The following is a 55507-nucleotide window of genomic DNA, read 5'->3' on the forward strand; positions in this document are numbered from 1 at the left end:
CGAGGCAAGACGTTTGACCACATGAACTCGCGCCAAGTGGCCGAGATGGGTGTGGCCCGCACGTTCCAGAACCTGGCGCTGTTCAAGGGCATGAGCGTGATCGACAACATCATGACCGGCCGCAACCTCAAGATCAAAAGCAACCTGCTGATGCAGGCGCTGCGCATCGGCCCGGCCGAGCGCGAGGAGATCCGCCACCGCGAATACGTCGAACACATCATCGACTTCCTCGAAATCCAGGCCTACCGCAAGACCCCCGTGGGCCAGCTGCCCTACGGCCTGCAAAAGCGCGTGGACCTGGGCCGGGCCCTGGCCATGGAGCCGCAGGTGCTGCTGCTCGATGAACCCATGGCCGGCATGAACGTGGAAGAGAAGCAGGACATGTGCCGCTTCATCCTGGACGTGAACGACGAGTTCGGCACGACCATCGTGCTCATCGAGCACGACATGGGCGTGGTGATGGACATCAGCGACCGGGTGGTGGTGCTGGACTACGGCAAGAAGATCGGCGACGGCAGCCCCGACGAAGTGCGCAGCAACGAAGACGTGATCAGTGCCTACCTCGGCACCTCGCACTGATCAGGAGACGACAACATGGCATTCTTTCTCGAAACACTGATCGGCGGCCTCATGGCCGGCATGCTGTATTCACTGGTGGCACTGGGCTTTGTGCTGATCTACAAGGCCTCGGGCGTGTTCAACTTTGCGCAGGGCGCGATGGTGCTGTTCGCAGCGCTGGCCATGGCCCGTTTTGCCGAGTGGATCCCCAAGTGGACGGGCATCAGCAGCCCCATCGTGGCCAACCTGGCGGCCTTTGTGATCGCGGGCGCCATCATGTTTGTGGTGGCCTGGCTGATTGAAAAGCTGGTGCTGCGCCACCTCGTGAACCAGGAAGGCGCCACGCTGCTCATGGCCACGCTGGGCATCACCTACTTCATGGAAGGCCTGGGCCAGACGCTGTTTGGCAGCGATATCTACAAGATCGACGTGGGCATGCCCAAGGAGCCCATCTTCGCGCTGGAGTCCATGTTCCAGGGCGGCATCCTGATCAACAAGGAAGACGTGATCGCCGCCGCCATCGCCGCCGCACTGGTGGCCCTACTGTCGGTGTTCTTCCAGAAGACCTCCACCGGCCGCGCCCTGCGCGCCGTGGCCGACGACCACCAGGCGGCCCAATCCATTGGCATCCCGCTCAACCGCATCTGGGTGATCGTGTGGTGCGTGGCGGGCGTCGTGGCCCTGGTGGCCGGGATGATCTGGGGCAGCAAGCTGGGCGTGCAGTTCTCGCTGACCACCGTGGCGCTGCGCGCCCTGCCCGTGGTGATTCTGGGCGGCCTCACCTCGGTGCCCGGCGCCATCATCGGCGGGCTGATCATCGGCGTGGGCGAGAAGCTCTCCGAGGTGTACCTGGGCCCGTTCGTGGGCGGGGGCATCGAGATCTGGTTTGCGTATGTGCTGGCGCTGGTGTTCTTGCTGTTCCGCCCTCAGGGGTTGTTCGGCGAGAAGATTATCGATCGCGTGTAACCCATAAGAACAACAGGAGACTTCCATGCTCTACCGCGAAAACGGCCAGTTCAAGACGAGCTACCGCGCTGACCAGCAGATCTTCCCGATCGCACAGGACCGCCTGGCCATCGGGATCATCCTGGCCATTGCCTTCATCGCTGTCCCCATGCTGGCCAGCGACTACATCTTCCGCGCCATCCTGATCCCCTTCGTCATCATGGCGCTGGCAGCCCTGGGAGTGAACATCCTGGTGGGCTACTGTGGGCAGATCTCGCTGGGCTCCGGCGCGTTCATGGCCGTGGGCGCCTACGGGGCCTACAACTTCTTCGTGCGCTTTCCGGGCATGCCGCTGATTCCTGCCTTGATCCTGGGCGGGCTGTGCGCCACGTTCTTCGGCATCCTGTTCGGGCTGCCCAGCCTGCGCGTCAAGGGGCTGTACCTGGCTGTGGCTACGCTGGCCGCACAGTTCTTCAGCGACTGGATGTTCCTGCGCATCAAGTGGTTCACCAACAACTCCGATTCGGGCTCGGTGTCGGTCAACAACCTGCAGGTGCTGGGCATGCCCATCGAAAGCGCCACCAGCAAGTACCTGTTCTGCCTGGCGTTGCTGGTCATCGTGGCCCTGCTGGCCAAGAACCTGGTGCGCGGCGCGATTGGCCGCGAGTGGATGGCCATCCGCGATATGGACGTGGCCGCGGCCGTGATCGGCATCCGCCCCATGTACGCCAAGCTCAGCGCGTTTGCCGTCAGCTCCTTCATCGTGGGCATGGCCGGTGCGCTGTGGGCCTTTGTGCACCTGGGCGCTTGGGAACCAGCAGCCTTCTCGGTGGAGATTTCGTTCCGCCTGCTGTTCATGGTGATCATCGGCGGGCTGGGCTCGATCATGGGCGGCTTCTTTGGCGCGGCCTTCATCGTGGTGCTGCCCATCGTGCTCAACCAGTTCCTGCCCGCCTTCATGGGACTCTTTGGCATCGAGGTGTCCACGGCGGGCGTGTCGCATGCCGAACTGATGATCTTCGGTGCGCTGATCGTGTGGTTCCTGATCGTGGAACCCCATGGCCTGGCCAAGCTGTGGTCCACCGCCAAGCAGAAGCTGCGCCTGTGGCCCTTCCCCCATTGACCGGGCGGTATTGCAGGAAACCCCTTACTCGCAATTCCCGATTCGCCCCTGCCGCATTGCCGCGTTAACTGTCCATCCGTCCTGTTTTCCCCGTGCTTCAACACATTCATTCAAAGGAGACATCCATGAAGCTTTCGAAAATCGTGATCGCCGCTGCGGTGGTTGCTGCCGGTGCCTCGTCCGTCGCGACGAGCGCCTTCGCGCAAGCCAAGGAGCAGTTCTTCCCGCTGCTGTCGTACCGCACGGGTCCGTACGCACCCAACGGTGTGCCATGGGCCAACGGCAAGCAGGACTACATCAAGATGATCAACGCCCGCGACGGCGGCATCAATGGTGTGAAGCTGACTTTTGAAGAATGCGAAACGGGCTATGCCACCGACCGGGGCGTGGAATGCTATGAACGCCTGAAGAGCCGCCCCGGCGTCTCGTTGTTCGACCCCCAGGCCACCGGCATCACCTTTGCGCTGACCGAAAAGGCCCCCGTGGACAAGATCCCGCTGATGACGCTGGGCTATGGCCTGTCGGTGGCGCAGGACGGCCAGGCGTTCAAGTGGAACTTCCCCTTCATGGGCAGCTACTGGACCGGTGCCGACATCCTGATCCAGCACATCGGCAAGGCCAATGGCGGCCTGGACAAGCTCAAGGGCAAGAAGATCGCGCTGGTGTACCACGACAGCCCGTTCGGCAAGGAGCCTATCCCGCTGCTGCAGGAGCGCGCCAAGATGCACGGCTTTGAGCTGCAGATGCTGCCCGTGACCGCACCTGGCGTGGAACAAAAGGCCACCTGGCTGCAAGTGCGCCAGAGCCGTCCCGACTACGTGCTGCTGTGGGGCTGGGGCGTGATGAACTCCACCGCCCTGAAGGAAGCCCAGGCCACTGGCTACCCCCGCGACAAAATGTACGGCGTGTGGTGGGCAGGTGCCGAACCCGATGTGCGTGACGTGGGCGAAGGCGCCAAGGGCTACAACGCGCTGGCGCTGAACACCTCGGGCCAGCAGCCCAAGGTGATCCAGGACATCCTGAAGAACGTGCACGACAAGGGCCAGGGCACGGGTCCCAAGGACGAAGTGGGCTCGGTGCTGTACACGCGCGGCGTGATCATCCAGATGCTGGCCGTCGAGTCGGTGCGCCGCGCACAGGAGCGCTTTGGCAAGGGCAAGGTCATGACCGGCGAACAAGTGCGCTGGGGCATGGAAAACCTGGCCCTGGACCAGAAGAAGCTGGACGCGCTGGGCTTTGGCGGCGTGATGCGTCCGCTGTCCACCAGCTGCGCCGACCACATGGGCTCCACCTGGGCGCGCGTGCACACCTGGGACGGCGGCAAGTGGAACTTCTCGTCGGACTGGTACCAGGCCGATGAGCAGATCCTGAAGCCCATGATCAAGGCGGGTGCGGACAAGTACCTGGCCGACAAGAAGATGACACGCCGCGAAGCAGCGGACTGCCAGTCTTGAGCTCATCCCCCTGAGCGGCTGCGCCGCTTCCCCCTTCTCTCTTAGCGCTTCGCGCTGCGGGAAGGGGGACGCCACCGGTGCGGCGGGGCGGCCCTTGCACGGTGGCACTGGTATTTCAGGCTGCGACCGTTTCAACGGCCAGTGATTCGCGGTTGCGCTCTCGGGAGCAGCCGCCAATCCAAAGGGTTGACCCACAGCCTTTTGGATTGGTACAGGAAGGCAAGACCATGGACTCCAACAGCAACATCGTTCTCAACGTCAACGGCATCGAAGTCATCTACAACCACGTGATCCTCGTGCTCAAGGGCGTCTCGCTGCAGGTGCGCGAGGGCTCTATCGTGGCCATCCTGGGGGGGAACGGGGCGGGCAAGACGACAACCTTGCGCGCTATCTCCAACCTGCTGCAGGGCGAGCGGGGCGAGGTGACCAAGGGCAGCATCGAGCTGCGCGGCGAACGCATCGAAAACCTCTCGCCCGCCGACTTGGTGCAGCGCGGTGTGGTGCAGGTGATGGAGGGGCGGCACTGCTTTGCCCACCTGACCATCGAAGAGAACCTGATGACGGGCAGCTACACCCGCACCAGCAAGGCCGAGATCGCGGCCAACCTGGAGAAGGTCTACAACTACTTTCCACGCCTCAAGACCCGCCGCACCTCACAGGCGGCCTACACATCGGGCGGCGAGCAGCAGATGTGCGCCATCGGCCGCGCACTCATGGCCAACCCGAGCATGGTGCTGCTGGACGAACCCTCCATGGGCCTGGCGCCACAGATCGTGGAAGAAGTGTTCAACATCGTGAAGGACCTGAACACCAAGGAGAAGGTGACCTTCTTGCTGGCCGAGCAGAACACCAACATGGCCCTGAAGTATTCGGACTACGGCTACATCATGGAAAGCGGCCGCGTGGTGATGGACGGCGCTGCCAGCGACCTGGCCAACAACGAGGACGTCAAGGAGTTCTACCTGGGCGTGGGCGGCGGCGAGCGCAAGAGCTTCAAGGATGTCAAAAGCTACAAGCGGCGCAAGCGCTGGTTGGCCTGACATGCCCCCTGTGGCGCTGCGCGCCTTCCCCCTCAGGGGGACGCACCCGGTGGCCTGGCAAAGCCAGTTCCACGGGTGCGCTGGTGGGGTAGCGCGGGCGACCAAGGCCGTGTTCTTTTTCAGATCTCCAAAGAAATCACTCTCAATTTCATAGCTGCTTACGCTTGATGGAAAAGCGCTAAAGGCATATTTCACTCAAACAACCTCACAAGGAAACCCAGGCATGAGCACGTTCTATGACGCCCTGGAAACCCGCAGCCCCGCAGAGCGCGAAGCGGCCCTGATGGCCGCGCTGCCGCAGCAGATCGCCCATGCCCAGAAGGCGTCGCCGGCCTTTGCCAGCATCCTGGCGGGCGTGGACGCATCGACCGTCACCAGCCGCGCGGCGCTGGCGCAGCTGCCGGTCACGCGCAAGTACGAGTTGCTGGAGCGCCAGCAGGCGGGCCGCGCCAGCAACGTGTTTGGCGGCTTCAGCGCGCTGGGCTTTGGGCCCGGCATGACGCGCGTGTTTGCCAGCCCCGGCACCATCTACGAGCCCGAGGGCACGCGGCGCGACTACTGGCGCATGGCGCGTGCGATCCACGCGGCTGGCTTTCGCAGCGGAGAGCTGATCCACAACAGCTTCAGCTACCACTTCGTACCCGCAGGCTCGATGATGGAAACCGGCGCGCACGCGCTGGGCTGCACCGTGTTCCCCGGCGGCACGGGGCAGACCGAGCAGCAGGTGCAGGCTATGGCGGAGCTGCAACCTGCGGGCTACATCGGCACGCCCAGTTTCCTCAAGATCATCGTCGAGAAAGCGGCCGAGATGGGCGTGGCGCTGCCCACCGTGACCAAGGCGCTGCTCTCGGCCGAGGCCTTTCCGCCGTCGCTGCGCGACTGGTTCGCCGAGCGAGGCATCGCGGGCTACCAGTGCTATGCCACCGCTGACCTGGGCCTGATCGCCTACGAAACCTCGGCGCGCGAGGGCCTGGTACTGGACGAAGGCGTGATCGTCGAGATCGTGCGCCCCGGCACCGGTGACCCGGTGCCCGAGGGCGAGGTGGGCGAGCTGGTCATCACCACGCTCAACCCCGACTACCCGCTGGTCCGCTTTGGCACCGGCGACCTGTCCGCCGTGCTGCCCGGCCAGTGCCCCACCGGCCGCACCAACACCCGCATCAAGGGCTGGATGGGCCGGGCCGACCAGACCACCAAGGTGCGCGGCATGTTCGTGCACCCCGGCCAGGTGGCCGCCATTGCGCGGCGCTTTCCGCAGGTGCTGCGCGCACGCCTGGTGGTCAGCGGCGAGATGGCCAACGACCAGATGGTGCTGCAGGTCGAGACCACCGAGACTGCCGCAGGCTTGGCCCACCAGCTCAGCGATGCCATCCGCGAAGTGACCAAGCTGCGCGGCGAGGTGCAGATGCTGCCCCCGGGCGCCCTGCCCAACGATGGCAAGGTCATCGAAGACGCACGCAGCTACAAGTAAGCAGCCTCTTGGAACGTGTTTGCGATCTCGGATCGTGAACACGTTCTCAGGGCCCACCACGGTGCGGCACGGGTCCGCGCGGTGATGGGCCCTGCGTGCAACACACCCCAAAGAGGTGCGCACACAACATTCGATGCAGTGGTGCACCGAGGTTTGCGGCAGCGCAAGAAATGCAGGTTTGGTCACCGCGCCCGTCGCAGTGTTTACCCTAGTAAAGCTACTTTATTGATAGCAATACAACCAATAATCATGGGCGCTACAAGGCTCTTTTTCTTAAAGACCATGCTGACCGTGTGCTACGTACTATCCGCAATGCTCCTGAAAATGCCCCTCGCTATCATGGCCCGTCATTTACAGGAGCACCCATGAAAACAACGCTGAAACTCGCCCTCGTCGCTGCCGCTGCAGTGGCCGCCTTTGGCGCCCACGCGCAGGACTTCCCCGCCAAGGACAAGACGATCACACTCGTGGTGCCCTTTGCGGCTGGCGGTCCTACTGATCGCGTGGCCCGCGACCTGGCCGAAGCGCTGCGCAAGCCGCTGGGCACCGTGGTGGTGGACAACACCGCCGGTGCAGGCAGCTCCATCGGTGCCGCCCGCGTGGCCCGCGCCAACCCGGACGGCTACACGCTGCTGCTCAACCACATCGGCATGTCCACCATGCCCGCGCTGTACCGCAAGCTGTCGTTCAGCGTACCGAACGACTTTGAATACCTGGGCATGGTCAACGAAGTGCCCATGACGCTGATCGCTCGCCCCAGCATGCCTGCCAACAACTTCAAGGAGTTGACCGCCTGGATCCAGCAGAACAAGGGCAAAATCAACCTGGGCAACGCCGGGCTGGGCGCGGCGTCGCACCTGTGCGGCCTGATGTTCAAGTCTGCGCTGCACACCGATATGACGGATGTGCCTTACAAGGGCACGGCCCCTGCCATCACCGACCTGATCGGTGGCCAGATCGACCTGCTGTGCGACCAGACCACCAACACCACCAGCCAGATCGAAGGCAAGAAGGTCAAGGCCTACGCGGTGACCACCGCCAAGCGCCTTACGACCCCTGCGCTCAAGGACCTGCCCACCCTGGCCGAATCGGGTCTGAAGGACTTCAATGTGAGCATCTGGCATGGCCTGTATGCCCCCAAGGGCACGCCAGCCGACGTACAAAAGAAGATCAACGACGCCCTCAAGGTCGCGCTGAAGGACCCTGAGTTCATCAAGAAGCAGGAAGCCCTGGGCGCCGTGGTCATCACCGACAAGCGCATCGAAGGCCCCGAACACAAGAAGTTTGTGGCCGCCGAGATCGACAAGTGGGGCGCCGTCATCAAGGCCGCAGGCACCTACGCGGACTGATCCTCCCGCAACCGGCAGGGGCCTGAACGCAGCCCTGCCAGCCCCCTCTCCAAAGCCGCCGCGTCGCACGACGCGTTGCGGCTTTTTTCATGGGCGTGTAGTGGTCTGTTGATCGGACTGTGCGCGCGAGATTGCACGCCGCAGATGTCCTGCGCCACCAGGATTGGGGTTATCCATCTGCCCCCACTGCGACAACGCGCGTAGAACCCCAGCAGACCTTTCTCTTCTCCCCGACATCAAGGACCGATCCCCATGGCACGCACTCCCCTCCACGCCCCCACTCGCTCACCCCGCTCATCGGATGCCGCAGCCGCTGCGCACCCACTCCGCGCGCGTCGTCGCCAGGTGATGGTCCTGGCCGCCAGCGCCGTTGCGCTGGCCTGCGCGGCGGCGCTGCTGCCCACCATGGCGCGCGCCCAGGGGGCATGGCCCACCAAGCCCGTGCGCATCGTGGTGCCCTTTGCGCCCGGCGGCACGACCGACATCCTGGCCCGCGCCATGGCGCCCGAGCTGTCCAAGGCCTTCGGCCAGCAGTTCATTGTGGACAACCGCGCAGGCGCGGGTGGCAACGTGGGTGCCGAGATCGTGGCCAAGTCACCCGGCGACGGCTACACCCTGCTGATGGGCACCGTGGGCACCCACGGCATCAACCGCGCGCTGTACGCCAAGCTGCCCTACGATCCCATCAAGGACTTTGTGCCCATCACCATGGTGGCGGCCGTGCCCAATGTGATGGTGATGAACGCCGACAAGGCCAAGGCCCAGGGCATTCACAACGTGCAGGATTTCATCCGCGTGGCCAAGGCCAACCCCGGCAAGATGAACATGGCCTCCAGCGGCAACGGCACATCGATCCATCTGGCCGGCGAGCTGTTCAAGAGCATGACCGGCACCTTCATGCTGCACCTGCCCTACCGCGGCTCCGGCCCAGCACTGATGGACATGGTGGCGGGCAACGCGGACGTGATGTTCGACAACCTGCCCTCGTCCATGGCGCAGATCAAAGCCGGCAAACTCACCGCACTGGCCGTGACGAGCTCCGAGCGCTCGGGCGCACTGCCCGATGTGCCCACGGTCGAGCAAGCGGGAGGCCCCACGCTCAAAGGCTACGAGGCCAGTTCCTGGTTCGGCCTGCTGGCACCTGCAGGCACGCCTGCCGACATCGTCAACCGCATCCAGCAAGAAGTCGCCAAGTCACTGGCCACACCCGCCATGAAGGAGCGGCTGCTGGCCCAGGGTGCCATCCCTGGCGGCAATACCCCGGCCGAATTTGCCAAGCACATCGACAACGAGCACAAGAAGTGGGCGCAGGTGGTGAAAACGTCGGGGGCGAAGGTGGATTGATGGCTCCGGGATGCCCGGCCACCAGCGCATCCGTTGTCGACCGGGGGGCCGGGCTTGTGAGAAGGCTCCGCGGCCGCTGCGGGACGGTGCCAAGAACCTCCTCGTGCCCCGAGTGCATGCGCTCAGGTCATCCGCTCACACACCCCACACCACATCCACATCGGCCGCAGCACTGCGCCGGAGCATCTCGATGAACGGCGCTGCGCGCTGGTGCAGGCGTACGACATCATTGCGCTCCTCGGTCGCAGCCTCATCGTTTTCCTGGGCTTCGGGCTGGGTGTCGTCCGCAAGCACGGCTGCCTCCAGTGCGGCAATGGCGGCCGGGATCTGCGCTGCGGTCACGATGCCGCTGGTACCGGGTGTCTTGCCGATGATGGTCACGATCTGGCGCCCCTGGGGCTCGAGCATGATCAGGTCGGCAGTGGCGCGGGATTTGAACTTGTAGAGCATGGTGAAAGGCTTCACGGAAGGTGTTTCGGGGTCCGCATACATGTAGTCGCGGGCGAACGGATAGCTCGATTGTGCGCCGGGCAAGGGCCCCCGGGCCGTGTTGCCGTCCGGCTTGATCGCCAGCATCTGGTGCAGCGCCATCCAGCCACGTTCAAACCCCAGGGCGCTGCCCGCCAGGTACAGGCGGTACGCACGCAGGACCTTATCACCCCGCTCGGCACCGCCTTGTGCGGCCAGCACCTCACGGGCTGCAGGCAATTGGGCTTCCAGGCCGTCGGACCACGCCCACAGCGTGCGCGCGTAGTGGGGGCGCAGATTCTCGGTGTCCACCATCTCCAGGCCTGCAAGCGCCATGTCGTGCTGCACGGCGCTCACATGCAGCAGCTCTCCGCCCGGGAAGATGTACTGCTCGATGAAGTCGCCCATGCCTGCACCCAGCTGCGCGTTGTCCACCCCCCCGGCCGTGATGCCGTGGTTCAGTACCAGCCCCCCCGGCCGCAGCAAGCGCGCCACGGTGTCGAAATAACGACCCATCTGCGCACGGCCCACGTGCTCGAACATGCCCACCGAGGCGATCTTGTCGAAAGGTTGATCCACCCGCAGCTCGCGGTAGTCCACCAGCTGTACGCGCACGCGGCCTTGAAGGCCGCGCTCGTCAATCAGCCGCTGCACATGCGCGTGCTGGTTGCGCGACAGCGTGATGCCCGTGGCATCCACGCCATAGTGCTCGGCAGCCCACAACAGCAGACCGCCCCAGCCCGCGCCGATGTCCAGAAATCGCTCGCCGGGCGCCAGCAGCAGCTTGCGGCAGATGAGGTCGAGTTTGGCCTCCTGCGCCTGGGCCAGCGTCAGGCCGGGTGACCGGTAGTAGGCACACGAATAAACGCGGCGAGGGTCCAGCCACAGCGCGTAGAAGTCGTCCGACAGGTCGTAATGGAACTGCACCTGCCGGGCGTCATGCACCAACGTGTGCGCTGCCATAGACCGCGCTCTCGCGAGCACCCGCGGCCACCAGCCATGGTGCTCGTCCCGGGCCGGGTCGCGCGTGAGCAGGCCCGCGGCGGCGGCCATCAGGTCGCGCATGCCGCCTTCGAGCGCTATTCGCCCCTCAACGATGGCTGCGCCCACGTTGCCGATCTCGCCCGTAGCCAGCGCCACCAGGGCCATGCGGTCACGAAAGCGCAGGGTCACCGCCGGGTCGGACGCGCCCAGTTGCTGGCCCGCCGGTAGCTGGACCGCCATGGGCACTGGCAAGGTTGCCAGCCGCCCCTCCAGGGTGTGCAGCAAGTGCTTCATGCCAGGATTCTTGAAGTGATGCTGCAACGCGTCAATACGCCGCCCGGCTTTTTAGAAGCTGTCCTACAGAGGCAGCACGCTTTAGCAGCAGGGGGGAACCCCATTGACAGCAATTTGTTTAGGCCTAAACTATTTTGGCATGAACATCCTCTGCATTGGCGGCGGGCCCGCCGGTCTCTATTTCGCTCTGCTCATGAAGCAGCAGAACCCCGCGCACCGCGTGACCGTGGTCGAGCGCAACCGGCCGTTCGACACCTTCGGCTGGGGCGTGGTGCTGTCGGACCAGACGCTGGCCAACCTGCAGGCAGCCGACGCCCCCACGGCGGCGCTCATCGGCGATGCGTTCAACCACTGGGACGACATCGAGGTGTTCTTCAAGGGCCGCAGCGTGCGCTCCACGGGCCACGGCTTTTGCGGCATCGGGCGCAAGCGGTTGCTCAACATCCTGCAGGACCGTTGTCTGGAGCTGGGCGTGGAGCTGGTGTTCGAGATCGACGTGGCCGACGACCAGGCGCTCGCCGCCCAGTACAACGCCGACCTGGTGATAGCCAGCGATGGCCTCAACAGCCGCATCCGCACCCGATACGCCCGCGTTTACCAGCCGGACATCGACCTGCGCGAATGCCGTTTTGTCTGGCTGGGCACGCACAAAAAGCTCGACGCATTTACGTTTGCCTTCGAGCAAACGGAGCATGGCTGGTTCCAGGCGCACGCCTACCAGTTCGACGCCGACACATCCACCTTCATCATCGAGACGCCCGAGGCCGTGTGGAAGGCCCATGGCCTGGACGCCATGGAGCAGCCTGAGGCGATTGCATTTTGCGAAAAGCTCTTCGCGAAGTACCTGGACGGTAACGCGCTCATCAGCAATGCCACCCACCTGCGCGGCTCGGCCAACTGGATCCGTTTTCCGCGCGTGATCTGCAACACCTGGGTGCACCGCGAAGCCATCGGCGGCAAGCAGGTGCCCATCGTGCTGATGGGTGATGCGGCGCACACGGCGCACTTCTCCATCGGCAGCGGCACCAAACTGGCGCTCGAAGACGCCATCGACCTCGCCAACGAGTTCGCCACCGGCCTGCCCATCGATGAGGTGCTGCAGCACTACGAGGCACGCCGCAGTGTGGAGGTGCTCAAGATCCAGAACGCTGCGCGCAACAGCACCGAGTGGTTTGAAAACGTGGCGCGCTACACCGGCATGCCCATCGAGCAGTTCACGTATTCACTGCTCACGCGCAGCCAGCGCATCAGCCACGAAAACCTGCGGCTGCGCGATGCGGCTTGGCTCGAGGGCTATGAGGCCTGGCTCGCAGGCGGCAAGGCGGCGATTCCGCCCATGCTCACGCCTTTCACCCTGAAAGACCTCTCGCTCAAGAACCGCATCGTTGTCTCCCCCATGGCGACTTACAGCGCGGTCGAGGGCGTGCCGCAGGACTTCCACCTCGTGCACCTCGGCGCCCGCGCCCTGGGCGGCGCCGCGCTGGTGATGGTGGAGATGACCAGCCCCACGCCCGAGGGCCGCATCACGCCCGCCTGCCCCGGCCTGTGGAACGATGCGCAGCAAGCCGCCTTCGCGCGCATCGTCAACTTTGTGCACGGCAGCAGCACGGCCAAGATCGGCCTGCAGCTAGGCCATAGCGGCCCCAAGGGCTCCACGCGCGTGGGCTGGGAAGGCACGGACGAGCCGCTGGAGACCGGCAACTGGCCCCTGCTGGCCGCCAGCCCCATCGCGTACGGCCCACAGAACCAGACGCCTGCCGCCATGACCCGCGCCGACATGGACCGCGTGACCGCCGCGTTTGTGGACAGCGCTCGCCGGGCCGTGGCCTGCGGCTTTGACTGGCTGGAGTTGCACTGCGCGCACGGCTACCTGCTGGCCAGCTTTTTGAGTCCCGCCACCAACCAGCGCACGGACGAATACGGCGGCAGCCTGGACAACCGCTGCCGCTACCCGCTCGAAGTGTTGACCGCGCTGCGCGCCGTATGGCCGGCCGACAAGCCGCTGAGTGTGCGCATCTCGGCACACGACTGGCTCCCAGATGGCAACACCGCCGACGACGCGATCGCCATCGCGCGCTTGTTCAAGGCCGCAGGCGTGGACCTGATCGACGTCTCCTCCGGCCAGACCACGCGCGAATCGCGCCCGATCTATGGCCGCATGTACCAGACGCCGTTTGCCGACCGCATCCGCAACGAAGTGGGCATTGCCACCATGGCCGTGGGCGCGATCACCGAGGCCGACCACGCCAACAGCATCGTCGCGGCCGGGCGCGCGGACCTGTGCGCCATCGCCCGCCCCCACCTGGCCGACCCAGCCTGGACGCTACATGCCGCCGCGCAACTGAGCCCCGTGGCCGCAGCGCACACCGACTGGCCGGTGCAATATCACAGCGGCCGCGACCAGATGCTGCGCGAGATTGCCAAGCAAAAGCAGATGGCCGCGCTGGCCGCACCGGCGCAAGAATCCAGCAAACCCGCAGCCATCGAGTAAACCACCATGGACCTCGAAGCCCGCCTGCACGGCACCGCCCCCAGCGAACACCCCGAGGCCCTGCGCCTGTGGCTGCGCCTGCTCACCTGCACCCAGCTCATCGAAAAGCAGGTGCGCAGCCACTTGCGCGCGCAATTCGACACCACCTTGCCACGCTTTGACCTGATGGCGCAGCTGGAGCGCGCGCCCGATGGCATGAAGATGAAAGAACTCTCGCGCCGCATGATGGTGACGAGCGGCAACATCACCGGCATCACCGACCAGCTCGTCGCCGAAGGCCTGGTCGAGCGCATGGACGTGGAGGGCGACCGCCGTGCGTACCTGGTGCGACTCACGCCCCAAGGCCGCGAGCAGTTCAACACCATGGCCCGCCAGCACGAGCAATGGATCGTCGAGGCCTTCGCCACGCTGGGCGAGCGCGACATCGCCACCTTGTACCGCCTGCTGGGCAAGGTCAAAGAACACACACAAAACAACTCTTTGGAGACAGCCGAATGAAGCACTACATCGGGGCGAGCAACCCCATGCGCGAGCAGTTCAACCCGCAGGCCAGCTACGTGGCCGAGCACTTCGCATGGAGCTTTGCCGAGGGCGTGGGCACCGTCACGCTGAACCGGCCGGACCGCAAGAACCCGCTCACCTTCCAGAGCTATTCGGAGCTGCGCGACTTCTTCTACGCGCTGCGGTTCGCCACCGACGTGAAGGCCATCGTGGTCACAGGCGCGGGTGGCAACTTCTGCTCGGGCGGCGACGTGCACGAGATCATCGGCCCGCTGACCACCATGACCATGCCCGAGCTGCTGGAGTTCACGCGCATGACCGGTGATCTGGTGAAGGCCATGCGCGCCTGCCCGCAGCCGGTGCTGGGCGCCATCGACGGCATCTGCGCCGGTGCGGGCGCGATGATGGCGCTGGCCTGCGACATGCGCTACGGCACCGAGGCCACCAAGACTGCGTTTCTGTTCACCCGCGTGGGCTTGGCAGGCGCCGACATGGGCGCTTGCGCGCTGCTGCCCCGCATGATCGGCCAGGGCCGCGCCAGCGAACTGCTGTTCACCGGCCGCGCGATGACCGCACACGAAGGCCTGGCCTGGGGCTTCTTCAACGACCTGTACGAAAGCGCCGACCTGCTGGCCAACGTGCAGGCCACGGCGCGCGCGCTGGCCGACGGCCCCACCTTTGCCCACGGCATGACCAAGACCATGCTCAGTCAGGAGTGGAGCATGACCATCGAACAGGCCATCGAGGCCGAGGCCCAGGCCCAGGCCATCTGCATGCAGACCGAAGACTTCCGCCGCGCCTACGAAGCCTTCGCCGCCAAGCAAAAGCCCGTGTTCCAAGGAGATTGAACCCATGCACGTCGCCACGCCCCCCGCCCCTTGCCCACCCTCCACGGCGCACCTGGCCCTGCCCTTTTTTGACAACGCCCACCGCGCACTGGCCGAGGGCCTGGTGCCCTGGGCGGCCGCGCAGGAGGTCGATGAAACCGACGACCGCGCCGCCTGCCGCGACTGGGTGAAGCGCCTGGGCGCGGGCGGCTGGCTGCGCTACTGCGTGCCGGCAGCGCACGGCGGCGCGCTGCCCGCGCTCGACTCGCGCGCGCTGGTGCTGCTGCGCGAAACGCTGGCCTACCACTCGCCGCTGGCCGACTTTGCGTTTGCGATGCAGGGCCTGGGCAGCGGCGCGATCACGCTGGCGGGCAGCCCCGCGCAGCAGGCGCACTACCTGCAAGGTGTGGCGCGCGGCGAGCTGATTGCGGCGTTTGCGCTGAGCGAGCCCGAGGCGGGCTCGGATGTGGGCGCTATGCAAACCATAGCTGTCGGCACAGATTCGACTAGCACCACAGGCACTTATTGCTTGAACGGCACCAAAACCTGGATCAGCAACGGCGGCATTGCCGACTTTTACTGCGTGTTCGCCAAGACCAACCCCAGCGGTGGCACGCGCGGCATCAGCGCCTTCATCGTCGATGCGAACGCGCCGGGCCTGGACACCTCGCGCCACATCCATGTGATGGCGCCGCACCCGCTGGCGACGCTGCAGTTCACCAACTGCAACGTGCCTGCCGCGACGCTGCTGGGTGAAGAAAACGGCGGCTTCAAGCTGGCCATGCGCACGCTCGACATCTTCCGCGCATCGGTCGCCGCCGCCGCGCTGGGCATGGCGCGCCGCGCGCTGGCCGAGGCGGTGCACCACGCGCGCCAGCGCCGCATGTTCGGTCAGACGCTGGCGGACTTCCAGCTCACGCAGGCCAAGATCGGCGAGATGGCCGCGCTGGTAGACAGCGCCGCGCTGCTCACCTACCGCGCGGCCTGGCTGCGCGACACCGGCCAGGCCCGCGTCACCGCAGAAGCAGCCATGGCCAAGATGACCGCCACCGAAAATGCCCAACGCGTGATCGACATGGCGCTGCAACTGCACGGCGGGCGCGGCGTGGAGGTAGGCAGCAAGGTCGAGTCACTGTACCGCGACATCCGCTCGCTGCGCATCTACGAAGGCGCTACCGAGGTGCAACAACTCATCATCGGCAAGGCCGTTCTGCAGGAGTGATGCCATGAAAGCCTCTTTCAAACCTTCCGCCCAGCCCGACCACTTTGTGCACGACCGCCTGCCGACACCCGAGGCCTGGCCCACGCTGCGCTACGACCTGCCGGAGCTACAGATCGCCAACCAGGCCAACCTGGTGCAGGCGCTGTTCGACCAGGCGGAGCGCGCTGGCCACATCGACCGCCCCTTGCTGCGCGGCCCGCATCGCACGTACACCTACCGCGACGCGCGCACCGAGGCCGCGCGCATTGCCGAGGTGCTGACGCAAGACCATGGCCTGGTGCCCGGCAACCGCGTGCTGCTGCGCGGTGGCAACACGGTGGAGATGGCGCTGGCCTGGCTGGGCACGGTCTACGCCGGTCTGATTGCGGTGGCCACCATGCCCCTGCTGCGCGCAGTGGAGCTGGGCAGCATCATCGAGCGCGCACAGCCCACGCTGGCGCTGTGCGATGGCCGCCTGCTGGCGGAGCTGCAAACGGCACAAACCCAGCACCCGGTGCTGACCACCATCGTGCCCTTTCACACCGCGCCCGATGCGGCCGACCTGCTCCAGCGCGCACAGGCCAAGCCCGGCACCGCGCGACCCTGCCCGACGGCGGCGGACGACATCGCGCTGATGGCGTTCACTTCGGGCACCACAGGCGCCCCCAAGGCGGCCGTGCACACGCACCGCGATGTGCTGGCGGGCTGCGAGGCCTGGCCGCGCCATGTGCTGCGCGCCACGCCCGACGACATCGTGGCGGGCTCGCCGCCGCTGGCGTTCACGTTTGGCCTGGGGGGGTTGCTCGTGTTTCCGATGTGGGCCGGGGCCAGCGTGTACTTTCCGGACCAGCCCTACACCCCGGAAACCATGGTGCGGCTGATGCGCGAAGCGGGCGTGACCATCTGCTACACCGCGCCCACGTTCTACCGGCAGATGGCGCCTTTTGCCAAGCAGATCGGTCTGCCCCAGCTGCGCACCAGCGTGAGCGCGGGCGAAGGCCTGCCGGACGCCACACGCCAGCTGTGGAAGGAGGCGACCGGCCTGGACATGACGGACGGCATTGGCGCCACCGAGATGTTCCACATCTTCATCTCCTCGCCCGGCGGTGAGAGCCGGCGCGGCGCCATCGGCAAGGTGGTGCCCGGCTACACCGCGAAGGTGGTGGACGACAACGGCAACGAGCTGCCGCGCGGCACCGTGGGCAAGCTCGCGGTGATCGGCCCCACGGGCTGCAAGTACCTCGACGACCCCCGCCAAGCCAAGTACGTGAAGGACGGCTGGAACTACCCCGGCGATGCGTTCACGCAAGACGCCGACGGCTACTTCTTCTACCAAGCGCGCGACGACGACATGATCATCACCGCCGGGTACAACGTGGGCGGCCCCGAGGTGGAAGACGCCCTGCTGCGCCATCCGGCCGTGGCCGAGTGCGGCGTGATCGGCGTACCCGACGAGGAGCGCGGCATGGTGGTCAAGGCCATCTGCGTCTTGAAGCCCGGGCACACTGGCGACGCCGCCATGGTCAAGACCCTGCAGGACCACGTGAAGGCCACCATCGCCCCGTTCAAATACCCACGCGTGGTGGAGTTTGTGACCGCACTGCCCCGCACCGAAACCGGCAAGCTGCAGCGCTTCAAGCTGCGCCAGGGTGCGGGCACCTCGCCATCGCCCTCCTCCACAAAAACAACGACATGACGATGAAAAACACCCTTTTGCAGCCCGAAGGCTGGGTCACCCCCAAGGGCTACGCCAACGGCGTGGCCGCACGCGGCACGATGGTCTTTACTGGCGGCCAGATCGGCTGGAACGCGCAGCAGCAGTTCGAGAGTGACGACTTCATCGCCCAGACCAAGCAAACGCTGCTGAACGTGCGCGCGGTTCTGGAAGCCGGTGGCGCAGGCCCCGAGCATCTGGTGCGGCTGACCTGGTACGTGACCGACCGCAACGAATACAACAGCCGCTTGAAGGAGCTGGGCGCGGTCTACCGCGAGGTGCTGGGCAAGAACTTTCCGGCCATGGCCTGTGTGCAAGTGGCGGGGCTCATGGAAGAGCGCGCGAAGATCGAGATTGAAGCAACCGCTGTAATCCCGGACTGAGCCTTTCCAGCCACCGCTGCAGCGCTTGCCCGTACAAAATGAACGCCAGCGCCGCTCCAATCAACGGCAGCGCGGCAAACACCCAGCCCGTCAACAATTCGCCCCCCAGCGCCACGCCCACTAGCAAAGCAACCGCAGGGTTCACAAACGAATAGCTGCCTGCCAGCGCTGCGGAGGTGTTCTGCAGCAGCCACAGGTACGCATTGAGCGCTACCAGCGTGCCAAACACCAGCAGGTAGACCCACGCCGCCCACGACTTGGCGGTGACCTGGCCCAGGGCGCTCAAAGGCTCGAACCACAACGCCACCACCAGCCCCATGGCGCCCCCCGCAAACCACTGCGCGGCCGATGCCATGGCGGGCGCGGGCAGCGAAAGCTTGCGCGAGGCATACGAACCGACGCTCCAGGCCAGCGGCGCACCAAAGGCCAGCAGCGCGCCCAGCCAGGTGGCGGAGAAGTCACCTTCCAGCGCCAGCAGCAGTGCGCCCACCACGCCCAGAGCCAGGCCGATCCAGCTGGTGAACGGCACACGCTCGCCGCCCCAGCGCGACCACAACGCCAGCCACATGGGCATGGTGGTGACCACCGTAGCCATCAGGCCCGAGCCAATGCCGAGCTTTTGCGCAAAACCCATCAGATTCATGGCCAGAAACACCATGCAGCCGCCCACCACCGCCGAGTTGCGCCATTGCACCCACGTAGGCAATGCATGGCCTTGCCACAGCGCAATCAGCAGCATCACCCCCCCGGCACACAGAAAACGGATCGCATTCATCAGCAGTGGCGGCATGCTCTGCAGCGCAATACCAATGGCGAAATAGGTAGTACCCCAGACGATGTAGACCAACAGCAGTGCCATGGCCACCGCCCCTTTGCGCTGTGCGCGCACTTGCGCATTGAAAATTGCCGGCATATTCTTCACCTGACCGAATAATTTATGGAAACCGCGAGGTTTTCGGAATTTTTACCAAAAACGAGCGGTTATGCAAGCAAATATTCAGACAGATGACATGGACGCCAGAATTATTTCGGCACTGGGCGCTGATGGCCGACGTTCGTACGCCGACGTGGGGGCTGAAGTGGGGCTGTCCACCGCCGCTGTACACGAGCGCGTGAAGAAGCTGCTGGACAAGGGCGTGATCCGCCGGTTTTCGATCAGCGTGGACCCAGAGCGTGTGGGACTGAACTTCACCGCGTTCGTGGCCATCCGCAACGATGGCGGCATCCACTGCCGCGACGTGGCGCCCCGCCTGCGCGCCATGCCCCAGGTCGAAGAACTGCACAGCGTGGCAGGCGAATACGACTTTCTGGCCAAGATTCGCACCACGCACGCCCGCGCGCTGGAGGATGTGATCTACGAGATCAAGGCCATCGCGGGCGTGGCCCGCACCACCAGCACGGTGGTGCTGAACACCGAGTTCGAGGACCGCCCGCTGGACCTGGGCTGGGTGAATGGCGACAAGGGCGGTTGACGTGGGCCGGAAGTCCCGGCCCCACCGCGCCGCTGTTTACGCGGCTACCGGGGCGCGGTCCGGCGTCACGGCAACGACCGCCGGGGCCTGCACCAAGCGCTGCACCAGCGCCATGTAGTAGCCCAGCGGAGGCGTGACCAGCCCTGGCACCTTGGCATGGTCGTCATAGCGGCGCAGGCGGATGGCCTCTTGCGCAAACGGCTGGGCGGCAAACTGCATCGCCTCTTTGGGCGTAAAGGGCCCGCCCTGCAGCACCAGGCTGTGCTGCGATGCGGGCGACAGCGTGTCCCAATACCCCGGCTCCATGGTGCACAGGTAGCGTTTGGCATCCACATGCAGGCGGATGGGCTCCAGCACCGCGTCGGGCAGCAGGCCGCGCAGGAACGGGATGGCCATGTACTGGTGCAGGTCGTCCTGCTCGGCCGTATCCCCACCGGGCGCCAGCAGATGGCCCAAGTCGTGCAGCAAAGCCGCTGCAACCGTCGCGGGAGTTTCGCCCGACTTTTCGGCCCACTGCGCGCACTGGAGCGCGTGCTCCAGCTGGCTGACCGCCTCGCGGCCGTACTGGTTCACGCCCCGGGTGGCGAGCAGGTGGGTGATGTCTTCAAGGCTCAATGCCATGGAATTTTCCTAAAAACTTAGAGCGGCTCACAACACTCAGCGAAGAGGTTCTGGCTAGGTGCTGCGTCGCGGGCAGTACGAGTAGTACGACAAGACGCGACAACAACGCCAGAAGAGTTTTGTTCGCCGCTCTCAGACCAAGGCCTTGCGGATGCGGGCGGACACCAGGTCGATCACGCTCACCGTGACCACGATGATGAGCATCACCGCACAGGTTTCGGCGTATTGAAAGCCGCGAATGATTTCCCACAGCACCACGCCAATGCCACCAGCGCCCACCATGCCCACGACCGAGGCCGAACGCACGTTGGCTTCAAAGCGGTACAGCGTGTACGAGATCCACAGCGGCATCACCTGTGGGATCACGCCATAGATGATCTCGTGCAGCGCGCTCGCGCCGGTGGAGCGGATGCCCTCCACGGGCTGCGGGTCGATGGCCTCCACGGCTTCAGAGAACAGCTTGGCCAGCGTGCCGGTGGTGTGGATCCACAGTGCCAGCACGCCGGCAAAAGGGCCCAGACCTACGGCCACCACGAAGAGCATGGCGAACACCATCTCGTTGATGGCGCGACATGCATCGAGCACGCGGCGCACCGGCTGGTTCACCCACCAAGGCGCAATGTTGGACGAGGCCAGCAGCGCCAACGGCACGGCCGTGACCACCGCAAGCGCCGTGCCCCACAGGGCGATCTGCAGCGTCACCAGCATCTCCTGCACGTAGATCGGCCACTGCGAGAAATTGGGCGGAAAGAACTCGGCCGCGTACTGGGCCATGTTGCCCGAGTCGCGGACGAGATCGAGCGGGCGCATGTCGGCGCCCTTCCACGAAGCGGCCAGCACCACGAGCAGGATGCCCCAGGAGAGGTACCAGGCGAGACTGCGCTTGGGCGCGGCAGTGCTCGCCAGGTTTGCGAGCGATGGGGTCAGTGCAGAAGACATGGTGGTGGCTGGCTGGACGCGCTGCTTGGCTGCCGGCTTACTTCAGGGACGCCAGCTGCTGGTCGATCTCGGCCAGGCGGGTCTTCTTGTCGGCATCGGCCAAGTTGGCGTCAGCCTCGATCTTGTTGCGCTTGCCGAACAGGTCCAGCTGGCGGATGGGCGTGAGCTGGGCGTTGGTCGAGGGCTTGAAGCCCGACAGCTTGGAGATCTTCATCACGATCTCCTTCTCACGCGCATCGGTCTTGGCGTAGTTGTAGAAGAAGTCGCGGATCTTGGTCTTGGTGGCCTCGGGCAGGTCCTTGCGCATGACCAGGGGGTCCAGGGCGATCAGCGGCGAGGTCCAGACGATCTTGATGTCCTTGAACTTCTCGGGCTGGCGTTCCTTGATCTTCTCCAGGTTCTCGCTGTTGTTGGTGGCCACATCCACCTGCTTGTTGGCCACGGCCAGCGCATTGGTCTCGTGGTTGGCACTGCGCGTGATCTTGAAGTGCGTCTTCGCGTCGATCTTGTTCTGTGCAAAAGCGTAGTAGCCCGGCACCAGGAAGCCCGAGGTGGAGTTGGGGTCACCATTGCCAAAGCTCAGCGACTTGCCGTTCTTGAGCACGTCGTCCAGGCTGGCCAGGGGGCTGTCCTTGTGCACGATGAGGTGCGAGTAGTAACCCTGGGTGCCGTCGGCATTGACCATCTGCGCGAAGACTTCGCCGTTGGCGCGGTCCACGGCTTCCATGGCCGACTTGTTGCCCAGCCAGGCCACCTGCATCTTGTTGAAGCGCATGGCCTCGATCAGGCCCGCGTAGTCGGACGCAAAAAAGGCGTTGATCTTCAGGCCCGTCTGCTTGGCCATGTCGTCCAACAGCGGCTGCCAGTCGGCCTTGAGGTTTTGAGAGGCCTCGGTCGAGATCATGCCGAAGTTGATGTCCTGGGCCAACGCGCCCGTGGTCAATCCCAGCCCGAGTGTCAGGGCAGCACACAGTTTCTTGAACATGTTGAAAGCTCCAGAGAAAGGAAATGAAGAGAACCGAATGACCGTTCAGGCGGCCTGCACCATGGCGGGCGACCACTGCGGCGCAGGCATGGGTGCATGCGCCGTTGCAGGGTGGGCGCTGGATGCATCCGAGAGGATTTCGTCGGCCTGCACGCCATACAGGCCCCGCAGCAATGCAGGCGTGAGGGCGGCCGAAGGGCCGTCGTATACCACCTGCCCATGGTGCAATGCCACCACGCGCGGGCAATATTTGATGGCCACATCCACCTGGTGCAGCGACACGATGACGGTGCAACGGTCTTCGCGGTTGATGCGGGCCAGGATGTCCATGACCTTGCGGGAGGATTCGGGGTCGAGCGAGGCAATGGGCTCATCGGCCAGCACCACCTTGGCGCCCTGCACCAGCGTGCGGGCAATGGCCGCGCGCTGCTGCTGCCCGCCCGACAGGGTGGACGCGCGCTGCGCATGGCACTCGGCAATGCCCACGCGGTGCAGCGCTTCGAGCGCCAGCGCACGCTCGTGCGGTTTGAACATGCGCAGCCAGCCGCGCCACCAGGGCGTGCGGTGCAGCAGACCTACCAGCACGTTCAACAGCACGGGCAAACGGTCCACCAGGTTGAACTGCTGAAACACAAAGCCCACCTGCGAACGCACCTTGCGGATGTCGCTGTGGATGCGCCCCGCCTGCTGCACGCAGCGGCCATCCACCTCGATCAGCGAATCGCTGGCCGCATCGGCCACCACCAGGCCCGCCACATGGCGCAGCAGGGTGGACTTGCCCGAGCCCGAGGCACCAATCAGCGCCACCATCTCGCCGCGCTGCACGGTGAGGTTGATGTCGCGCAGGGCGTGTTTTCCGTTGGCGAAATGCTTGTTCAGTTGGTGGATGTGCAGTGCGGCAGTCATGGCAGCCTCCTGGGGGTTAAGTCGTCTAGACAACCGGAGTGTGGTTGCTGGGCGTGACAGTGCTTTGACAGTTGGGAGAAGTTTGGATGTCAGGAAAGACCTGCACGCGCTCTACAGCACCCGCTGCCCTTCGCGCCACACCCCACGCACCACGGCTTGGCGGCCGCCATCGGGCAGCTCGGCCATGTGCACCTGCACCAGGTCCGCGCGCAGGCCGGGCGCGAGTGCACCCCGGTCCACCATGCCCGCAGCCCGGGCCGGGTTGCGGGTGACGGTGGCCACGGCCTGCGGCAGGGGCAGGATGTCGTCCTGCACCAGCCGCATCACCGCGCTCAGCAGGCTGCCGGGCACGTAGTCCGACGAAAGGATGTCCAGCAAGCCCCGGCGTGCCAGATCGGCCGCCGCCACGTTGCCCGAGTGGGAGCCACCACGCACCACATTGGGCCCCCCCATCACGGTGAGCAAACCACGCTCATGTGCAGCCTGCGCTGCAGCCAGCGTGGTCGGGAACTCCGACATCGCGGCCCCTTCGGCATGGGCCTGCTCCACATGCGCCACCGTGGTGTCGTCGTGGCTGGCCAGCGAGATGCCGTGCGTGCGGCAGTAGTCCACGAAGTACGCACGGTGCGGCTCGGCATACTGCGCCTGCAGCGTGGCGGCGTGCGCCACCTGGCGCTCGAACTTCTCGGCGCTCCAGCCCTTCTTGCCGGTGTAGTAGGTACGCGCCTGCTCGATGTTCTCCCACTGGCGCTGGCCCGGGGTGTGGTCCATCAACGAGATCAGCGACAGGCGTGGATGGCCGTGAAACGGCTCGAACAAGTCGATGGTGTTGGGTGCCGGCAGCTCGCAGCGCACATGCAGGTGGTGGTCGGCGCGCAGCAGGTTGCGTTCCGTACAGGTGTCGATGGTGTCGAGCACGCGGTTCCAGGCGCTGCCGCGCAGGCTGTCCACATCGGCCTCGCCCACACCCAGCGCATCCAGCACCGTCGTGATGCCTGCGGCGGCAATCTCGGCGTCGTGCGCCAGCAGGGCAGGCATCTCGGCCCATTGCACCTTGGGGCGTGGCATGAGGTGGCGCTCGAAATTGTCGGTGTGGATTTCGACCAGCCCGGGCAGCAGGTAGTCGCCCCCCAGGTCGATGCCCTGCAGGGCCGCGGTGGCGCCGCTGTCCAGCGACGCAATGCGCCCGCCCTCCACCTGCAGGCTGCCCAACACCACTTCGCCCGGCAGCACCATGCGGGCGTTCTTGAACACGGTTGCGGTCATGCCGATGCTCCCCGAAAATCGCCGACGTTCACGCGGCGCGTGGCCACGGCGGTCCCCACCTGCGCGTCGTGAAAAATGCCCACCAGGGCCGCGCCGCGCGCCACGGCTTCGCGGATCAGGGTGATCACGGTCTCGGTGTTGGCCACGTCGAGCGACGCGGTGGGCTCGTCCAGCAGCAACAGCGGCTTGGGCTTGATCATGTTGCGGGCGATGTTGATGCGCTGCTGCTCCCCGCCCGAGAACGTGGCGGGCGGCAGGTGCCACAGCCGTTCGGGGATGCGCAGGCGGGTCAGCCACTGGCGGGCGGCCTCGCGTGCGGCCGCGATGCCCGCAGGGTCGTCGCCCGCGTCTTCGGCCAGCGGCTCTGCCACCACATCCAGCGCCGACACGCGTGGAATGACCCGCAGGAATTGGCTCACGTAGCCCACGGTGTCGCGCCGCAGCTGCACCAGCGCACGCGGCGCGGCCTGCGTCACGTCCACCATGGTGCCATCGGCCGAGCGCACGGTGATGCGGCCCGCATTGGCGCGGTAGTTGGCATAGATCATCTTGAGCAGCGTGCTCTTGCCCATGCCCGAAGGGCCGTCAAGCACCACACACTCGCCCGGCTGCACGACCAGGTCCACGTGGGCAAGCACGGGCAGTTCGATGCCGTTCTGGTGGTGCAGGGTGAAGCGCTTGGCCACCCCTTGCATCTGGAGGATGGGCGCAATGGAAGAGGGATTCATGGCTGCAGTACCGAAGAAACGAGGAGCTGGGTGTAAGGGTGTTGTGGGTCGTCGAGCACCTGATCGGTCAGGCCCGCCTCGACCACACGGCCGCGCTGCATGACCACCATGCGGTGCGCCAGCAGGCGTGCCACGGCCAGGTCGTGTGTGACCACAATGGCGGCCAACTGCATCTGCCGCGTGAGCTGGCGCAGCAGGTCCAACAGGCGCGCCTGCACCGATACATCGAGGCCCGAGGTGGGCTCGTCCATGAACACCAGGCGAGGCTGGGTGACCAGGTTGCGGGCGATTTGCAGGCGCTGGCGCATGCCGCCCGAAAACGTGCGCGGTGCATCGTCGATGCGTGCGGCATCAATCTCCACGCGCTGCAGCCATTCCATGGCCGTGGCGCGCAGGCGGCCGTAGTGGCGCTCGCCCAGCCCCATCAGGCGCTCGCCCACGTTGGCACCGGCGGACACATCTATGCGCAGGCCGTCCGCCGCGTTCTGGTGCACAAAGCCCCAGTCGGTGCGGGCCAGCAGGCGCTGCTGGGCTTCGGTCATGGCGTAGATGTCCTGCAGCTCGCCGCTGCGCTGGCGGAACTGCACGGTGCCTTCGTCCGGGGCGCTGCGCGCCGCGATGGCGTTGAGCAGCGTGGATTTGCCGGAGCCCGACTCGCCCACCACGGCCAGCACCTCGCCGGGCCACAGGTCAAAGGACGCGCCTTGCAGCGCCACGCGGTCGCCATAGCGCTTGCTGACGTTGCGCACGCTCAGCAGCGGCGCAGCGGGTTCGGTGTGGTTCATGGGAGGTTCTCGACGACAAAGCTCAGGCCATGCTGTGCAAAGCCCAGGGATTCATAAAACGCATGCGCGCCCTTGCGGCGGGCGTTGGACGAGAGCGCTAGCTTGTAGCAGCCCGCCTCGCGCGCCTGCTGCATGGCGTGGGCCATCATCTGGCGGCCAATGCCACGGCCCTGCTGGTCCTGCGCCACCACCACGTCTTCCACGATGGCCGAGGGCGTCCCCCGGTGCGCCAGGTTGTGCATGACGAGCAGTGCATAGGTGCCCACCACCGCGCCGTGCTGCGCGGGGTCGCAGGCCACCCACAGGCGGTAGCTGGGGTAGCGCGCAAACTGGGCCCACACGGTCTGGGCGTCTTCCAGCGTCAGCACATCGGCAGGGCTGTCTTCAATGGCGGCATACAGCGCCAGCACGCTCTCCAGGTCTGCCTGCCGGGCTTCGCGGATGTGCACGGTGCTCATGCAGAACCGCCTTCCACCTGCACGGTTTCGGCTTGCCGTGCCTGACGTTCCTGGCAGTAGTCCGAGTCAGAACACACATGCATGCGCCCACCCTGGTCGTCGGTGATGACCTCGTCCAAAAAGCTGTCGGTGGCGCCGCACAAAGCACAGGCGGCGTCCCAGCGTTGCACCTCGAACGGGTGGTCCTCAAAGCCCAGGCTCTCCACCGGCGTGTAGGGCGGCACGGCGTAGATGCGCTTTTCGCGGCCCGCGCCAAACAGCTGCAGCGCGGGGTTCATGTGCATCTTGGGGTTGTCGAACTTGGGGATGGGCGACGGTGCCATCACATAGCGGCCGTTGACCAGCACGGGATAGTCGTAGGTGGTGGCAATGTGGCCGTAGCGCGCGATGTCTTCGTAAAGCTTGACGTGCATGAGCCCGTACTCGGCCAGGCCATGCAGGGTGCGCGTTTCGGTCTCGCGCGGCTCCAGGCGCTGCATGGGCTCGGGCACCGGCACCTGGTAGACGATGACCTGGCCTTCGGCCAGTGGCGTTTCGGGGATGCGGTGGCGCGTCTGGATCAGCGTGGCCTCGCGCGTGCGGGTAGTGGTGGCCACAGCCGTGGTGCGTTCGAAGAAGCGGCGGATGTTGACGGCGTTGACCGTGTCGTCCGATCCCTGGTCGATGACCTTGAGGCAGTCCTCTGGGCCGATGATGGACGCGGTGACCTGGATGCCGCCCGTGCCCCAGCCATAGGGCAGTGGCATTTCGCGCGAGCCAAAGGGTACCTGGTAGCCAGGGATCGCCACCGCCTTGAGGATAGCGCGGCGGATCATGCGCTTGGTGCGCTCGTCCAGGTACGCAAAGTTGAAGTGGCCGTCTACCGGTGCGGCGTCGGCGGGCAGGCCCATCACGGCGGGTTCCATGGGCGCGTTCATGCGGCGTCCTCCTCGGCGGGGGTGGTGGGGTGGGCGGCAGCGGCGCGCATCTTGCGCACCAGCTCCAGTTCGGACTGAAAGTCCACGTAGTGCGGCAGCTTCAAGTGCTGCACGAAGCCCGAGGCCTCCAGGCTGTCGCTGTGGCCCAGCACAAATTCCTGCATCTGCGCGGGCGATTCCACCGGCTCGCCCAGTTCATCGGCACGCAGGGCGCGGTCCACCAGGCTCATGGCCATGGCCTTGCGCTCGCTGTGGCCGAATGCCAGGCCGTAGCCGCGCGTGAACTGCGGCGGCTGGCTCTTGCTGCCGGCAAACTGGTTCACCATCTCGCACTCGGTGATCTCGATGTCGCCGATGTCGATGGCAAAGCCCAGCTCTTCTGGCACGATCTCCACCGCCACCGAGCCCAGGCGCACCTCGCCCACAAAAGGGTGCGAGTGCGAGTAGCCACGTTGCGTGGAATACGCCATGGCGAGCAGGAACCCTTCGTCGCCGCGCGCCAGGTTTTGCAGGCGCGTGGCCCGGTTGGCGGGGAAGCGCAGCGGCTCGCGGGTCAGGTCCGTGGGGACCGGGTCGCCCGGGGGCACGGGGCGGGTTTCGATCAGCCCTTCCTGGTTGAGCAGGTCCACCACACGCGGCGTGGGGCCGGGTGGCACCGCAGCGGCCGCAGCTGCCGCAACCGCAGACGGCGCCAGCGGGCCTTCGGCCAGCAGCTTGAAGTCCAGTAGGCGCTGCGTGTAGTCGTAGGTAGGGCCCAGCACCTGGCCACCGGGCAGGTCCTTGAAGGTGGCGGAGATGCGCCGGTCCAGCGCCATGCGGCTGGTGTCCAGCGGGCAGGTGGTGCCCAGGCGCGGCAGCGTGGCGCGGTAGGCGCGCAGCAAGAAGATCGCTTCCACCAGGTCGCCCGCTGCCTGCTTGATGGCGAGCGCGGCGAGTTCGGGGTCATACACCGAGCCCTCGGTCATGACCCGGTCCACGGCCAGTTTGAGCTGCTGGCGGATCTGCGCCACCGAGAGTTCGGGCTGCGCGGCATCGCCCCGACGCTGGCGGGCCAGCAGCTGGTAGCTGTTGAGAATGGCGGCTTCTCCGCCTTTGACGGCTACGTACATGCTCAGGCCTCCTGAAGTGCAGTGGCACCGCGCGCTGCCCGCGTGGTACGTGGCAGGCCCACGATGTGGTCTGGAGTGGCCAGCAGCAGATCCACACCGCGTGGAAACACTGCGTGGTTGGCTGCCCAGTGAGTCTCGAAGTCCTCGGGCAAACCATCCACCTGCAAAGCCGCCACGTCCTGGATACCGGGGCCGCGCAAGTGCCATGCATCACTCACGTCCTCCGTAGTGGCGGCGGCACGCGATACATCGATCACGCAGGTCGCGGATTGGTCGGGGTAGATGTCAGTACCCAGAGCGAGACTGTCCAGGGGCGGTACTACGTCGCCCTGAGCCACCCACACAAAGCGGGCCTGCGCGGCATCAGCCACCAACGTGCACCCCGTGTGAAAGCGCAGCCAGGCACCTGCATCACTGGCCGCAAGCCTTGGCGAGAGCCACAGCATGCAGTCGCTGTCGAGCAGCGCAAGCAGCACGGCCGCCGATGCGGCATGCCCCACGGCGGGCGTCTGCGCGTCGTGTTCCACGGCCACCGTGCGACCGGGGTGCGACAGCGCCTGCAGCACGGCGCGGAACACCGCCTGGCTGCCGAAGGCTTCGTTCGAGAATCCGGCACCCAGGGATGCCAAAGGGGTCACTGGGGTCATCGGGGCCGCGCTCATTCGGTGTCCTCGTCGTTGTCGGCGCCGCTCTCTCGGGCCACGGTAAAGAAGTCCACCTTGGTGCTGGCAGCACGCGCCTGGCGCTCGGCCTGGGTGGTGCGCAGGTGGGCGCGGATGGGTTCCAGCAGCTGGGCGTCCAGCACCGGTTGTTGTGCAGGGTCTTGCAGCAGCGCATCGGCCAGCGCGGCCAGCTGCACCTGGCGGTGCGACCGGCCCAGCACGTAGGCCACGCCCACTGTGGCCTCGGTAGCGTCCGATGTATCGGCCACGCGCAGCGCGCAGCGGGTGACGGTGACCTCACCCAGGTTGAAGCGCTCGCCCGTGCCACCAGCGCGGCCCTGCACCATCATCAGGCCGGTCTCGGGCGCACGCAGCCAGCGCGCGGGGCGCGTGGCATGCTCGTGCAAGGCAGATTCGAGCAGCCCCAGCGGCGCCCGGGCCAGCAGCGCCATCCACTGCGCGCGGCCCAGGGGGCGGTCCGGTCCCGGGTTGTCAAAGGCTTGAAACATGGAAGTGGTACCCTGAAAGTTGTATAGACAAATTGAACAACTGGCGCCAGCTTAAAGAGCGCGCATGTAGGTTTCATGACAGCCAGCACCACCTCTCTCACGACCTCGTTACAGGCCCCGCAAGCACCACTGCGCTCCACACGCGACAGCTTCTGGACACGCATCGCCGCCGAGCTGGCCGAGGCCATCGGCAGCGGCGTCTATCCGCCGGGCCAGCGCTTGCCCTCGGAACACGCGTTGGCCGAGCAGTTTGGCGTGAACCGCCACACCATCCGCCGCTCGCTCGCCAGCCTGTGCAGCCAGGGCCTGGTGCGCATCACGCAGGGCAGCGGCACCTATGTGGAAGACTTTGCAGTGGACCTGGTGCTGGGCAAGCGCACGCGCCACCAGCAGGGCCTGGCGCAGGCAGGGCTGCGTGGCAGCCTGGTGGTGCTGCAGGCCCAGACCACACGCGCCACAGCGGCGCTGGCCAAGGCGCTGCAGGTGCCCGCGCGCAGCCCACTGCTGGCGCTGCGCGTGCGGGGCGACGCCGAGGGCCAGCCCCTGCACATCAGCGAGCGCTACTTTCCCCTGCCGCGCTTCGAAAATCTGGCGGCCGTGGTGCGCGAGACGGGCTCCATCACCGCAGGCTTCACCGCCCATGGCGTGGCCGACTACACCCGCCGCGAAAGCCGCATCACCGCCGAGCTGCCCAACGCCGAAGTGGCCGCCCAGCTGCGCCAGCCCACGTCACGCCCCGTGCTGCAGGTAGAGAGCCTGAACGTGGACCTGGAAGGCACGCCCATCGAATGGGCGCGCGCCTGGTTTGCCGGCGACCGCGTGAAACTGACCATTGACCACAATGAACACACCTGACATGCCACCCACCCACCACCGCTATGCGGTCTATTTCGCACCCAACCCGGGCAGCCTGGGCTGGCTGGCGGGCAGCCACTGGCTGGGGCGCTGCGCTGCGCTGCTGCAACCGCTGCAGCAGCTAGCCATCGACGGCGTGGCGGCCGACACACTGCACCGCCTGACGGCGGCGCCCCGCCGCTACGGCTGGCACGCCACGCTCAAGGCGCCGTTTGCGCTGGCCCCCGGCACCGACTGGATCACGTTGCACCAGGCCGTGCAGGAAGTGGCACGCGGGCTGCAACCCTTTGTGCTGCCGCCGCTGCAGGTGCAACGCATCGACGACTTTCTGGCGCTGGTGCCCCCGGCGTTGCACCCCGCCAATGCGCAGATCCAGGAGACCGCCGCCACCTGCGTGACGGCACTGCAGCCCTTGGCCGCACCCTTGTCCGACGCCGACCTGGCCCGGCGCCGCGCAGCGGGGCTTACCGCACGGCAAGATGCTTTGCTGCAGCAATGGGGCTACCCGTTTGTGCTGGACGAGTTCCGCTTTCACATGTCGCTCACCAGCAGCCTGGCACAGGTGGACGCACCCACACAGTCGCTGGTTTTCGAGGCCGCGCAGGAATTTTTCTCTGACCTGCCCATCCTCAAGTTCAACAGCCTGGCTTTGTTTGCGGAGCCCACGCCCGGCGCGGACTTTGTGTTGCTGGACCACCTGGAGATGGGCGCATGACCACCGGTCGGCTGGTCTACTGCATGGGCCCCTCGGGAGCGGGCAAGGACAGCCTGCTGGACTGGCTGCGCGCCCACCTGCCCCAGCCCTGCCCCGCGCACTGGGCGCAGCGCACCATCAGCCGTGCCGCCACGTCCGGTGGCGAAGCCCATGACAGCGTTTCGCCCACAGCGTTTTCAGCCCTGTGCAGCGAACACGCGTTTGCCCTGCACTGGCAGGCCAACGGCCTGGGTTACGGCGTAAGACATGCGCAACTGGCGCCGCTGGCGCGGGGCCACTGGGTGCTGCTCAATGGCTCGCGCGCCTACCTGACTGAGGCCCTGGCGCGGTTCCCGGACCTGGTGGCCGTGCACATCACGGCCAGCCCGCAGGTGCTGCGCGAGCGCCTGCTGTCGCGCGGCCGCGAGACCCGCGAAGAGGTGGAGGCACGGGTTCAGCGCGCGCTGGCCTACACGCCGCCCCCGGGAGCTGCCAGCCTGGAGGTGCACAACGACGGCGCTCTGGGCGACGCAGGCCAGCGGCTGCTGAACGCGCTGGAAAATTTGCCGGGCTGGCCCCGGCGCAGTGGCAAACTTTCGCCCATCGCTCCCATCCTTTCCAGCACGCCATGACCACCATCACGATTTATCACAACCCGAAGTGCGGCACGTCCCGCAACACCCTCGCCATGATCCGCAACAGCGGCGTTGAACCCGAGGTCATTGAATACCTGAAAACCCCACCCGACCGCGCCACGCTGGTGGCGCTGATTGCCGCCACGGGCGAGCCCGTGATCAACGCCGTGCGCACCAAGGAAGCGATCTTCACTGAGCTGCAGCTGGACGCACCAGGCGTCACCGACGCGCAGCTCATCGACGCGATGCTGCAGCATCCCATCCTCATCAACCGCCCCATCGTGGTCACGCCCCTGGGCACTCGGCTATGCCGCCCGTCCGAGAAGGTGCTGGACATCCTGCCCGCGCCGCAGCAAGGCGGGTTCACCAAGGAAGATGGCGAGGTCGTCATCAACGCGCAGGGCCAGCGTGCTTGAGGCCACCCCACACCCCCAGGCCGTAGCGCACCGCGCGGCATGAACGCCGCCTCGCAACGCTGGACCGTAGCGCGCCTGGGCACGGCCCAGACGCTGGCCTGGGCCTCGTCCTATTACCTGCCCGCCATGCTGGCCGCGCCCATGGCGCGCGACCTGGGCGTGGCCACGCCCACGGTGTTCGCGGCATTTTCGGTGGCGCTCATCGTGTCGGCGCTGCTCGGGCCCTTCGCAGGCCGCGCCATCGACCGCCATGGTGGCCGCCCGGTGCTGGTGGGCACCAACCTGTTGTTTGCCGCCAGCCTGGCGGGCATGGCGCTGGCGCGAGGCCCAGTGGGCCTGTTTGCTGCCTGGGTGCTGATGGGCGTGGCCATGGGGTCGGGCCTGTACGAGGCCGCGTTTGCCACGCTGGTACGCCTGTACGGCCAGGGCGCACGCGGCGCGATCACCGGCATCACGCTGATTGCCGGGTTTGCCAGCACCGTGGGCTGGCCGCTGTCGGCCTGGATGGAGACGCAGTGGGGCTGGCGCGGCGCGTGTGCGAGCTGGGCGGCACTGCACTTGCTGGTGGGCGTGCCGCTCAACGGCTGGCTGCCGCGCGCCGACACTGCAAAGAAACCGCCCCCACCTTCGGCGGATGAACCTGTGGCGGCCACCTCGGAACCGGCGGCACCCTCCCCGCCCACTGCCGCCCACCCGCTGCGCACCACCGTGCTGCTGTCCTTTGTGTTTGCCGTCACCTGGTTCACCAGCACCGCCATGGCGGCCCACCTGCCGCGCCTGCTGCAAGCCAGCGGCACATCGCTGCAGGCAGCTGTGGCCCTGGCCGCGCTGGTGGGCCCGGCCCAGGTGGCAGCGCGCCTGCTGGAGTTTGGCTTGCTGCGACGCCTGCACCCGCTGCTGTCTGCCCAGCTGGCCGCCGCCGCACACCCCGTTGGCGCGGGCCTGCTGATGGTGCTAGGCGGGCCTGCGGCAGCGGTGTTTGCCCTGCTGCACGGCGCGGGCAACGGCATCCTGACCATTGCCAAGGGCACGCTGCCGCTGGTGCTGTTTGGCCCTGCAGGCTACGGCGCGCGCCAGGGCCTGATGATGGTGCCCGCCCGTGTGGCGCAGGCGTTTGCGCCGGTGTTGTTTGGCATGGCGCTGGACCGCACTGGCGCCGCCGCCCTGTGGCTCACCACACTGCTGGGCCTGGCCGCGCTGTGGTTGCTGCGGCCTGTGGCGCGGGCCTGAACGATCAGCCGCGCGGCACCACAAACGCCTTGCGCGCCGCCAGCGCTGCGGGGCGCGAATGGCAGCCTTCCAGGTGGTCGTTCACTAGCCCCATGGCCTGCATGAAGGCGTACACCGTGGTGGGGCCCACAAAACTCCAGCCGCGCTTTTTCAGGTCCTTGGACATGGCGATGGATGCGGCCGAAGTGGACAGGGTGCGCGCCACTTCGCGCGTGATGCGCTCTGGCCGGTCGGTGGCGGCGGGCTCGTAGCGCCAGGCGTAGTGCGCCAGCGAGCCGAACTCGCGCCGCAACTCCAGCACACGGCGCGCGTTGTTGATGGTGGATTCGATCTTGCCCCGGTGGCGCACGATGGCCGCGTCCTGCACCAGGCGCTCAACCTCGGCCGGGCCGAAGGCCGCGACCTGCTCCGCATCGAAGTTCGCGAACGCTGCGCGAAAGCCCTCGCGCTTGTTCAGGATGGTGAGCCAGCTCAGGCCCGACTGAAAACCCTCCAGGCAGATCTTCTCGAACAGCCGGCGGTCGTCCGCCACCGGGAAGCCCCACTCGGTATCGTGGTAGTGGCGGTACAGCGGCGTGGCCTGGCACCAGGTGCAACGCGGGCAACCGGCTTCGTCGGCGAACAGGCCGTCGGCCAGTGCGGGTGGGCGAGCAGGATCTTGAGCAGTCGGAGGGGTCATGCGCGGCATTCTAGAAACCACCACAGCCAGGCTGCTGACAGGGCGGGTACAAAGGGTTCTATCTGCCCATAAACTGCACTGCATGCGCAAGCCACTTTCCCGCCTGCGGGCCACTTTCAGCCTGATGTTTTGCCTGGTGCTGGGCGGCTGCGCCAGCACCACCGGCCCCTCCAACGCGTGGGGCTACTACTGGCAGTCGCTGCGCGGGCACATGCAGATCATGCATGCCGCAGAACCCATTGACGACTGGGTGGCGCGCAAAGACATCTCGCCCGCCCTGCGCGAGCGGCTGCAGCTGGCGCAACGTGCGCGGGCCTTTGCGGTCACCGAACTCGGCCTGCCCGACAACGCCAGCTACCGCCGCTATGCCGACCTGAAGCGCTCCGCCGCCGTATGGAACGTGGTCGCCGCACCGCCCTATTCGCTGACGCTGCACACCTGGTGCTTCCCGGTGACGGGCTGTATTGGCTACCGGGGCTACTTCACCGAAGCCGCAGCGCAGGCCGAGGCTGCCGAGCTGGCAGCACAGGGCCTGGAGGTGGAGGTGTACGGCGTGCCCGCGTACTCCACGCTGGGCTACATGAACTGGGCGGGCGGCGACCCGCTGCTGTCCACCTTCATCGCCTGGCCCGAGGGCGACTTTGTGCGCCTGCTGTTCCACGAGCTGGCGCACCAGGTGGTCTATGCCCAAAACGACACCTTGTTCAACGAGTCCTTTGCCACGGCGGTGGAGCGCATCGGTGTGGCGCAGTGGCTGGCTACGCAATCCACCCCCGCCGCGCGCGAGGCCTATGCCACCAGCGAGGCGCGGCGCAGCGCCTTCCGCGCGCTCACCCGGGCCACACGCACCCGCCTGGCGGCCATTTATGAGCAAAAAGAGCTTCAAGCGCTAGAGGATCATGCGCTGAATGCTATGAAAATAGAAGCAATGAAGGCTTTCCGAGACGACTATGCCGCACTGCGCGCACGCTGGCTGGACGCGCCCGGCGGCACGCCCCCCCGGACCACGACCGCCCAGGTGGCCGGCTACGACCGCTGGGTGGCGCAGGCCAACAACGCCAGCTTTGCGGCCCAGGCCGCCTACGACGAACTGGTGCCCGCATTCGAAGCCTTGTTTGAACGCGAGGGCCGCAACTGGCCCCGGTTTTATGATGCCGTACGACAACTGACGCAGCAGCCCCAGCCCGAGCGGCACGAGGCCCTGCGTGCCCTTTTACCTGACCCCCAACACCTCGAGGAGACAGCCGGTGCCTGACATTCATATCCACCGCGAACACCACCTGGGTTTCAAGGAAGCCCGCAAGGTCGCCTTCTCCTGGGCCGAGAAGGTCGAAGAAAAATTCGACATGGAATGCACCTACGAAGAGGGCGAAAAGGAAGACCTGCTCACCTTCACCCGCACCGGCGTCAAAGGCACGCTGCTGGTGGATGCCCACCAGTTCGAGATGAAGGCCCAGCTGGGCTTTTTGCTGGGCGCCTTCAAGGACCGCATCGAGGCCGAGATTGGCGAACAGCTGGACGCGCTGCTCAATGCACCGCACCCCGGTGCCAAGAAGCCCGCCACCGACAAGAAGAAAGCGGCGGCAGACACGGATGCCGGTAAGCCAGCCCCCAAGACAGCAGCCAAGCCTGCCGCCAAGGCCAAGAAGGCCTAGCCGCAAGGGCCCCGCCATGACATCCACCGCGAACGAGGCCAGCGCCCACAGCCCAGCGTTTGACACCCTCTCCACGCTGCTGCACACCCGCTACAGCTGCCGCGCCTTTCTGCCCGAGCCGCTGCCGCGCAGCACCATCGAGGCCATCCTGGCCGCCGCGCAGCGCACGGCCTCGTGGTGCAACGCGCAGCCCTGGCAGCTCGCCATCGCCAGCGGTGCCACGCTGGAGCGCCTGCGCAATGCCCTGCAATCCCACATGCTCGCCGCTGCGCCCCAGCCAGACCTGCCCTGGCCCCGCGAATACCGGGGCATGTACCAGGAGCGGCGGCGCGAATGCGGCTGGGGCCTGTACGAAGCCCTGGGCATTGCCAAGGGCGACCGCGAAGCCTCGGCGCGCCAGGCGGCGCAGAACTTCACCATGTTTGGTGCGCCGCATGTGGCCATCGTCACCAGCGATGAGGCCCTGGGCGTGTACGGCGCGGTGGACTGCGGCGCGTATGTGAGCAACTTCATGCTGGCCGCGCACAGCCTGGGCGTGGGCTCCATCGCGCAGGCCGCGCTGGCCTCCTACCCCGGCGTGCTGCGCGACGTGCTGGGCATTGGCGAGGACCGCAGCATCGTCTGCGGCATTTCGTTTGGCATGGCAGACCCCGACCACGCGGCCAACCATTTCCGCACCACCCGTGCCGATCCGGCCAGCAGCGTGGTGTGGCGTGATTGAGAAGGTTTGACCGAGCGGCGTCAGGCCGCAGCGCGCAGCAAGGGTTGACGCTCGCGCAGCAACCCAAACAGGTTCTTGGGGTCGGACAGCTGGGGGATGAGTTCGATGGGCTGGCCCATGCCCAGCTCGGCTGCCGCGTCGCGCAAGAAGCGCAGCGCAGAAAAGTCCTCCAGCGCAAAGCCCACGGAGTCGAACACCGTCACCGCAGCGTCGCTGGCGCGCCCGCCGTGCTGGCCCGCCAGCACCTCCCACAGCTCGGTCACTGCAAAGTCAGGCGGCAGTTGCTGGATGTCGCCTTCAATGCGCGTCTGTGGCGCGTATTCCACAAACACCTGGGCCTGGCGCAGCACGTCGGCATGCAACTCGGTCTTGCCGGGGCAGTCGCCGCCCACCGCGTTGATGTGCATGCCGGGCGCCAGCAGGTCGGGCGTGAGGATTGTGGCGTTGGTCTTGTCGGCCGTCACCGTGGTCACGATGTCGGCGCCGCGCACGGCCTCGGCCGTGCTGGTGCAGGCCACGGTGCGCAGGCCCGCCGTGCCTTGCAGGTTGGCCTGCAGCTTGGCCATTGCAGCCGGATCGGTATCGAACAGGCGCAGGGTGTCGATGCCCAGCAGGTGGTGAAACGCCAGCGCCTGGAATTCGCTCTGCGCGCCGTTGCCGATCAGCGCCATGGTGTGGACACCGGGGCGGGCCAGGGCCCGCGCGGCCACGGCCGACATCGCGGCAGTGCGCAGCGCCGTGGTGAGGGTGAGTTCGCTCAGCAGCAGCGGCGCACCCGTGGCCACATCGGCCAGCACGCCAAACGCCATCACGGTGGACAGGCCCCAGCGCGTGTTCTTGGGGTGGCCGTTGACGTACTTGAATGCATAGGTCTGCCCATCTGAAATGGGCATGAGTTCGATCACGCCGTCGCGGGAGTGGCTGGCCACACGCGCTGACTTGTCGAAGGCGCTCCAGCGCAAGAAGTCATCCTGGATGTAGTCGGCGATACCGCGCAGGCAAGGCTCGACGCCCTTGCGCTGCACCAAAGCGATCACATCGGGGGCGCTGAGGTACAGGGTGGAAAAGTGCTGGGGGGCAGCCATGGTGTTTGTCTCCAGATACGACTGAATGTGTCTCCAGGCAGTGTCCCGAAGCGCCAGAACAATAGGAATCGCCCAAACTGCCGCATATTGCTGGGCTGTTTGCCGGTATGGCAGCCCCAACTGCCACTTTGCTCAAAAGCCCCAAGACATGCCCCCACGCCACCCGCGCGCTATCCTCTGCGGCTTGACTCGCCCCGCACCATGACGCCCCCAGAAATCCTCATCAGCGAAGTCGGCCCACGCGACGGCCTGCAGTCCGTCCAGGCCACCATGCCCACCACCCACAAACTGCGCTGGATCGACGCGCTGGTGGCGGCGGGCCTGCGGGAGATCGAGGTCGGCTCGTTCGTGCCCGCACGCCTGCTGCCCCAGATGGCCGATGTGGCCGAGGTGGTGCGCCACGCGCTCACCCACCCCGGCATCACCGTGATGGCGCTGGCGCCCAACCTCCGTGGGGCCGAGGCCGCGCTGGCGGCCGGGGTGCACAAGGTCACGCTGCCGGTGTCGGCCAGTGCCGCCCATTCGCTGGCCAATGTGCGCAAGACGCGCGAGGCCATGGTCGAAGAGGTGCGGGCCGTGGCGCATCTGCGCGACGCGCAGGCGCCCGGCGTGCTGGTGGAGGTGGGGCTGTCCACCGCCTTTGGCTGCACGCTGCAGGGCGCGGTGTCCGAGGACGATGTGATATGGCTCGCTGGCCTGTGTGCCGAGGCCGGGGCCGACGAGGTGGGACTGTCGGACACCACCGGCATGGCCAATCCGGCCCAGGTGCGCCGCCTGTTCACGCGCCTGCGCGCCGAGCTGGGCGCCAAGGCTGGAGCCGCCCACATGCACAACACCCGGGGCCTGGGCTTGGCCAATTGCCTGGCGGCCTACGACGTAGGGGTGCGCACCTTTGACGCATCACTGGGCGGCCTGGGCGGCTGCCCCTATGCGCCGGGCGCGTCCGGCAATGTGGTGACCGAAGACCTGGTGTTCATGTTTGAGGCCATGGGCGTCCCCACGGGGGTGGACCTGGAGCGGTTGATGGCCGCGCGCGCGCCGCTGCAGGCGGGGCTGCCGGGCGAGCCGGTCTACGGCATGACGCCGGAAGCAGGGCTGCCCAAGGGGTGGGTTCAGCGTTAGACCGCCGTTGCCTCCAAAGAAAAAGGCGACCTTGGTCGCCTTTTTCTTTGGAGAGACCCGCCGTATCAGCTCAGCGAGGTGATCAGGTCCACATACTGCTGCTTGGCTTCATCGGCGCCCGTGCCCTTGAGCTTTTCCCAGGCGTCCCACTTGGCGCGGCCCACCATGTCGGAGAAGCTGGGCTTCTTCTCGGTGTTGTCGCCGGCGGTGGCTTGCTTGTACAGCGCATAGATCTTGAGCAGCGTGGCGTTGTCGGGACGCTCGCTCAGGTTCTTGGAATTGGCCACAGCGGCTTCGAAGGTGGCGTTGAGGTCGGCCATGTCAGTGTGCTCCTGGGAATGTTTGGGGGGAGGGAAAAAACGGTGTCGGCAAGGGTTTGCTGCGTTGTATCTTACGGGCTGAGCATGGCCCGGGGCCGCTCAATCCATAGAGGCAAGCCCCCAAAAATCAAACAATAGGTGTACATCTGATGGTGACCCGCATTCCAGCCCCCAGCAAAGCCGCGCCCGGCAATGGCCAGAATCCCTTGCGCAAGGTGCACGACCAGGCCCCCGAGGTGGCACGCAAGGCCGCCCAGGCCTTGCCCCCCGCAGCCCGCAAAGCCGCCACCGTGGTCCAGAAGAACGTGCGCCGCGCGGCAACCGGCATGTTGGGCCTGTCGGGCGAACGCATGAGCAAGGTGGATACCGCCTGGCTGCGCATGGATTCGAGCAGCAACCTGATGATGATCAACGGCGTGTGGACCCTCTCGCCTGGCATCACCTGGGAGGCGCTGTGCGAACGCGTGCAGCAGCGTCTGCTGCAGTACCCACGCTTTCGCCGGCGGGTGGTGGAAGATGCGGCGGGCGCCACCTGGGTGGAGGACCGCAACTTCGACATCGCCGCCCATGTGCTGCGAGAGAAGCTGCCCCACCGCAAAGGCCACAGCATGCAGCGTGCGCTGCAGGACCGCGTGGGCGAACTGGCCATGCAGCCGCTCGATACACGCCGCCCGCTGTGGCAGATGCACCTGATCGAAGACTTTGTGGGTGACGACGGCGCCCAAGGCAGCGCGCTCATCGTGCGCATCCACCACTGCATTGCCGACGGCATCGCCCTCATTTCGGTGACCATGTCACTGGTGGATGGCGGCTCGGAGCCCCCCAAGCGCAAGGCGCGGGCCAACAAGGAAGCCGCCACCGCCGAGGACTGGATTGCCGACGCGCTCATCAAGCCCTTCACCGGCCTCACCGTGAAGGCGCTGGACCTGGCGGGCGACAGCGCGGCCAAATCGTTGCAGATGCTGGGTGCCCCCGACAAGGCCATGCAGCATGGGCTCTCGGGCACGGCCGACATGGCCCGGGTGGCCTACCAACTGGTAAGTGATGCGGCCGCGCTGGCTTTGATGCCCGACGACTCGCCCACGCGCCTCAAGGGCCAGCCCGGCAGCGCCAAACGCGTGGCCTGGTGCCCGCCGATCCCGCTGGAAGAGGTCAAGGCCATCGGCAAGGCGCTCAACTGCTCCATCAACGATGTGCTGCTGTCCTGCGTGGCGGGCGCCATCGGCGGCTACCTGCGCAGCCAGGGCGACGACCCTACGGGCCAGGAAATCCGCGCCATGATCCCGGTGAACCTGCGCCCCATGGAAGAGGCCTGGAAGCTGGGCAACCGCTTTGGCCTGGTGCCCCTGGTGCTGCCGATTGGCGTGGCCAACCCCATCGAGCGCGTGTACGAAGTACGCAAGCGCATGAACGCGCTCAAGGGCAGCACCCAACCCATCCTGGCGTTTGCCATGCTGGCGGTGGCGGGGCTGATGATCAAGCCCGCGCAGGACGCGCTGCTCAACCTGTTTGGCCGCAAGACTACGGCGGTGATGACCAATGTGCCCGGCCCCAAGGAGCAGCTCACACTGTGCGGATCGCGCGTCACGCAGTGCATGTTCTGGGTGCCGCAGTCGGGCGACATTGGCCTGGGGGTCTCCATCCTCAGCTACGGCGGTGGCGTGCAGTTTGGCGTGATCACCGACACCACCTTGTGCCCCGAGCCGCAGCAGATCATCGACGCGTTTGCACCCGAGTTTGACCAGTTGTCGCTGCTCACGCTGATGCTGCCGTGGGGCGAATGACAGGCTCGGCACCACTTCCGCTCCGCGCCTGGGCACACCGGGCGTGTGCAATCGCGTTGCTGCTGGGCACCTGCGGCGTGCACGCGAAGGTGCAGGAAGAAAACACCCAGCGGCCCTACGTGGTACGCGCCCAGCCCGGTGAGAGCCTGCGCGCGGCCTTGCACGCAGCCACCCCCATTGCGGTGGTTGGGCAGCGCTTTCATGGTTATACCCGCTGGAACGTGCGCTGGACCTTCCGCTGGTGGCGCGAAGCCTCGGGCCTCTGCGCGATCACCGAGGTCACCACCCGGTTGCACACCGAGGTGCAACTGCCCGAACTGCAAGCCGCGAGCCCCGAGCAACAAGCGGCTTTTGACCGGTACCTGCGGGCCCTGTCCGACCATGAGCAGGGCCATGTGCAGATCGGCCGCGATGCAGCGCAGGCCATCGACCAGGGCATCCGCCAGATGCCTGCAGCGCCCGATTGCGCCACGCTGGAGCGCGAGGCCAATGCCCTGGGCCACCGGCTGCTGCAGGACCATGTGGCACGCGAAAAGCAATACGACCAGCGCACCCGCCACGGTGCCACACAAGGCGCGCGGCTGGACTGATCACACAGGCTGAGGCCAGTAAAGTTCTTAGCGCTTGCGTTGTAGAGGCGCTGCCACCAGCCCATCCGTCAAGCGGGACACCGCGGCCACCACCTCCGCCACGGGCTCGCCCATCTGCACACGCACGATGGCGCCCTCCACCACCAGGGTGAGTGCCTGCGCATCCTGCGCACGGTGGGCAGACGCAGGCAGCAAGCCCGCCAGCAGCGCCGTCATGTCGCGCTTGTGGCGCTGTGCAATCTCCAACACCTCAGGCACGGTGTCTCCCAGTTCGCTCACGCTGTTGATGAAGGCGCAGCCCCGAAAGTGCTCGCTGCCCAACCACTCCGCCAGGGCAGGCGCCAAGGCCCGCGTGCGGTCGGTGCTTGCAGGCAGCGCGTGCGCATGGCGCTGCAGCGCATCGGCAAACCAGGCCATCCAGCCCGTGTGCCGGTACTCCAGGTACGCGCAGATCAGGTCGTTCTTGCTCGGGAAATGCCGGTAGAAGGTCACCTTCGTCACGCCGGACTCCGCGATCACGCGGTCGATGCCCGTGGCACGGATGCCATCCCGGTAGAACAGCGCATGGGCCGTGTGCAGCAGGCGGTCTCGGGCGGGTAGGTCTTGCCAGCCAGGGGGGAGTGGGTCAAAGGTCATTCGCTCATTGTAGACAAACCTGTCTACATGGCTTTATGATGGCACGTAGACAGACCTGTCTACATCAACCCTTCACCTTCGAGGTCCCCATGGAAACACGCCCGCCCTTGCCTCCCTTTACACAACACACCGCCGTCCAGAAGGTGCGCCTGGCCGAAGACGGCTGGAACTCGCGCGACCCTGCCCGCGTGGCCCTGGCCTACACCGAAGACACTCGCTGGCGCAACCGCGCCGAGTTCCCCGTGGGCCGCGAGGCCGCCCGGCAGCTGCTGGAGCGCAAGTGGGCGCGCGAACTGGACTACCGCCTCATCAAGGAGCTGTGGGCGTTCAGCGGCCACCGCATCGCCGTGCGGTTTGCCTACGAATGGCATGACGACGCAGGCCAGTGGTACCACAGCTACGGCAACGAGAACTGGGAGTTCAACGACAACGGTCTGATGGCCGTACGCCACGCCAGCATCAACGACCGCCCCATCCAGGCCGCTGACCGGCTGTTCTTCTGGCCCCTGGGGCGCCGGCCGGATGACCATCCGGGGTTGAGCGACCTGGGCCTTTGAGGATCGGCGGCCGCCCAGGGGACCGGCAAGCGCTCAGGGCTGCGACGCCACCTGTGCCAATGCCAGTTCCCATAACGACTCCGCCACCGGCGACATCTCGGCGCGCTGGCGGTACAGGCGGATCTGCACCGGCACGTTCCAGTCGGCGCCCCCGGCGGCCACCAGCGTGCCGGTGCGCAGCTCGTCGGCAATCAGGCTTTCGGGCAGCCAGGCCACGCCCCGCCCTTCCTGGGCCAGGGTCTTGAGCAACACCGCGTGGTGCGCTGTGAACACCACCGCCACCGGGCCGTCAGCGCCTTCGGCAAACACCCCGCGCATACGGGCCCGCATGATGCGGCCCAGACCGGATGCCTCGCTGTAGGCCAGAACCGGCACCGGGGCCGACTGGCCCAGCGCGTGCAGCGGCTGGCCTGCAGCCCCCCCCGGCTGGCGCGCACTGACGGGCAGCAACCGGTCGTCCGCCAGGCGGCACATGGGGTACTGCGCCTCGTCCAGGCGTCCCGGCACCCCCTCATGGCCATGGCACAGCACAAACTGCACACGGCGCTGCAGCATCAAGTCTTCGCAGGCCTGGGAGCTGTCCGACATGGTCTGGATGGGCCCTAGGCGCAGCCGTGCCTCCATGCCCACCAGCCAGCGCGGAAAGAACGTGAGCGAAAGTACATGCGTGGCCGCAAAGCGCAGGCTGGCAGCGGCCAGGTCATGCGCAGCGCGGGCCTTGATGCGGGCAGCCTCCAGATTCGCCAGGATGGTTTCGAGCAGCGGCAACAAGCGCTGGCCCGCCGCCGTGAGCGCCGCAGGGTGGGCACTGCGGTCGAACAACTCCACGCCCACCCAATCCTCCAGGGCGCGGATATGCCGGCTGAAGGCGGGCTGGGCAATGGCACGGGCCTCCGCCGCGCGCGAGAAATTGCCCGTCTCGGCCAGGGCGAGGAAATCCTCCAGCCATTCCAGGTCGAGGGGTCGGTTGCCGGGTCCCATGTGTCTCCGCGATGGATCGATAGATAGTTGTATGCGATTCGAGTATTGGACCGCTGGCACCGGGTGGGAAATGATCCACCCCGTTGTTCACCAGCTTTTCCCAACGGAGACAAGAAAGCATGCCTGCCATCTCGAATTATCGCGGGATCATCCCCGCCATCTCGTGCCCCTTCACCCCGGATCACCGCATCGACGAGCCCGCGCTGCGCAAGCTCGCGTCCTGGCTGGCGGGCCACGAGGGGGTGGTGGCCATCATGACCAACGGCCACACCGGCGAGGTTTTCTCGCTGACGCCAGCCGAGCGCGCCGAGGTCACCCGCATCGTGGCCGACGAGCTCAAGAGCCGTTGCCCGGTAATCTCGTCCATCGTCTGCGAAGGCCTGAAGGACGCGGCCGACCATGCCCGCGCAGCGGTCGAAGCCGGCGCCGTGGCGCTCGACGTGATGCCCCCGCACCACTGGCTGCGCTTTGGCTTCACACCTGGCCATGCACTGCAGTACTTCGAGGCCATCCACCAGGCTGCGCCCAACGCCGACTTGGTCTGCCATGTCTACCCCGCCTGGACGCGTGCCTCGTACTCGTCGCAGCTGCTGGCCGACCTGGCGAAGCTGCCCTACCTGCAGGCCTTCAAGGTAGGCCAGCGCGACATGAACAAGTACGCCCGCGACATCCAGGCGATCCGCGAGGCCGATGCCTCCAAGGCCATCCTGACCTGCCACGACGAGTACCTGCTGGCCTCGATGGTGCAGGGCGTGGACGGCGCGCTGGTGGGCTTTGCCACCTTCATCCCGCAGCTCATCATCGATTTGTGGAATGCGGTGAAGGCTGGCGATCTGAAAAAGGCTATGGAAGTGCAGGCCGTCATCACGCCGCTGAAAGACGCGGTGTACGGCGGCGGCGAGCCCACCGGCGAGGCACACGCCCGCATGAAGGGCGGCATGTACCTGGCGGGGGTGATCGACGACGCCACCGTGCGCCCGCCGACCGAGGCGCCGAATGCCAAGGAAGTCGAAGCCCTGCGCGCTGCGGTGAAGCAGGCCGGCTTGCTCAAGCGCTGAGCCCCTCGGCGAGGCGGGGGGATTTGGAGTCCCCCGCGCCTGACTGCACATCAGAAAACCGACAAGGAGACAAGACCCCATGCAACGCCAACATTTCCTCCGCGCCGCCGTGGGTGCGTTCACCCTCGCCATGGCGGCCGGCAGCTTTGCGCAGGCTTACCCCACCAAGCCCATCCGGATGGTCATCCCCTTTCCGCCGGGCGGCACGCTCGACACCGTGGGACGCCAGCTCGCGCAAAAGCTGGGCGAGCAGATGGGCCAGAACTTCATCGTCGAGAACAAGCCTGGCGGTAATGGTGTGATCGGCGGCGATGTGGTGGCCAAGGCCCAGGCCGACGGCTACACGCTGCTGTTCAACGCATCCACCTTCACCACCGCGCCCATGACAATGAAGTCCGTGCCCTATGGCGTGGTCAAGGACTTCACGCCCGTGGCGCTGGTGGCCAAGGCCCCGCTGTCGGTGGCCATCAACAAGAACCTGCCGGTCACCGACATCAAGTCGCTGATGGCCTACGCCAAGGCCAACCCCGGCAAGATGACCTTCGCCGTGGGCTCCATCGGCTCGGCCGGGCACCTATCTACCGAATTGCTCAAGCGCGCGGGTAATCTCGACTACCTGATCGTGCCGTACAAGGGCACGGCGCCGGCCTTCCAGGACCTGATCGGCGGGCAGATCGACGGCTTCATTGACCCCATCCTCGGCTCGCTGCAGTACCACAAAAGCGGCATGCTGCGGGTAGTGGCTGTCACTTCCGCCCAGCGCGCGGCCAGCCTGCCCGACGTGCCCACGGTGGGCGAGACGATTCCGGGCTATGAGTTCTACAGCTGGTACGGCCTGTGGGGCCCGGCCAAGCTGCCCGCAGACATCACGCAGCGGCTGAACTCCGAGGTGAACAAGGCCCTGGCCGAGATGACACCCAAGCTCAAGGAGCAAGGGCTGCTGACCACGCCGGGCAGCGTGGAGGACTTCGCCAAGTTCCAGCGCAGCGACATGGAGCGGTCGCAAAAAATCGTGACCGAAGGGAACATCCGTGTCGAGTAATGCCCGCCACGCGGTCGTCACGGGTGCCAGCAGCGGCATCGGCCGCAGCATTGCCGAATCGCTGCTCGCGAACGGCTGGAGCGTGAGCGGCCTGGACGTTGCCCAGCCATCCATCGTCCATCCATCGTTCATCCACGTGCCGGTCAATCTTGCCGACGGCGCCGACATCGCCCACGTGGCCGCAGCCCTGCCCAACGTGGATGCACTGGTCCACGCGGCGGGTGTGCTGCGCGTCGGTCCGCTGGGCCAGCTCGACCATGCGGGCGGCGAGCTGATGTGGCGGCTGCATGTCGACGCCGCCACCCGCTTGGCCGACGCCATCGTGCCCGGCATGGCCCGGCGTGGCCAGGGGCGCGTGGTGTTCATCGGCAGCCGCGTGGCCCAGGGCATGGCCGGGCGCGGGCAATACGCCGCAACCAAGGCCGCGCTGATCGCGCTGGCGCGCAGTTGGGCGGCCGAGGTGGCTGCCCAGGGCGTGACGGTGAATGTGGTGTCCCCCGCAGCCACCGCCACCGGCATGCTGAGCGACCCCGCGCGCCAGGGCAGCGCACCGCGCCTGCCGCCCATCGGCCGCCTGATCGAGCCGGCCGAGATCGCCGCGCTGGTGGGCTTTCTTCTGTCCGTCCCTGCCGCCGCCATCACGGGGCAGGACATCGCGATCTGCGGCGGCTCCTCGCTCGCCCGCTGATCCGTCCTCTTTATTCCGCCCTCTTTCCTCTTTGCCAACGAACGCGACCACCATGAAGATCGTCAACATCCTCGAATCGACTCGCCCCATCAAGTCGGACATCCGCAACGCCTACATCGACTTCTCGAAGATGACGCTGAGCCTCGTGGCCGTGGTCACCGACGTGATCCGCGACGGCAAGCCGGTGATCGGCTACGGATTCAACTCCAACGGCCGTTACGGCCAGGGCGCGCTGATGCGTGACCGCTTCATCCCGCGCGTGCTGGAGGCCGAGCCCGGCAGCCTGCTCGACGAAACCGGCGAGAACCTGGACCCGCACAAGGTCTGGGCCCGCATGATGATCAACGAGAAGCCGGGCGGCCACGGCGAGCGCTCGGTGGCCGTGGGCACCATTGACATGGCCGTGTGGGATGCCACGGCCAAGATCGCGGGCAAGCCGCTGTACCAATTGTTGGCCGAACGCTACGGCAACGGCACGCCCAACCCGCGCGTGTTCGTCTACGCCGCTGGCGGCTACTACTACCCCGGCAAGGGCTTGGACGGCCTCAAGAAGGAAATGGAGAGCTACCTGGCGCGCGGCTACTCGGTGGTCAAGATGAAGATCGGCGGCGCCACGCTGGCCGAAGACTGCGAGCGCATCGAGTCCGTGCTCAAGATCCTGGGCCCCGGCCAGCAACTGGCGGTGGACGCCAATGGCCGCTTCGATCTGAAGACCGCCATCGAGTACGGCAAGGCCCTTTCGCAGTACCCGCTGTTCTGGTACGAAGAAGCCGGCGACCCGCTGGACTATGAGCTGCAGGCAAAGCTGGGCGAGGTCTACCAAGGCCCCATGGCCACGGGCGAGAACCTGTTCTCGATGCAGGACGCGCGCAACCTGATTCGCCACGGCGGCATGCACAAGGACCGCGACTATTTGCAGTTTGACTGCGCACTGAGCTACGGCCTGGTGGAGTACCTGCGCACGCTCGACATGCTCAAGGAGTACGGCTGGTCCCCCAGCCGCTGCATCCCGCACGGCGGCCACCAGATGTCGCTGGCGATTGCCGCCGGCCTGGGCCTGGGCGGCAACGAGAGCTACCCCGACCTGTTCCAGCCTTACGGCGGCTTCCCCGATGGCGTGAAGGTGGACAACGGCTATGTCACGCTGCCGCCGCTGCCGGGCATCGGCTTTGAAGGCAAGTCGGACCTGATCGCCGAGATGCGCGCGCTGGCATCCTGACGGACGACTGGACGCAAAAAAAGGCACGCCCCTGGGCGTGCCTTTTTCCATCCAACGCAGCGCTCAGGTCGCAGAGCAGCTGAAGCTCTCGGCCTTGGCCGGATCGCCCATGCCGTTGTAGCGCGGGAACTTGGGGTACTCGCACACCGGGCGCTGCGCCACCGGCGTGGTGGTGCCAGGCACGAACTTGGCGGCCACCAGCTTGTCAGGTGCCGTGCCCTTCTCCACCCAGGTATCCATGGCGGCGAGCAGGTCGATAGAGCGCGGCTCAGTGCCCACGCCGTCCAGGTCATGTCCGTTGGAGGGCGAGGTGACCATGCGTGCAAAGGTCTGCACCTTGCTGGCGCCCAGGCGCTGCTTCACCGTGTCGAAGTATTCCGCCGTGCGGTACAGCGACACGCAGGTGTCGCCCAGACCGTACCAGATCAGCAGCTTGCCGCCGTTGTCGGCAAAGGCGGAGAGGTCCGGGTCCGTGCCGTCGATCATCTCGGCCAGCCGGCTGTACTGGGCCTGGTACTGCGTGGGATCGTGGGTCAGGATGTTGGCGTTGGGGTTGCCCTCCACCAGGCGCGCGGCTTCCGTCACGGCCATGTGGTTGAACGAATCGGGCGTGTCAAAGCTGGTGCCGAACATGTACGACTGCCAGTCCGAGGTGGACGCACCGCCCCGGCCATAGCGCGGGTAGCCCACTGCGCCGCGCGACAGGGTCACGGGCGTCTTGTGGTCGCTGTAGATGAGGCGGATGGACTCGATCTGGCCGGCCGTGAGGCAGCTGTCGTTGTCCGCGCCCTGGCACAGCAGGTCGGTGGGCACGTAGTGGCAAGCCTCGATGTTGCCGATGATGCCGTCCTTGAGGCCGTCCAGGCCATCGCATGCCGCGGTTTCGGCTTTGGCGTAGAGCGCAATCTTGGCGGGGCTCATCCAGTTGTCGCGGCTTTTGAAGATGTGGCGCAGCACCGTGGGGCCCAGGTTGACCTGGTGCGCCTGCTGGGCGATGGCGGGTTCCATGGCCACCACACCGTCATAGTCCTTGGGGTACTTCTGCGTGGAGATGAGCCCCGAGCGCCCACCGTTGGAGTGCCCCATGTGGTAGCGCCGCACGGGGCGTTTGCCGTAGAACTCGGTGGCGATCGCGGTGCCCACCTCCAGCACGAAATGGTTGGCGTCGAACGCGTGGTTGCGCAATGCCACGTCGCTTTGGCCCCAGGCAAAGCCGCGCACCTGGTGGCCGGAGTCGGAGCTGATCTTCACGAACGGGTTGGCCGACGGGCCTACCAGTTGCTGGTACCACGGGTCGTCGGTGGGGATGAAACCGTCAAAGCCGCCACCGCCAATGGTCAGCGTCTTGCCGTTCCACTGCGCCAGCGTGGGCAGCTCCACCGCCCAGTTGATGGTGGACTCGGGCGAGGAAAAGATCTGCCCGCGCACGATGCAGGCCTCGGGCAGCGTGGCGTCGGCCTTGCGCAGCTCGGTGCGGGTGATTTTGGCGCCGTGGGGCAAGGTGGCCGAGGTGTAGGCGGCGCAGGCCTCGGCCAGCGGCTTGCTGGCCAGCGGAGGGTTGGCGTCGCTACCGCCGCCGCAGGCCGTCAGCGTGAGGGCTGCCACAGCACCCAGGGTGCAGCCAGCGGCCCATCGCCCTGCGCGTTTCAGGGCGTGGAGGTGGCTTTGTCTCGCCACGGCAAATGGGTGGGGGTTTGGGAACATGCAAAGGTCTCCTGTTGTGAGTGGTTTTTCAGGAGCCCGGGCCGGGTGGCGATGCAGCGCGCACCGGTGTCTGGACTCCGGTGCGGACGATAGGAAAAGGCGGTGCGGTTGCAGCCTCTGCAAATGCAGAGGGAGCGGGAAACTACCGAGCCCCAGAGGCCTGCGTGCAGCACCCCGCAACCGCTAGTTACTGGTGGCGCAGTGCGGCCACCAGCTCCAGCTTGTTGCTCACGCCCAGCGCGGCGTAGGCTGTACGCAGGTAGGTGCGCACCGTCGCGGGGGTGAGGCCCAGCGTGGCCGCAATGTCTTTGTGCGAGCTGCCCTGGGCGTACAGCATGGCGGCGCTCAGCTCGCGCGGTGCCAGCGCCTGCTTGTGCTGGCGCGAGGCCAGGCTCACCGCCACCAGCGGCCCGCAGGGCTCCAGCCGCAGGCGGCAGGCCTTGCCCACCGACAGGGTGCAGGGCGCGCCCGCCAGCGCCTGTGCCACCGCCGGAGGCAGGTGGGTGCCGTTCCAGCCGGGGCTGGCCTCCCCCAGCGCCCGGCTGATGCGCAGCCCGGCAAACAGCAGCTCGCCCGACGGACGGGCCAGGGCAAAGCTGTCCCACGGGCGGCCGGGGGTGTCGCTCTGCAGGCGTTGCAGCCGGTGGTGCCACTGCTGCAACAGATGCAGGACGAATTCGCCGAACAGCACGGTCTCGCCGTCCGAAAACTCTGGCCGGGTTGGCGGGCGGTAGATGGAGACAAAAAACATCAGTCCGCTGTGCGGCAGCTCGGCCGTGAGGGCCATACAGTGGTACAGGCCGTGGCGCTGGCTGAAGGCCAGCACCTGCGGGTGCTCTGGAGCCTCGCCGATCACATCGCGCTCGCGGATCACCACCCCGAGCTGGCGCATGGACTGCAACCCAAACTCATCGACGGCCGCCAGCGCATTCCACTCCTCGGCAAAGCTGCGGCTCAGGCCAATGCTGCCGTGCAGCCAGTTGCGGGGCGCCACCTGCACATCGCCCGCCGAGACTTCGCCCCACCAGGCAGAATCAAAAGGCACCAGGCCTTGCAAGGTCTGCATGGCCTGGTGCAACAAATCCTGTGGGGCCACCTGCTGGGTTTGCTCTGAGAGCCTGAACAGGCTGCGGCTCAGCGCGCGCAGCGGGTCGGTCGGCGGAACGAAGGGTTGCTGTGCCAGCCTCGCCTGCCGGGCAGAAGGCGGGCTCATCGGCATGCGCGTCGCCCCGCATCGCGCACAGGGTCAGAGGCCATGGTGTCTCCTGGTTTTTGGGGCGATGGTAGCCGCCACACGGTGGCAACCCCACCCCCCGTAAACCCGGATCACCCGCACCGACTCGGCACGAAAGCTACTATATTGATAGCAACTCAGACATATGGCACTAGCGCCTGGGGTTGCTGGGGCACAAAATCAGGCTGCCAACCCGTTCACTGCCTGGAACATCGACTGCCGTGCCTGGCTGATGATCTGGCCCTTCCACGCGTCCGTGTCGGTGTAGAAGGCCGCCAGCATTTGCGCCTTGATCTGCGCGGCCTTGTCAGCGGGGGTCTCAGGGTGCAGGTTGAGCCATTGCTCGGCACGAATGGCGTTCATCACGTCGAGCACGGGCACCGTGCCGTACTCCATGGCAATGCCGGTGTACTCGGCATGGGGGCACTCGTCGTAGATCGAGGTCCACATCAGGCCGGTGAGAAAGGCCGAGGTGGACGAGCCGTCGTAGATCGACGTGACCGGCGTGGCGCCGCCGCCGTCCCACCAGGCGCGTGCGCGGGCCACGGCCACGGCGTCGTCATTGCCGGCATAAATGCGCTCGCCATGGCCGCTGGGGCCCAGGCCGGTGTGCAGGTCAATCCAGGCAATCTTGGAAGCTGCGGCACCGTGCTGGCGCAGCACCTGGCGCAGCGTGCGGTTGCTCCAGGTGGGCTCGGTGCCGCCAAAGAACACACCCTGCGGAAACTCGTGCTGGCCCTGCGAGATGGCGGCCTGCCATGCGGCCTCGCCCTTGGTGGCGATGTACTGCTGCACGGCGGCCAGGTTCTCGGGGCCAGGAGGCCATTGCTCAGGCAGAAGCAGGGGCTGCACCTCGCGGTAGGCAGTATTCACCGGCAGGGGCTTGCTGAAGTCCTGGAAGTTGCGGTTCAGGTCCACGTTCTCGTGCGTGAAGCGGCGCACGTGCGAGAAGCCATACGGGTTGAGCGCATGGATGTAGAGCGTGGCCACACCGGCATCGCGCGCCTTGGCGCGCCATTCGGCGTCGTGCAGCGCAAACACCTGCACGCCGCTGCCGCAGTAGCCCTCGACGCCGTGGCAGGCGCTGCTCACGATGAGCAGCTTCTTCGCATCGGCCGGACCGTCGCGCACCACGTCCATGGCCAGGTCTTCGCCGTCGCGGCCCTTGAGCGGGTGGGCGTGCGATTCGATGGGCAGGCCGGCGGCTGCGGCGGCCTCCAGAAACTTGGTGCGCGCCTGGGCATAGCTGGGCGAGAAGGCTTCAACGATTCCGGTCATGGGCAGGGCTTTCAGGAGTCAGTGGGAAGACAAAAAGAAAACCCGGGCACGCGCGCTGCGCGCGCCCGGGTGGTTGGGGTAGCGCCGCCTCAGGCCGCTTTGGCGGGCTGGGCCAGCCACTCCTCGGCCAGCTTGACCCAGTAGGTCGCGCCCAGCGGAATCAGGTCGTCGTTGAAGTCGTAGCTCGGGTTGTGCAGCATGCAGGGGCCGCCGCCGTGGCCCATCTCGCGGTGGGCGCCGTCGCCGTTGGCGATGAAGCAGTACGCACCGGGCTTGGCCTGCAGCATGTAGGCAAAGTCTTCGGCACCCATGGTGGGCTCCTGGACCACCACCCGCTCTTCACCCACGATGCCGGTCATGACCTTGCGGGCAAATTCGGCCTCGGCGGGGGAGTTGACGGTGGGCGGGTAGTTGCGCACGAACTCGAACTCGCAGGTGGCATCGTGCGCAGCGCAGTGGTTCTCGGCGATCTGGCGCATGCGCTTTTCGATGAGGTCCGTGACCTCGGTGGTGAAGGTGCGCACCGTGCCCTGCAGCTCGACGCTGTCGGGCACCACGTTGGTGGCCTCGCCCGCGTGGATCATGGTGACCGAGATCACGCCCGCGTCCACCGGCTTCTTGTTGCGGCTGATGATGGTCTGGAAGGTCTGCACCATGCCACAAGCGATCGGTACCGGGTCAATGCCGGTGTGCGGCAGCGCCGCATGGCCGCCCTTGCCACGGATGGTGATCTTGAATTCGCTGGTCGATGCCATCACCGGGCCGGGGCTCACCGCAAAGGTGCCCACAGGCATGCCGGGCCAGTTGTGCATGCCGTACACGGCCTCCATGGGGAACTGCTCGAACAGGCCGTCCTCGATCATCACGCGGGCACCACCGCCGCCCTCTTCGGCTGGCTGGAAGATCAGGTACACGGTGCCGTCAAAGTTGCGGTGCTTGGCAAAGTGCTGCGCGGCCGCCAGCAGCATGGCCACATGGCCGTCGTGGCCGCAGGCGTGCATCTTGCCCTGGTGCTTGCTGGCGTGAGCAAAGGTGTTGAACTCCTGCATGGGCAGGGCGTCCATGTCGGCGCGCAGGCCAATCGCGCGGCCGTTGGCGCCCCCATCGCGCCCCTTGACGATGCCCACCACGCCCGTCTTGCCCAGGCCCCTGTGGATGGGAATGCCCCACTCGGTGAGCTTTTGCGCCACCATGTCGGCGGTGCGCACTTCTTCGAAGCACAGCTCGGGGTGGGCGTGAATGTCCCGGCGCACCGCTGCAATACTGGCCGCCTGGGTGACGATGGAGTCAATAACGTTCATGATATGTGTCCTTACGATCTCACAGTCTAGCCCGGGAGCAACACACGTGCCAACCCGGGTTATTCGCTAGCCGCCCATGATTTCTGCCCACGCCCTCGAACTTGCGCAAACCCTGGTGCGCATGAACACCGTCAGCCACAACTCCAATCTGGAGCTGATCCACTTCATCCGCGACCACCTGGCCAAACTGGGCGTGAAAAGCCGCCTGACCTTCAACGAGGACAAGACCAAGGCCAACCTGTTCGCCACACTGGGCGAGGGCAAGCCCGCGGGCATCATCCTCTCGGGCCACACCGACACGGTGCCGTGGGACGGGCAGGACTGGACCATGGACCCGCTGAGCGCACTGGTCAAGGACGGCAATCTGTACGGGCGCGGCAGTGCCGACATGAAGGCCTTCATCGGCGTAGCCGTGTCGCAGGCCGAGCAGTTTTTGAACAGCGACGCGCCATTCGCCCTCCACTACGCGTTTAGCTACGAGGAAGAGATTGGCTGTTTTGGCGTGAAGGAACTCATCGCCGACCTGCGCGACGCGAACATCAAGCCCCTGGCCTGCATCGTGGGCGAGCCCACCAGCATGGTCCCCGCCATCGCGCACAAGGGCGTGTACCGCTACAAGTGCTGCGTGCGCGGCAAGGAGGCGCATTCATCCCTCACCCCGCATTCGGTCAACGCCATCGAGATGGCCGCCCGCGTGGTGGGCCGGGTGCGCGACATGGCGGAAGACTTTGAAAAGAACGAGCCCCGTTTCGAGGGCTTTGACGTGCCGTTCTCCACCAGCAGCGTGGGCCAGTTCCACGGTGGCATTGCCGACAACGTGGTGCCGCGCGACGCCGAGTTCCGCTACGAGTTCCGCGACCTGCCCACGGCCAACGCCGCGCAGATGCAGTCCGAGGTGGTCGCCTACGCCAAATCGCTGGAGCCTGCGATGAAGAAGGTGGCGCCCGCAGCAGGCTTCGAGTTCGAGACCATCTGCGAGATTCCGAGCTTTCTGGGCAGCAAGGACGACCCAGTGACGCGCCTGGCGCAGGAACTGTCGGGCGAAAAAGGCACCACGCTGGTGGCCTTTGGCACCGAGGCAGGCCTGTTCAAGAACGCGGGCATCTCCACCGTGGTGTGCGGCCCCGGCAGCATCCAGCAGGCCCACCAGCCCGACGAGTACGTGAGCTTGGAACAGCTCGCGCGCTGCGAGGCGTTCATGCAGGGGCTGGCTGCCACCAACGCATTCGGCTGAGCGGCGCCGGACTGCAGGCCCTTTTCGCACGACGCTCATCCGCCAATACGTGAGGCGCCCCGCAAGGCGCCGCGATTCAACGCTGGCGACCGCGCTGGGCGCGCCACCCGAGGCCGCCCAACAACAGCGACATCAAAGCCCACATCCAGGGGCTCCACATCGGAATGGCAGTTGCGGAGGTCGGAGCGGCAGGCACAAGGCCCACGGGCAACGCCGCGGCCAGCACCTGGCCCACCGTCACTGTCTGTCCGCTGGTGCCTGTGGTTTCGGCATAGCCTGTGGGCGGCGTCACAAACAGCTGCACCGTGGTTACACCCGGAAGCTGAACACTGAAGTTCCCATTGATGTCGGTGACCGCTGCCCAGGTGCCCGCCTTGACCTGCATTGCACTGCGCAATTGCAGCGCGGAGGACGTGCCTTGCGTCACTTGTTGCAACGTGATCTGCACGTTCGCAAAAGGCGGTTCGCCCGCGTCCTTGACGCCGTTGCGGTTCAGATCCTGGAACACATGCCCCGTGAGCGTGCAATTGCAGGCGGCAATCGTGGTTACGTCGCTGGCGGTGTTGTTGCCCGGTGTGGAGTCTCCGCCTCCCGACACAGTGGCCGTGTTCGTTAACGACGCGGCAGCATTGACGCTCACTGCGACCGTCACCGTGATAGCCGGCCAGGAGGCCCCGGCAGCAAGCGTGTCGCTGCGCGTGCAGCTCAAGGCGGGGAGCACACAGCTCCAACCACTCCCTCCGAGGGCCGTGGCGGTGAGACCAGAAGGCAGCGTATCCACGACGGTCACGGTACCTGATGTGGGGCCTGCGCCGGTGTTGCGAACTGTCAGCGTGTAAACCGCGCCCACCTGGCCCTGGCTGAAATTGCCCGCATGGGTTTTAGCCAGCGTCAGGTCCGGCGCCAGGACCGTGGAAGTGACGGTAGTGGCATCGGTGGCGGTGTTGTTGCTGGTGTTTGTCTCGCCACCGCCACTGACCGCAGCCTGATTGGTGATCAGCGGCGCGGCATTGGCGGCCACGTTCACCGTGAGGGTGATCGCAGGGTATGACGCGCCAGCCGCCAGAGGATCGCTGCGCGTGCAGGCCAAGGTCGCCAACGTGCAAGAAGACCATCCGGCGCCGCCGATATTCGTGGCCGTGAGGCCTGCCGGCAGAGTGTCCGTCACCGTGACGGTACCGCTCGAGGGTCCGGTGCCCCTGTTGGTCACAACCAGTTGGTACTGTGCCCCCACCTGCCCTTGGGCGAAGTTGCCGGAGTGCGACTTGGCGATGGAGAGGTCGGG

General features: G+C 66.4%; 56 protein-coding genes and 1 pseudogene (2 of these 57 cut by a window edge). 32 read left to right on the forward strand and 25 right to left on the reverse strand.

All coding sequences use genetic code 11. The features are described 5' to 3' along the window. From ASD94_RS21265 to ASD94_RS21300, 8 genes are all read left to right on the forward strand, one after another. A protein-coding gene (locus ASD94_RS21265) for an ABC transporter ATP-binding protein (RefSeq protein ID WP_056060064.1) crosses the window boundary here: on the forward strand, positions 1-579 show its 3' portion. Its footprint begins 207 nt before the window's first position; only the last 579 of its 786 coding nucleotides appear in the window; its start codon lies beyond the left edge, outside the window; its stop codon occupies positions 577-579. Positions 580-594: 15 nt separating this feature from the next. Next, on the forward strand, positions 595-1524 hold the full coding sequence (locus ASD94_RS21270) for a branched-chain amino acid ABC transporter permease (RefSeq protein ID WP_056647436.1): 930 nt from the start codon (positions 595-597) through the stop codon (positions 1522-1524). A 25-nt stretch (positions 1525-1549) separates the two neighbouring features. Further along, positions 1550-2626, forward strand: a complete 1077-nt coding sequence (locus ASD94_RS21275) for a branched-chain amino acid ABC transporter permease (protein WP_056647439.1) — start codon at positions 1550-1552, stop codon at positions 2624-2626. A gap of 125 nt (positions 2627-2751) precedes the next feature. Beyond that, positions 2752-4080 (forward strand): ABC transporter substrate-binding protein, encoded by a 1329-nt coding sequence (locus ASD94_RS21280; protein WP_056647441.1) that lies wholly within the window; start codon positions 2752-2754, stop codon positions 4078-4080. 227 nt (positions 4081-4307) lie between these two features. After that, complete coding sequence (locus ASD94_RS21285) at positions 4308-5120, forward strand: ABC transporter ATP-binding protein (protein ID WP_015012347.1); 813 nt, start codon at positions 4308-4310, stop codon at positions 5118-5120. A gap of 223 nt (positions 5121-5343) precedes the next feature. Beyond that, positions 5344-6591: a phenylacetate--CoA ligase family protein gene (locus ASD94_RS21290; protein WP_056647444.1), complete on the forward strand. Its 1248-nt coding sequence runs from the start codon at positions 5344-5346 to the stop codon at positions 6589-6591. A gap of 365 nt (positions 6592-6956) precedes the next feature. Then, the gene (locus ASD94_RS21295) at positions 6957-7940 is read left to right on the forward strand and encodes a tripartite tricarboxylate transporter substrate-binding protein (RefSeq protein WP_056647447.1); all 984 of its coding nucleotides are present in this window, start codon (positions 6957-6959) and stop codon (positions 7938-7940) included. A gap of 348 nt (positions 7941-8288) precedes the next feature. After that, on the forward strand, positions 8289-9284 hold the full coding sequence (locus tag ASD94_RS21300; RefSeq protein ID WP_199226529.1) for a tripartite tricarboxylate transporter substrate binding protein: 996 nt from the start codon (positions 8289-8291) through the stop codon (positions 9282-9284). A gap of 135 nt (positions 9285-9419) precedes the next feature. On the opposite strand, the gene ASD94_RS24150 is transcribed toward ASD94_RS21300, so the two are convergent. Beyond that, on the reverse strand, positions 9420-9734 hold the full coding sequence (locus ASD94_RS24150; protein WP_056647453.1) for a DUF1840 domain-containing protein: 315 nt from the start codon (positions 9732-9734) through the stop codon (positions 9420-9422). Further along, positions 9695-11030, reverse strand: a pseudogene (locus ASD94_RS21310) (class I SAM-dependent methyltransferase). Before ASD94_RS21310 ends, ASD94_RS24150 begins: the two are co-directional and overlap by 40 nt. A 139-nt stretch (positions 11031-11169) precedes the next feature. Here ASD94_RS21310 and ASD94_RS21315 point away from each other — a divergent pair. From ASD94_RS21315 to ASD94_RS21340, 6 genes are read left to right on the forward strand one after another with little or no spacing between them, the layout of a single operon-like run. Beyond that, positions 11170-13521, forward strand: coding sequence for a bifunctional salicylyl-CoA 5-hydroxylase/oxidoreductase (locus ASD94_RS21315; RefSeq protein ID WP_056647456.1), 2352 nt, complete (start codon positions 11170-11172; stop codon positions 13519-13521). Positions 13522-13527: 6 nt separating this feature from the next. Next, a complete protein-coding gene (locus tag ASD94_RS21320) occupies positions 13528-14019 on the forward strand; it encodes a MarR family winged helix-turn-helix transcriptional regulator (protein WP_056647459.1) in 492 nt (163 codons plus the stop codon). Further along, a complete protein-coding gene (locus tag ASD94_RS21325; RefSeq protein ID WP_056647462.1) occupies positions 14016-14870 on the forward strand; it encodes an enoyl-CoA hydratase family protein in 855 nt (284 codons plus the stop codon). Before ASD94_RS21320 ends, ASD94_RS21325 begins: the two co-directional genes overlap by 4 nt. A 4-nt stretch (positions 14871-14874) precedes the next feature. Next, positions 14875-16071 (forward strand): acyl-CoA dehydrogenase family protein, encoded by a 1197-nt coding sequence (locus tag ASD94_RS21330; protein ID WP_056647465.1) that lies wholly within the window; start codon positions 14875-14877, stop codon positions 16069-16071. Between the two features lie 4 nt (positions 16072-16075). After that, a complete protein-coding gene (locus ASD94_RS21335) occupies positions 16076-17746 on the forward strand; it encodes an AMP-binding protein (protein ID WP_056647468.1) in 1671 nt (556 codons plus the stop codon). Positions 17747-17748: 2 nt separating this feature from the next. Continuing rightward, entirely contained in the window at positions 17749-18147 is a 399-nt protein-coding gene (locus ASD94_RS21340; RefSeq protein WP_015012337.1) for a RidA family protein, read from the forward strand. On the opposite strand, the gene ASD94_RS21345 is transcribed toward ASD94_RS21340, so the two are convergent. Then, complete coding sequence (locus ASD94_RS21345) at positions 18092-19060, reverse strand: EamA family transporter (RefSeq protein ID WP_056647472.1); 969 nt, start codon at positions 19058-19060, stop codon at positions 18092-18094. The genes ASD94_RS21340 and ASD94_RS21345 overlap by 56 nt on opposite strands. A 97-nt stretch (positions 19061-19157) precedes the next feature. On the opposite strand from ASD94_RS21345, the gene ASD94_RS21350 reads away from it, so the two are divergent. Beyond that, the gene (locus ASD94_RS21350; RefSeq protein WP_056647474.1) at positions 19158-19619 is read left to right on the forward strand and encodes an Lrp/AsnC family transcriptional regulator; all 462 of its coding nucleotides are present in this window, start codon (positions 19158-19160) and stop codon (positions 19617-19619) included. Positions 19620-19655: 36 nt separating this feature from the next. Here the strand turns inward: ASD94_RS21350 and ASD94_RS21355 are convergent, their stop codons facing one another. From ASD94_RS21355 to phnG, 12 genes are all read right to left on the reverse strand, one after another. Further along, positions 19656-20240 carry a phosphonate degradation HD-domain oxygenase gene (locus tag ASD94_RS21355; protein ID WP_056647477.1) on the reverse strand — a complete coding sequence of 195 codons (585 nt, stop codon included), beginning with the start codon at positions 20238-20240 and terminating at the stop codon, positions 19656-19658. Positions 20241-20372: 132 nt separating this feature from the next. After that, the gene (gene phnE / locus ASD94_RS21360; RefSeq protein WP_056647480.1) at positions 20373-21179 is read right to left on the reverse strand and encodes a phosphonate ABC transporter, permease protein PhnE; all 807 of its coding nucleotides are present in this window, start codon (positions 21177-21179) and stop codon (positions 20373-20375) included. A gap of 37 nt (positions 21180-21216) precedes the next feature. After that, positions 21217-22164: a phosphonate ABC transporter substrate-binding protein gene (gene phnD / locus ASD94_RS21365; protein WP_056647482.1), complete on the reverse strand. Its 948-nt coding sequence runs from the start codon at positions 22162-22164 to the stop codon at positions 21217-21219. 45 nt (positions 22165-22209) lie between these two features. Beyond that, positions 22210-23070 carry a phosphonate ABC transporter ATP-binding protein gene (phnC, locus tag ASD94_RS21370; protein ID WP_056647485.1) on the reverse strand — a complete coding sequence of 287 codons (861 nt, stop codon included), beginning with the start codon at positions 23068-23070 and terminating at the stop codon, positions 22210-22212. A 111-nt stretch (positions 23071-23181) separates the two neighbouring features. Continuing rightward, entirely contained in the window at positions 23182-24336 is a 1155-nt protein-coding gene (locus ASD94_RS21375) for an alpha-D-ribose 1-methylphosphonate 5-triphosphate diphosphatase (protein ID WP_056647488.1), read from the reverse strand. Continuing rightward, positions 24333-25064 carry a phosphonate C-P lyase system protein PhnL gene (gene phnL / locus ASD94_RS21380; protein ID WP_056647491.1) on the reverse strand — a complete coding sequence of 244 codons (732 nt, stop codon included), beginning with the start codon at positions 25062-25064 and terminating at the stop codon, positions 24333-24335. The genes ASD94_RS21375 and phnL overlap by 4 nt, the downstream gene beginning before the upstream one ends. After that, positions 25061-25849: a phosphonate C-P lyase system protein PhnK gene (phnK, locus tag ASD94_RS21385; RefSeq protein ID WP_056647495.1), complete on the reverse strand. Its 789-nt coding sequence runs from the start codon at positions 25847-25849 to the stop codon at positions 25061-25063. Before phnK ends, phnL begins: the two co-directional genes overlap by 4 nt. Further along, entirely contained in the window at positions 25846-26307 is a 462-nt protein-coding gene (locus ASD94_RS21390; protein ID WP_056647498.1) for a GNAT family N-acetyltransferase, read from the reverse strand. The genes phnK and ASD94_RS21390 overlap by 4 nt, the downstream gene beginning before the upstream one ends. Then, positions 26304-27224, reverse strand: a complete 921-nt coding sequence (locus tag ASD94_RS21395; protein WP_056647502.1) for an alpha-D-ribose 1-methylphosphonate 5-phosphate C-P-lyase PhnJ — start codon at positions 27222-27224, stop codon at positions 26304-26306. Before ASD94_RS21395 ends, ASD94_RS21390 begins: the two co-directional genes overlap by 4 nt. Next, positions 27221-28333, reverse strand: a complete 1113-nt coding sequence (locus ASD94_RS21400; protein ID WP_056647505.1) for a carbon-phosphorus lyase complex subunit PhnI — start codon at positions 28331-28333, stop codon at positions 27221-27223. The genes ASD94_RS21395 and ASD94_RS21400 overlap by 4 nt, the downstream gene beginning before the upstream one ends. A 2-nt stretch (positions 28334-28335) precedes the next feature. Next, entirely contained in the window at positions 28336-28995 is a 660-nt protein-coding gene (phnH, locus tag ASD94_RS21405) for a phosphonate C-P lyase system protein PhnH (RefSeq protein ID WP_233247255.1), read from the reverse strand. Next, on the reverse strand, positions 28992-29504 hold the full coding sequence (gene phnG, locus ASD94_RS21410; RefSeq protein WP_056647511.1) for a phosphonate C-P lyase system protein PhnG: 513 nt from the start codon (positions 29502-29504) through the stop codon (positions 28992-28994). Before phnG ends, phnH begins: the two co-directional genes overlap by 4 nt. A gap of 75 nt (positions 29505-29579) precedes the next feature. On the opposite strand from phnG, the gene phnF reads away from it, so the two are divergent. From phnF to ASD94_RS21435, 5 genes are read left to right on the forward strand one after another with little or no spacing between them, the layout of a single operon-like run. After that, complete coding sequence (gene phnF / locus ASD94_RS21415) at positions 29580-30359, forward strand: phosphonate metabolism transcriptional regulator PhnF (RefSeq protein WP_056647514.1); 780 nt, start codon at positions 29580-29582, stop codon at positions 30357-30359. Beyond that, the gene (locus tag ASD94_RS21420) at positions 30346-31074 is read left to right on the forward strand and encodes a DUF1045 domain-containing protein (RefSeq protein ID WP_056647517.1); all 729 of its coding nucleotides are present in this window, start codon (positions 30346-30348) and stop codon (positions 31072-31074) included. The genes phnF and ASD94_RS21420 overlap by 14 nt, the downstream gene beginning before the upstream one ends. Beyond that, complete coding sequence (gene phnN / locus ASD94_RS21425; RefSeq protein ID WP_056647520.1) at positions 31071-31685, forward strand: phosphonate metabolism protein/1,5-bisphosphokinase (PRPP-forming) PhnN; 615 nt, start codon at positions 31071-31073, stop codon at positions 31683-31685. Before ASD94_RS21420 ends, phnN begins: the two co-directional genes overlap by 4 nt. After that, complete coding sequence (gene arsC / locus ASD94_RS21430; RefSeq protein WP_056647522.1) at positions 31682-32104, forward strand: arsenate reductase (glutaredoxin); 423 nt, start codon at positions 31682-31684, stop codon at positions 32102-32104. Before phnN ends, arsC begins: the two co-directional genes overlap by 4 nt. A 39-nt stretch (positions 32105-32143) precedes the next feature. Then, positions 32144-33334 (forward strand): MFS transporter, encoded by a 1191-nt coding sequence (locus ASD94_RS21435; RefSeq protein WP_056647525.1) that lies wholly within the window; start codon positions 32144-32146, stop codon positions 33332-33334. A gap of 4 nt (positions 33335-33338) precedes the next feature. On the opposite strand, the gene ASD94_RS21440 is transcribed toward ASD94_RS21435, so the two are convergent. Then, entirely contained in the window at positions 33339-34013 is a 675-nt protein-coding gene (locus ASD94_RS21440) for a DNA-3-methyladenine glycosylase I (RefSeq protein WP_056647683.1), read from the reverse strand. 82 nt (positions 34014-34095) lie between these two features. Between ASD94_RS21440 and ASD94_RS21445 the strand changes: the two genes are divergently transcribed. The 3 genes from ASD94_RS21445 to ASD94_RS21455 are packed head-to-tail and all read left to right on the forward strand — an operon-like array spanning position 34096 to position 36389. Continuing rightward, positions 34096-35268, forward strand: coding sequence for an aminopeptidase (locus ASD94_RS21445; protein WP_056647528.1), 1173 nt, complete (start codon positions 34096-34098; stop codon positions 35266-35268). Beyond that, positions 35261-35668, forward strand: coding sequence for a polyhydroxyalkanoic acid system family protein (locus tag ASD94_RS21450; protein ID WP_056647530.1), 408 nt, complete (start codon positions 35261-35263; stop codon positions 35666-35668). The genes ASD94_RS21445 and ASD94_RS21450 overlap by 8 nt, the downstream gene beginning before the upstream one ends. A gap of 16 nt (positions 35669-35684) precedes the next feature. Beyond that, the gene (locus ASD94_RS21455; protein ID WP_056647533.1) at positions 35685-36389 is read left to right on the forward strand and encodes a nitroreductase; all 705 of its coding nucleotides are present in this window, start codon (positions 35685-35687) and stop codon (positions 36387-36389) included. A 20-nt stretch (positions 36390-36409) separates the two neighbouring features. Here ASD94_RS21455 and ASD94_RS21460 read toward each other — a convergent pair whose 3' ends face one another. Beyond that, on the reverse strand, positions 36410-37474 hold the full coding sequence (locus tag ASD94_RS21460; RefSeq protein WP_056647536.1) for an ornithine cyclodeaminase: 1065 nt from the start codon (positions 37472-37474) through the stop codon (positions 36410-36412). 201 nt (positions 37475-37675) lie between these two features. Between ASD94_RS21460 and ASD94_RS21465 the strand changes: the two genes are divergently transcribed. Further along, positions 37676-38596 carry a hydroxymethylglutaryl-CoA lyase gene (locus ASD94_RS21465; protein ID WP_056647539.1) on the forward strand — a complete coding sequence of 307 codons (921 nt, stop codon included), beginning with the start codon at positions 37676-37678 and terminating at the stop codon, positions 38594-38596. 65 nt (positions 38597-38661) lie between these two features. On the opposite strand, the gene ASD94_RS21470 is transcribed toward ASD94_RS21465, so the two are convergent. Next, positions 38662-38916, reverse strand: coding sequence for an acyl-CoA-binding protein (locus tag ASD94_RS21470; RefSeq protein ID WP_055397012.1), 255 nt, complete (start codon positions 38914-38916; stop codon positions 38662-38664). 149 nt (positions 38917-39065) lie between these two features. Here ASD94_RS21470 and ASD94_RS21475 point away from each other — a divergent pair, with 149 nt between their 5' ends. Next, positions 39066-40700 (forward strand): wax ester/triacylglycerol synthase family O-acyltransferase, encoded by a 1635-nt coding sequence (locus ASD94_RS21475; RefSeq protein WP_056647542.1) that lies wholly within the window; start codon positions 39066-39068, stop codon positions 40698-40700. Positions 40701-40756: 56 nt separating this feature from the next. Then, positions 40757-41290: a DUF922 domain-containing Zn-dependent protease gene (locus ASD94_RS21480; protein ID WP_235510724.1), complete on the forward strand. Its 534-nt coding sequence runs from the start codon at positions 40757-40759 to the stop codon at positions 41288-41290. Positions 41291-41317: 27 nt separating this feature from the next. On the opposite strand, the gene ASD94_RS21485 is transcribed toward ASD94_RS21480, so the two are convergent. Next, positions 41318-41926: a TetR/AcrR family transcriptional regulator gene (locus ASD94_RS21485; RefSeq protein WP_056647545.1), complete on the reverse strand. Its 609-nt coding sequence runs from the start codon at positions 41924-41926 to the stop codon at positions 41318-41320. An 89-nt stretch (positions 41927-42015) separates the two neighbouring features. Between ASD94_RS21485 and ASD94_RS21490 the strand changes: the two genes are divergently transcribed. Then, positions 42016-42483 (forward strand): nuclear transport factor 2 family protein, encoded by a 468-nt coding sequence (locus tag ASD94_RS21490; RefSeq protein WP_056647548.1) that lies wholly within the window; start codon positions 42016-42018, stop codon positions 42481-42483. Positions 42484-42516: 33 nt separating this feature from the next. On the opposite strand, the gene ASD94_RS21495 is transcribed toward ASD94_RS21490, so the two are convergent. Further along, positions 42517-43464: a LysR family transcriptional regulator gene (locus tag ASD94_RS21495; protein ID WP_056647551.1), complete on the reverse strand. Its 948-nt coding sequence runs from the start codon at positions 43462-43464 to the stop codon at positions 42517-42519. Positions 43465-43583: 119 nt separating this feature from the next. Between ASD94_RS21495 and ASD94_RS21500 the strand changes: the two genes are divergently transcribed. From ASD94_RS21500 to ASD94_RS21515, 4 genes are all read left to right on the forward strand, one after another. Further along, the gene (locus ASD94_RS21500; RefSeq protein ID WP_056647556.1) at positions 43584-44522 is read left to right on the forward strand and encodes a dihydrodipicolinate synthase family protein; all 939 of its coding nucleotides are present in this window, start codon (positions 43584-43586) and stop codon (positions 44520-44522) included. Positions 44523-44601: 79 nt separating this feature from the next. Continuing rightward, positions 44602-45564, forward strand: coding sequence for a tripartite tricarboxylate transporter substrate binding protein (locus tag ASD94_RS21505; protein WP_056647557.1), 963 nt, complete (start codon positions 44602-44604; stop codon positions 45562-45564). Then, positions 45554-46252, forward strand: a complete 699-nt coding sequence (locus ASD94_RS21510) for an SDR family NAD(P)-dependent oxidoreductase (RefSeq protein ID WP_056647562.1) — start codon at positions 45554-45556, stop codon at positions 46250-46252. Before ASD94_RS21505 ends, ASD94_RS21510 begins: the two co-directional genes overlap by 11 nt. Before the next feature lie 52 nt (positions 46253-46304). Further along, on the forward strand, positions 46305-47471 hold the full coding sequence (locus ASD94_RS21515) for a mandelate racemase/muconate lactonizing enzyme family protein (RefSeq protein ID WP_056647565.1): 1167 nt from the start codon (positions 46305-46307) through the stop codon (positions 47469-47471). A gap of 63 nt (positions 47472-47534) precedes the next feature. On the opposite strand, the gene ASD94_RS21520 is transcribed toward ASD94_RS21515, so the two are convergent. The 4 genes from ASD94_RS21520 to ASD94_RS21535 form a co-directional block, all read right to left on the reverse strand. Continuing rightward, positions 47535-49175, reverse strand: a complete 1641-nt coding sequence (locus ASD94_RS21520; protein ID WP_235510726.1) for a tannase/feruloyl esterase family alpha/beta hydrolase — start codon at positions 49173-49175, stop codon at positions 47535-47537. Positions 49176-49362: 187 nt separating this feature from the next. Further along, the gene (locus ASD94_RS21525; RefSeq protein ID WP_056647567.1) at positions 49363-50388 is read right to left on the reverse strand and encodes a LuxR C-terminal-related transcriptional regulator; all 1026 of its coding nucleotides are present in this window, start codon (positions 50386-50388) and stop codon (positions 49363-49365) included. 201 nt (positions 50389-50589) lie between these two features. Next, positions 50590-51687, reverse strand: a complete 1098-nt coding sequence (locus tag ASD94_RS21530; protein ID WP_056647569.1) for a M14 family metallopeptidase — start codon at positions 51685-51687, stop codon at positions 50590-50592. Between the two features lie 89 nt (positions 51688-51776). Then, on the reverse strand, positions 51777-52988 hold the full coding sequence (locus ASD94_RS21535) for a M20 aminoacylase family protein (RefSeq protein WP_056647572.1): 1212 nt from the start codon (positions 52986-52988) through the stop codon (positions 51777-51779). 76 nt (positions 52989-53064) lie between these two features. Here ASD94_RS21535 and argE point away from each other — a divergent pair, with 76 nt between their 5' ends. Then, positions 53065-54222 (forward strand): acetylornithine deacetylase, encoded by a 1158-nt coding sequence (gene argE, locus ASD94_RS21540; protein WP_056647574.1) that lies wholly within the window; start codon positions 53065-53067, stop codon positions 54220-54222. A gap of 76 nt (positions 54223-54298) precedes the next feature. Here the strand turns inward: argE and ASD94_RS21545 are convergent, their stop codons facing one another. Further along, positions 54299-55507: the 3' portion of a DUF11 domain-containing protein gene (locus ASD94_RS21545; protein ID WP_156391494.1), read on the reverse strand. It continues 5364 nt past the right edge of the window; only the last 1209 of its 6573 coding nucleotides appear in the window; the start codon falls outside the window, past its right edge — the gene reads right to left on this strand; the stop codon is at positions 54299-54301.

It is taken from the genome of Acidovorax sp. Root70, from assembly GCF_001428225.1.
Lineage (GTDB): Bacteria > Pseudomonadota > Gammaproteobacteria > Burkholderiales > Burkholderiaceae_C > Acidovorax.

Excerpts from the sequence above, each read along its gene's own strand:
- ASD94_RS21270 (WP_056647436.1), top strand. The coding sequence starts at position 595 with ATGGCATTCTTTCTCGAAACACTGATCGGCGGCCTCATGGCCGGCATG.
- ASD94_RS21275 (WP_056647439.1), top strand. The coding sequence starts at position 1,550 with ATGCTCTACCGCGAAAACGGCCAGTTCAAGACGAGCTACCGCGCTGAC.
- ASD94_RS21280 (WP_056647441.1), top strand. The coding sequence starts at position 2,752 with ATGAAGCTTTCGAAAATCGTGATCGCCGCTGCGGTGGTTGCTGCCGGT.
- ASD94_RS21285 (WP_015012347.1), top strand. The coding sequence starts at position 4,308 with ATGGACTCCAACAGCAACATCGTTCTCAACGTCAACGGCATCGAAGTC.
- ASD94_RS21290 (WP_056647444.1), top strand. The coding sequence starts at position 5,344 with ATGAGCACGTTCTATGACGCCCTGGAAACCCGCAGCCCCGCAGAGCGC.
- ASD94_RS21295 (WP_056647447.1), top strand. The coding sequence starts at position 6,957 with ATGAAAACAACGCTGAAACTCGCCCTCGTCGCTGCCGCTGCAGTGGCC.
- ASD94_RS21300 (WP_199226529.1), top strand. The coding sequence starts at position 8,289 with ATGGTCCTGGCCGCCAGCGCCGTTGCGCTGGCCTGCGCGGCGGCGCTG.
- ASD94_RS24150 (WP_056647453.1), bottom strand. The coding sequence starts at position 9,734 with ATGCTCTACAAGTTCAAATCCCGCGCCACTGCCGACCTGATCATGCTC.
- ASD94_RS21315 (WP_056647456.1), top strand. The coding sequence starts at position 11,170 with ATGAACATCCTCTGCATTGGCGGCGGGCCCGCCGGTCTCTATTTCGCT.
- ASD94_RS21320 (WP_056647459.1), top strand. The coding sequence starts at position 13,528 with ATGGACCTCGAAGCCCGCCTGCACGGCACCGCCCCCAGCGAACACCCC.
- ASD94_RS21325 (WP_056647462.1), top strand. The coding sequence starts at position 14,016 with ATGAAGCACTACATCGGGGCGAGCAACCCCATGCGCGAGCAGTTCAAC.
- ASD94_RS21330 (WP_056647465.1), top strand. The coding sequence starts at position 14,875 with ATGCACGTCGCCACGCCCCCCGCCCCTTGCCCACCCTCCACGGCGCAC.
- ASD94_RS21335 (WP_056647468.1), top strand. The coding sequence starts at position 16,076 with ATGAAAGCCTCTTTCAAACCTTCCGCCCAGCCCGACCACTTTGTGCAC.
- ASD94_RS21340 (WP_015012337.1), top strand. The coding sequence starts at position 17,749 with ATGAAAAACACCCTTTTGCAGCCCGAAGGCTGGGTCACCCCCAAGGGC.
- ASD94_RS21345 (WP_056647472.1), bottom strand. The coding sequence starts at position 19,060 with ATGCCGGCAATTTTCAATGCGCAAGTGCGCGCACAGCGCAAAGGGGCG.
- ASD94_RS21350 (WP_056647474.1), top strand. The coding sequence starts at position 19,158 with ATGGACGCCAGAATTATTTCGGCACTGGGCGCTGATGGCCGACGTTCG.
- ASD94_RS21355 (WP_056647477.1), bottom strand. The coding sequence starts at position 20,240 with ATGGCATTGAGCCTTGAAGACATCACCCACCTGCTCGCCACCCGGGGC.
- phnE (WP_056647480.1), bottom strand. The coding sequence starts at position 21,179 with ATGTCTTCTGCACTGACCCCATCGCTCGCAAACCTGGCGAGCACTGCC.
- phnD (WP_056647482.1), bottom strand. The coding sequence starts at position 22,164 with ATGTTCAAGAAACTGTGTGCTGCCCTGACACTCGGGCTGGGATTGACC.
- phnC (WP_056647485.1), bottom strand. The coding sequence starts at position 23,070 with ATGACTGCCGCACTGCACATCCACCAACTGAACAAGCATTTCGCCAAC.
- ASD94_RS21375 (WP_056647488.1), bottom strand. The coding sequence starts at position 24,336 with ATGACCGCAACCGTGTTCAAGAACGCCCGCATGGTGCTGCCGGGCGAA.
- phnL (WP_056647491.1), bottom strand. The coding sequence starts at position 25,064 with ATGAATCCCTCTTCCATTGCGCCCATCCTCCAGATGCAAGGGGTGGCC.
- phnK (WP_056647495.1), bottom strand. The coding sequence starts at position 25,849 with ATGAACCACACCGAACCCGCTGCGCCGCTGCTGAGCGTGCGCAACGTC.
- ASD94_RS21390 (WP_056647498.1), bottom strand. The coding sequence starts at position 26,307 with ATGAGCACCGTGCACATCCGCGAAGCCCGGCAGGCAGACCTGGAGAGC.
- ASD94_RS21395 (WP_056647502.1), bottom strand. The coding sequence starts at position 27,224 with ATGAACGCGCCCATGGAACCCGCCGTGATGGGCCTGCCCGCCGACGCC.
- ASD94_RS21400 (WP_056647505.1), bottom strand. The coding sequence starts at position 28,333 with ATGTACGTAGCCGTCAAAGGCGGAGAAGCCGCCATTCTCAACAGCTAC.
- phnH (WP_233247255.1), bottom strand. The coding sequence starts at position 28,995 with ATGAGCGCGGCCCCGATGACCCCAGTGACCCCTTTGGCATCCCTGGGT.
- phnG (WP_056647511.1), bottom strand. The coding sequence starts at position 29,504 with ATGTTTCAAGCCTTTGACAACCCGGGACCGGACCGCCCCCTGGGCCGC.
- phnF (WP_056647514.1), top strand. The coding sequence starts at position 29,580 with ATGACAGCCAGCACCACCTCTCTCACGACCTCGTTACAGGCCCCGCAA.
- ASD94_RS21420 (WP_056647517.1), top strand. The coding sequence starts at position 30,346 with ATGAACACACCTGACATGCCACCCACCCACCACCGCTATGCGGTCTAT.
- phnN (WP_056647520.1), top strand. The coding sequence starts at position 31,071 with ATGACCACCGGTCGGCTGGTCTACTGCATGGGCCCCTCGGGAGCGGGC.
- arsC (WP_056647522.1), top strand. The coding sequence starts at position 31,682 with ATGACCACCATCACGATTTATCACAACCCGAAGTGCGGCACGTCCCGC.
- ASD94_RS21435 (WP_056647525.1), top strand. The coding sequence starts at position 32,144 with ATGAACGCCGCCTCGCAACGCTGGACCGTAGCGCGCCTGGGCACGGCC.
- ASD94_RS21440 (WP_056647683.1), bottom strand. The coding sequence starts at position 34,013 with ATGACCCCTCCGACTGCTCAAGATCCTGCTCGCCCACCCGCACTGGCC.
- ASD94_RS21445 (WP_056647528.1), top strand. The coding sequence starts at position 34,096 with ATGCGCAAGCCACTTTCCCGCCTGCGGGCCACTTTCAGCCTGATGTTT.
- ASD94_RS21455 (WP_056647533.1), top strand. The coding sequence starts at position 35,685 with ATGACATCCACCGCGAACGAGGCCAGCGCCCACAGCCCAGCGTTTGAC.
- ASD94_RS21460 (WP_056647536.1), bottom strand. The coding sequence starts at position 37,474 with ATGGCTGCCCCCCAGCACTTTTCCACCCTGTACCTCAGCGCCCCCGAT.
- ASD94_RS21465 (WP_056647539.1), top strand. The coding sequence starts at position 37,676 with ATGACGCCCCCAGAAATCCTCATCAGCGAAGTCGGCCCACGCGACGGC.
- ASD94_RS21470 (WP_055397012.1), bottom strand. The coding sequence starts at position 38,916 with ATGGCCGACCTCAACGCCACCTTCGAAGCCGCTGTGGCCAATTCCAAG.
- ASD94_RS21475 (WP_056647542.1), top strand. The coding sequence starts at position 39,066 with ATGGTGACCCGCATTCCAGCCCCCAGCAAAGCCGCGCCCGGCAATGGC.
- ASD94_RS21485 (WP_056647545.1), bottom strand. The coding sequence starts at position 41,926 with ATGACCTTTGACCCACTCCCCCCTGGCTGGCAAGACCTACCCGCCCGA.
- ASD94_RS21490 (WP_056647548.1), top strand. The coding sequence starts at position 42,016 with ATGGAAACACGCCCGCCCTTGCCTCCCTTTACACAACACACCGCCGTC.
- ASD94_RS21495 (WP_056647551.1), bottom strand. The coding sequence starts at position 43,464 with ATGGGACCCGGCAACCGACCCCTCGACCTGGAATGGCTGGAGGATTTC.
- ASD94_RS21500 (WP_056647556.1), top strand. The coding sequence starts at position 43,584 with ATGCCTGCCATCTCGAATTATCGCGGGATCATCCCCGCCATCTCGTGC.
- ASD94_RS21505 (WP_056647557.1), top strand. The coding sequence starts at position 44,602 with ATGCAACGCCAACATTTCCTCCGCGCCGCCGTGGGTGCGTTCACCCTC.
- ASD94_RS21515 (WP_056647565.1), top strand. The coding sequence starts at position 46,305 with ATGAAGATCGTCAACATCCTCGAATCGACTCGCCCCATCAAGTCGGAC.
- ASD94_RS21520 (WP_235510726.1), bottom strand. The coding sequence starts at position 49,175 with ATGTTCCCAAACCCCCACCCATTTGCCGTGGCGAGACAAAGCCACCTC.
- ASD94_RS21525 (WP_056647567.1), bottom strand. The coding sequence starts at position 50,388 with ATGAGCCCGCCTTCTGCCCGGCAGGCGAGGCTGGCACAGCAACCCTTC.
- ASD94_RS21530 (WP_056647569.1), bottom strand. The coding sequence starts at position 51,687 with ATGACCGGAATCGTTGAAGCCTTCTCGCCCAGCTATGCCCAGGCGCGC.
- ASD94_RS21535 (WP_056647572.1), bottom strand. The coding sequence starts at position 52,988 with ATGAACGTTATTGACTCCATCGTCACCCAGGCGGCCAGTATTGCAGCG.
- argE (WP_056647574.1), top strand. The coding sequence starts at position 53,065 with ATGATTTCTGCCCACGCCCTCGAACTTGCGCAAACCCTGGTGCGCATG.